The organism is Microbacterium awajiense, from assembly GCF_039536545.1.
In the GTDB taxonomy this organism is placed as follows: domain Bacteria; phylum Actinomycetota; class Actinomycetes; order Actinomycetales; family Microbacteriaceae; genus Microbacterium; species Microbacterium awajiense.
In genome coordinates, this window is the sequence record NZ_BAAAYU010000003.1 from 90,362 (window position 1) to 137,709 (window position 47,348).

Here is a 47,348-nt window from a genome sequence, read left to right on the forward strand (position 1 = left end):
GCGGCGAGCGTCGCGCGCGCGGCCTCGGCGGCATGGGCCCAGCCCGGTTCGGGCGCAGCCGCGATCCGTGCGAGCAGGTACGGGGGGACGATCGCGTGCATGCCTCTCACGCTAGCGGCGGTCTCCGACGCCGCAGCCGCAAGCCTCGAGAATCGGCGTGCCGGACGGCAATCGGCGTCGCGCCGGTGATTCCCGCCCGGGATGCTGATTCTCAGGACCGTCCGGGGTCGATGACGGGGATCGACGCGAGCAGACGACGCGTGTACGAGACCTGGGGCTCGAGCAGCACCTTCTCGGTCGGACCCTCCTCGACGATGCGGCCGTCCTTCATGACGACGACCTCGTCGCACAGGTTCTGCACGATGCCGATGTCGTGCGACACGATCAGCAGCGTCATGCCGTCGCGCTCGCGCAGCAGTGCGAACAGTTCGAGGATCTGCGCGCGCACCGTGACGTCGAGGGCCGACAGCGGCTCATCGCCGATCAGCAGGCGCGGGCGATGCACGATGGCGCGCGCGAGTGCGATCCGCTGGCGCTGCCCGCCCGAGAACTCGTGGGGGAAGCGGTCCGCCATGTCGGGCTCGAGTCCGACATCGGTCAGCACGTCGCGCACGCGCGCCCGGCGGTCGCCCTCGATGCCCAGGGCCCACAGCGGTTCGGCGACGATGCGTCCGACGCTCATGCGCGGGTCGAGCGACGCGTACGGATCCTGGAAGACGATCCCTGTCTGCCGGCGCAGCCAGTGCAGCGACCGCGCTCCGGCGGTCGCATCCACGGGTCGCCCGTCGAATTCGACGGTGCCCGAGGTCGGGGTGTCGAGGGCGAGCAGAAGTCTCACCAGCGTGGACTTGCCCGACCCCGACTCGCCGATCAGGCCGAGTGCGGATCCCTCGCGCACGTCGATGTCGGCGTCGTCGAGTGCGGTGGTCACCGGCCGCTTGGCGAATGCCGCCGGTCGCGGGCCGGGGAAGCGGCGCGTCAGGCCGCGCGCGCTGAGCAGCATCCCGCTCACGGTTGTCCTCCCGGTCGCCAGAGGGTCGCCGTCGCGTCGCGCAGCAGTCCCTGCGTCACCGGCGACCGCGGCTTCGTCAGCAGCTGCGAGACCGGCGCGTCCTCGACGACACGGCCGTCCTCGAGGACGATTCCGTGCGTCGCGATCTGCGACAGCACGGCGAGGTCGTGGGTGATGAAGACGAGCGACATGCCGTCGTCCTCGACCAGCGACAGCAGCAGGTCGAGGATCTCGGACTGGATGGTCACATCCAGAGCGGTCGTCGGCTCGTCCGCGATGAGCAGCTTCGGTCGGCATGCGAGCGCCATCGCGATCGCGACGCGCTGGCGCTGCCCGCCCGAGAGCTGGTGCGGGTACCGCGACACGATGCGTTCGGGGTCGGGCAGCGCGACGCGGGCGGCCTCTGCGACGGCGCGGGCGGCGGCGTCGCGTTTCGACACGTCTTGATGGATGCGGATCGACTCCGAGATCTGGCGGCCCACCGTGCGGATCGGGTTGAGCGCGGTGCGCGGCTCTTGGAAGACGATGCCGATGTCGTCGCCGCGCAGGCGCGCCAGCTCACGATCCGGGAGGCCGATGAGCTCGCGCCCGTCCCACCGGATGCTGCCGCTCGCGAGCGCTCCGTCGGGCAGCAGCCCGAGCACGGCGAGTGCCGTGAGCGATTTGCCGGATCCCGATTCGCCGATGAGTCCGACCCTCGCGCCGTCCGGCACGTCGAAAGAGACGCCGTCGACGACGCGTCGATCGCCGATGTCGATGGTGAGGCCGCGCACTTCGAGCGTCATGCGACCACCTCGGGCACGTGCGTGCGCGCCGCGCGGTCACGGCGGCTGAGGGTCGGGTCGGTGGCTTCGCGCAGGCCGTCGCCGAGCAGGTTCAGGCCCAGCACCGTGAAGGTGATCGCGAGTCCCGGCCACAGCACCGAGAGCGGGTGCACCGTGATGAACTGCTGCAGTTCGGCCAACAGCACACCCCAGCTGGGCTCGGTCACGGGTGCTCCGACGCCGAGGTAGCTGAGTCCCGCCTCGGCCAGCACCGCAACGGCCATGCCCCAGCTCAGCTGCACGATGAAGACCGGGGCGACGTTGGGAAGCAGGTGGCGCACGAGGTTCTGCGTGGGAGTGAGACCGATCGCCCGGCCGGCGAGCACGAAGTCGCTGTGCAGCACACGGCGCAGTTCCGGACGGGTGACGCGCGCGATGTTGACGCCGAAGCCGATGCCCACCGACCAGATCACGACGGCGAGCGACCCGCCCCAGACCGCCGAGATCATCATCGCGATGATGAGCACGGGGAAGGCGATGAGGATGTCGACCAGCACCGCCACCGACTCGCGCACCCAGCGCGCGGTCAGCGCGCCCAGCGCGGCGAGCGCGATGCCGATGACCGTGGCGACGATGCCGGCGCCGACGGCGACGAGCACGGTCGTGCGCGCCCCGGCCATCAGCAGACTCAGGATGTCGCGGCCCGACCCGTCGGTGCCGAGGAGGTGAGGCCACCCCGGCGGCAGCCAGCGGTTGGGGATGTCGACCTGCTGGGGGTCGAACGGCGTCCACACCAGCGAGACGGCCGCGGTCGCCAGCACGACGGCGACGACGATGAGGCCGAACCGTCCTGTCGACAGTCGCCACAATCGCCGCAGCCAACCCCAGCGCCCGTTCACGCGGCCTCCCGCTGTCGAGGGTCGATGAGTCGATGTGCGAGGTCGACGACGAAGCCGACGATGAGGACGAAGCCCGTGAGGACGAGCAGCTCGCCCTGCACCTTGGGCAGATCGCGGGCTCCGACGTCCTCCACCAGCATCCGCCCGATGCCGGGCAGCGAGAACAGCTCCTCGATGATGACGGCGCCCACGATGATGCCGGCGATCTGCAGACCGAGCACGGTCACCACCGACAGGCCCACGTCGGGGAGTCCGTGCCGGATGAGGGCCGCGTTGCGGGTGAGGCCCTTGGCAGCGGCCGTGCGGACGTGATCCTGTCCTGCCGCCTGCAGGGTGGCGCTGCGCACGAACCGCAGCAGCATCGCGCCCTCGATGATGCCGATCGTCAGGGCCGGCAGGATGAGGGCCCGCAGCGCAGCCGCCGGATCCTCCCACCCGGCGCGGGGGAAGCCCTGTGCCGGCAGCCAGCCGAGCCACACCGCGAACACGACGACGAGCATCATCCCGGCCCACACGACGGGGACGGCGGCGAGTGCCTGCGCACCGACGTTGAGCGCGGTGCCGTCGGCGCGTCCGCGGCGGATCGCCGAGATCACGCCGAGCGGAACGCTGAAGGCGATGGCGATCACGAGCGCCAGGATGCCCAGCGGCAGGGTCACCTGCGCCTTCTCGGCGAGCTGGTCGACCACGCTCGAACCGGTCAGCAGCGACGTGCCGAGGTCACCTCGGAACACGCCTCCGATCCAGTCGACGTACTGCGCGGTGAGGGGCTGATTCAGGCCCAACCGCTCACGGATCGCCTCGATCTGAGCGGGCGTGCTGTTGACGCCCGCGATCAGCTGCGCGACGTCGCCGGGCAGGACTCGAAGGGTGACGAAGATCAGCACGCTGGCGACGAAGAGGCCGAGCAGCAGCAGGGCCAGTCGTGTCAGCGTGTATCGGATCACCCGTCGCTCTTGACGAGTTCGGCGAGGTTGAGCCGCTCGTTCACGTTGATCGAGGGCATGTCGGCGATGCCGCTGCCGACGGCGATGACGGACGCGCCGTTGTACAGCCAGTCGGCGGCGGCGTCTTCGGAGACGATGCGGGCGGCCTCGGCGAGCAGGGCGGCGGCTTCGGCTTCGTCGACGGCGGCGAGGGACTGGGCGTAGAGGTCCTGCACTTCGGGGTTGTCGTAGGTGAAGTAGTAGTCGGGGTTTGCCCAGTTCTCGAAGTCGCGGGCTTCGGTGTGGAGCACGAAGCTGAGGTCGTAGTCCTGGTTGATGTAGACGTCGTTGAGCCAGGTCGAGAAGTCGACGGACTCGACCTGCAGGCTGATGCCGACCTCGTTGAGGTCGGAGACCAGGATGGTGGGGATCGTGGTCGCGTAGAAGTTCGGGATCGTCAGCGTCAGCTCGAGGTCCTCGGCGCCGGCCTCCTGCAGCAGGGTGCGGGCGGCTTCGGGGTCGTACGGGGCCACATCGGAGAGGTCCTCATAGCCGGGGTCGAGCTGCGGGATCGGCCCGTACATCTCCTCACCGGAAGCGAGGGCTTCGATGATCGCGGCGTGGTCGATCGCCTGGCGGATCGCCTGCCGCACCCGCTGGTCGGCCAGCGGGCTGCCCTCTTTCTGGTTGAACGCGAGCGTGCCCTTGTCGGTGGACTGTCCCAGCACGACGGTGAAGTCACCGGTCGCTTCGATCTGCTCGGTCAGGTTCGCGTCGAACCCGGTCACCACATCCACCTCACCGGCGGATGCCGCGTTGAGGGCGGCCTGGTTGTCGGGGATGTACGCGAAGACGACCTCGGCGACCCCGGCCGCGTCTCCCCAGTACTCCTCGTTGCGGGTGAACGTGATCGAATCGCCCTGCCGCCAGCTGTCGAGCACGAACGGGCCGGTGCCGTTGGCTTCGGTCTGGTAGTCGACCGAGTCGTCCTCCTTGAGGATCACCCCGGCACGCCCGGTCAGGTTCCACAGCAGCGACGAGTCGGGCTCGGTGAGGGTCAGCGTGATCTCCTGGCCGTCGGCGGTGATCGACTCCACGTTCGCCAGGCGGGCGGCATCCCGCCACTCCGGGGTGTCCTTGCGGGTCTGCAGCGACCACACCACATCGTCGGGCGTGAGCTCCTGACCATCGTGGAAGGTGACTCCCTCCCGCAGCGTGAACGTGTAGGTCAGCCCGTCGGGCGAGACGGTGTAGTCCTCGGCGAGGGAGGGGACGATGTCCTGCTCGGGGGTCCGCGAGACCAGCCCCTGGTAGATGTTGTCCATCAGGATCTGGTCCAGCGCCGCGCCGGCGGTCTGCCGGATGTCGAGGTTGCCCGGCTCGAGCACCAGACGGATCGCGACCGACGCGTCCGCGTCCGGCACGCCCGTCGTGGTGGGCGTGGGCTCCGACTCGCCGGTGCAGGCGGTCAGAACCAGCGCGCCGGCGGCCAGCAGGCCGGCCGCCGCCAAAGCTGTGCGACGAAACATGGAAGTCCTTTCGAGAGGCATCCGCGTGCTGTGCGGGATGCCGGATCCCGGGGGTGGATCGGCAGGAGCGCCGGTGCGATACCCCAGCCTAGAGAACCGCGCGCCGCACCGCCGAACTCTTGACGTGCAACGACTTCGCGGGGTCAATGCTTCCCGGCGAGCTCGCGCAGGCGCCGACCGAGCTCGCCCGGCCGCTCCTCCTGAACGTTGTGGCCCGAGGCGATGACCTCCATGACGGCGCCGGGCACGCGCTCGTGGAACAGCGCGGCATCCGCATCGGTGACGTACCCGTGGTCACCGCGGATGAACGTGATGGGCGCCGTGACCTCGGCCAGATCCTGCCAGCCCGATTCTCCCAGCACGGCCGAGAGCGCGTCTCCGCGCGCCGCGGCGGCCTCGGCGACGTCGGGATCGGCGGCTGCGGCTGCGGCCAGGTGTGCGAAGTGGTGCTTCCATTCGAAGCGTCCGTCGGCGCGTCGCCGCGAGTTGTGGAACACGCCGCGCTCCGCCGCCCGGCGCGATCCGCCGAGGCCGAAGGCGAGTGCGCGCTCGACCATCTCGTCGCGCGTCGCCCAGTCGGTCGGTCCGGCGAAGAACTGGCGAAGCTGTGCGGCGCCGCCGTTCGGGTCGATCCCGGGTGTGATGTCGACGATGACGACCCGGTCCACCAGGTCGGGGCGGGATGCCGCGACGGCCGCCGCGGTCAGTCCGCCCAGGGACTGGCCGACCAGCAGCTGCGGGCCCGTCGTCCAGGCATCCATCGCCGCGGCCACATCGGGAGCGAGCACGCGCGCGACGTAGGCGGCGTCGTCACGCCACGAGGAGTCGCCGTGACCGGGCAGATCGACGGCGAGCGCGGGCAGCCCGAGCGCGAGGATCGTGGTGTCCCACGTGTGGGCGTTGAGCCCGGCGCCGTGCAGGAAGGTCACGGCCGGGGGCGCGTCGGCGCCGTCCGGTGAATAGCGCAGGGCGCTCAGGTTGCGGCCGTCTCCGAGCGTGAGGTCCACGCGCTCACCGCGGGGGAGGGCGCCGGCCACGCCGAGGTCGGCGGCCTGCTCGGGAAGGAACGAGAACTCGTCGGTGGGTTCGCTCACCGCTCCATCATGACGCACTCCTGCGACGGGGGGCGCGGGTAGGCTGGCGCCATGAGCGAGGAGCGCCGCGTCCACCTGTCCAAGTCGGCGCCGCCGGCCTACCAGGCGCTCGCCGGCTTCTCGAAGACCGTCGGCCAGCTCGCCGACGAGGCGGGCATCGATGCGCGACTCAAGGAGCTCGTCCAGGTGCACGTCTCGCAGCTGAACGGGTGCGCGTACTGCGTCAGGGTGCACGTCGACCGGGCCGTGGAGGCCGGCGTGGACGCCGACGTGATCGCGCAGCTGCCGGTGTGGCGCGAGTCGGGGGTCTTCTCCGACCGCGAGCGGGCAGGGCTCGAGCTCGCAGAGGCCCACACGTTCATCCACGAGGGCGGTGTGCCGGACGACGTGTACGACCGCGTCGGCGGCATCCTGAGCGAGAGCGAGTACGTCGCCCTCAGCTGGATTCTCGTGTCGATCAACGCGTTCAACCGTGTGGCGATCGCCGGGCGCTACCCGGTGCCGGCGCGCGACTCCGCCGGCGCAGCGCGGTGACCGCTGCCGACCCCACCGTTTCGGGAGCGGTGAACCTGCGCGATGTCGGCGGGCTCCCCGCCGCGGGCGGGTTCACCCGTGGCGGCGTGCTCTACCGCTCGGGCAGTCTCGCCCAGCTCGACGCCACGGGAGTGGCGCAGCTGGAGAGGCTCGGCCTGCAGCGGATCATCGATCTGCGCGCCGACGACGAGGTCGCCCACGCACCGACCCCCGGTCCCCTCGCGTCGGCGGTCCAGCGGGTGCCGCTCTTCCTCGGCTCGGTGGCGTCGTTCTTCGAGCAGGACGTCAGCCTCGACGAGATGTACCGGATGCTGGTGGACGGCTCGGCCGAGCGCGTCGTCGACGTCGTGCGGGGGATCGCCGGCTCGCAGCCGGTGCTCGTCCACTGCACCGTCGGCAAGGACCGCACAGGGGTCACCGTCGCGATCGCGCTCGCCGCCGCGGGCGTCGATGAAGAGGCCGTCGTCGCCGACTACGCCCGCACCGAGAGCCTGCTGCCCGAGTGGCGCAACCGACGGGTGGTCGAGCGCCTCGCATCGATGCATCCCGGCGCCCGTCACCTCGAAGACCTCGCGACCCGGTCGCCCGCGCCCGTGATGCGCAGCCTGCTGGCGGATGTGCGGAATCGGTACGGGTCGGCGGCCTCGTACCTGCGCGACCACGGCCTCGAGGCCGATGAGCTCGTCGCGTTGCGCGCATCGCTCATCCGGTGACGCCGATCGCATACGCCGAGTGAGGTTAGGCAACCCTTGCCAGGGGTATAGTGGAACTGTCATGACCTCCACCGAGCACAGCCCCGCCGCCTGCCGCGCTTCGCGGCACACGCGCGTGCAGCATCTGATCGCCGCCGACGAGGCGTCGCTCGCCGATCTGCAGGCGCTGCTGGCCACGCTGCCGATCTGCTCGACGGGCCGTGTCTTCGTCGAGGTCCCGGATGACTCGTGGGTGGGCCGCATCGATGCCCCCGCTCGGATGGTCGTCACGTGGCTCGACCGCTCGACCCGATCGGGCGAGCCCGGCACGGGTCGGGGCTGCGCGCCCGGCCAAGCCCTCGCACGCGCCGTGACGGCGTGGGCGGATGAGATGCTCTGCGCTGACGACGATGACACGCGCATCCACCTGATGGGCGGCTACCTCGGCACCGCCGACATCCTCGACCACCTGGTGGACAGCGGCGTTCCGGCCGACCGCGTGCACACTCCCGCGCACTACGGCCTGGCGCCGGCGTCCTGACTCACCGACGCGGCACGTAGTTGCCGTCGGCGAGCCCCGCCTCGATTTCGAAGCGGTTGCGCAGCGGGTCGCGGCCGGCCAGCAGGTACAGCACCGGCATCAGGAAGCCGTACCGACGCCACTGGTGCCGGTGCACGGTCTCGTGCGCGAGCAGGCGGTCGTCGATGACGCCGTCACCGGTGAGGAAGCATCCGCCCGCGCACACTCCGCCGCGCGGGAAGGTCCAGCGGGGCATACCCCGGAACACCCACAGCTCTCCGCGTCGCTCGATCGGCCCGGTGCTCCACAGCGTGCCCCAGATCCATCCGACCGCACTGCCGTACCAATAGCCGACCAGGCTCACCGGCGAATCGAGCAGCAGCCGCGGGATGAGGCGGTCGAACCGTCTGCCCCGGGCGACGCGCCGCTCGGCCTCTTCGCGCCAGCCGGGCGGCGGTCTCACGCCAAGGCCCCGACGATCCGCAGGATGGTGCCGAGATCGTCGATGGCCGACGCCGGCGAGGACGGGGCGAAACCGGCGATGCTGGCGCCGACCAATGGTGCCGCGTCGCGCACCCGGGCGAGGGCCGCGACCAGATCGGCGGCGCTCACACCGAACGGCACGGGCCCGGTCACACCGGTGATCTCGGCGGGATCGAGCACGTCGAGGTCGACGTGCACGTACACCGCGGCGGCGCCGATCTCGCGCACCGCGTCGGCGAGCGCCTCGGGGTGGGCGAGGGCGCCGGCATCCAGCCAGCGGACGCCGGCGGCATCCCGGTACTCGAGTTCGGCGTCGTCGCAATCGCGCGCACCCGCGAGGACGACGCGGGTGGCCGCGACGCCGCCGCCGCCGATTCCGAGCGGCTCGGCGGCGCCGTCGAGCACGGCGCGCAGGGCCATTCCGCCGAACGCCCCCGAACCCGACGACTCGGGGGAGTGCAGGTCGCCGTGGGCGTCGAGCCAGACGACCGCGAGATCCGGGTGTCGCGACCGGGCATGGCTTATGCCGGCGACCGCGATGCCGCAGTCGCCGCCGATCAGCAGCACGGGCTCGGCGTGTCCGGCCAGGGCCTCGTCGGTGGCCAGCCGTGTGCGCTGCAACGCGCTGTAGCGATGGATGCCGGTGTCGACGGCTTCGCCGGCTTCGAGCGGCACGTCCACCCAGGTGCAGGCAGCGCGGGGCAGATCGCCGGCGATCGCATGGGCGCCGTCGATCAGCTGCATCGCCCGCGATGACGGCGAGCCCTGCCACTGCGGCACGATGACGAAGCGGGTCATCCGTCCATCATCCTTCACACCTGGTCGAGCGGACGAGGATGCACGCGACACGCCGGGTGAAGCGTGCATCCTCGTCCGCTCGACGACGGCGGGGGTCGGTTACGGGGTGTACGGGGCGCTGGGCGCGTCGATCGCGGGAGCCGCGGCCGGCTTGCCGCCGCCCTTGAGTGCGGCCAGCCGCGCCTCGACCTCGGTGAGCTCGCCGACGTCGTCGAGCTGGTTGAACTGCGCGTCGAGGCTGGATGCCGCGAGCTCCTGCTTGCCGGCGGCGAGGGCCTCCTGGCGACGCACCTTGTCTTCGAAGCGACCGAGCTCGCTGGTCGGGTCGAGCACGTCGATCGACTTGACGGCGTCGTGGACCTTGTTCCGCGCCTCGGCGGTCTTGGCGCGCGCGAGCAGCTCGCTGCGCTTGGTCTTGAGCTGCTCGAGCTTCTGCTTCATGCCGTTGAGGCCGTCTTTGAGCTTGTCGACGACCTCGGACTGCGATGCGATCGTCGGCTCGGCGGCCTTCGCCTCGTTCTCGGAGCTGATCTGGCGCTGGAGCGCGATCTTGGCGAGGTTGTCGAACTTGTCGGCGTCGGCGGTGTTGCCGGCGCTGCGCAGCTCGTCGGCCTTGCGGCTGGCCGCGAGGGCCTTGTTGCCCCACTCGGTGGCGGCCTGGACGTCTTCCTCGTGGTCGCGCTCGAGCAGACGCAGGTTGCCGATGGTCTCGGCGATCGCCGACTCGGCCTCCGCGATGCTGTTCGTGTAGTCGCGCACGAGCTGGTCGAGCATCTTCTCCGGGTCCTCCGCAGAGTCCAGGAGCGCGTTGATGTTCGCCCTCACGAGCGTCGAGATCCGGCCGAAGATGGACTGCTTTACCATCGGGGTTTCCTTCCTGTGGATGGTTGGTGACGTACGGGTCGGTCGAGGACGGCGGTCAGAAGCGTCCTCCTCCGCGGCGCCGACGGGTGCCGCCGCCTCCGAAGCTGCTGGAGCTGAGCCCGCCCGACGTCCTCATCGAGGGCCGGCTCGTGGTCCTGCGCGACGACGACGAGCGCCCGCCGCCGACCGCGGAATTGATGAGGATGCCGCCGAGCACGGCCCCCATGAGGTCGCCTCCGCCACCGCCGCTGCTGCGTCCGGTGGGCAGGAGGCCGCCGCCGCCCGCGAACGAGCCGACGTCGCTCTGCGCGGAGCGGATCGCCTCGCCGGCCAGCTGATCGGCGCGCTGGGCGTGCTGCAGGGCCGTCTGCGGGTCGCCGGCCTGCAGCTGCTGCGCCTGCACGAGCGAGGCACCGGCCTGCGCGAGCCGGGTGCGCGCTTCGGCACCGACGGCTCCGCGGCGCGCCGTGATGTAGTCCTCGGCGGCGGAGACCTGCGCCTGCGCCTTCATGATCGTCTGCCCGAGCATCTGCCGTGCGCGCTCGGCCTGTGCGGCGGCATCGCGCACCTGCTGGATGACCGTGTCGATCTGCCGGTTGGCGCCTTCGAGCCGTTCCAGCGCCGCGAGCGGGCGCGTGTCGGGTCCGGCGAGGTCGGTGCGCGCGCCGTCGAGCTGCGTGCGCGCGGCCGCGATCGCCCCGGCGACGTGGCCGTCGGGGTCGGGCAGCGATCCCGCCGCCGCGATATCGCCCTCGATGTCGGCGATGAGGGTCGCGGCGGTCTTCTCGGCTTCGGCGAGGTCGGCGGCGAGCTTGTCGATGGCCTGCTCGAGCAGCTCGGCCTGGCCGACCGCCTCTTCGGCGGCACGCAGGCTGATGGCGGCCTCGCCGCCGTCGCCGCCTTCGATCGCGGTCTGTGCGGCGGCGAGCTGCTCTTCGGCGAACGCGAGACGGTCGCGCGCCTGCTCGGGGTTGTCGGCGATGGTCGCGAGCGCCTCGGGCGCGTAGCGGCCGGTGAGCGTCGCGAGCGTGGCGGATGCGGCATCCAGCGCCCCGGCTGCCGTGCGGCTCTCGGTGCGGATGCGTTCGAGCGCGGCCGGCGCGTTCTGCTCGAGCCTGCGCAGTTCGTCGAAGTCGGCGGCCTTCTCGTCGAGCTCGCGGTTCGCGTTCTCGCACAGTTCGAGGATGCGCGTGTTCCACTCGCGGACCTGCTGCTCGGTATCGGGCTCGGAATCGTCCAGCTGCTGCTGAAGTGTGAAGGCCTCGTCGAGCGCGCCACGCGCGGCGGCGAGCGCCTGCTGGAACGGCGCGGTCGCCGCCTCGCCGAACTGGGCCTTCGCGAAGCCGAGCTCCTGTTCGCTGGTCTTGAGGGCGTCGTCGGTGGCGACCAGAGCGGATGCCGCACGCCGGGCGAGCTCGGCGGTGGTCACCGCGTCGGCGCCGCCGGCACTGCCGCCCACACCTCTGCGTCTGCGGCGGATGATCACCCACGCCACCACGCCGATCGCGGCGACGACGAGCACGACGATGATCCACATCGGGAATCCGCCGGTCCCGCCGCCGGCGGCGTCCTGCAGGCCGTCGGCGGCCGCGATCGCGGCGCCCGACCAGTCCTCGGCGGACAGTTCGGGCTGGATGAGCTGCTGTTCGATCTGCCCGAGCTGGTCGAAGCTCACCGGCCCCGCCGAGTCACCCGAGAGGTAGTACTGGCGGGCGTCGACGGCGACGGCGAGCAGGTACTGGTTCGGCCCGAGGCCGTTGTCGATCGCGGTCTGGTCCGCCCACGACTCGGCGTCGGACGGGTTGGTGAACTCGTCGACGTACACGACCCACAGATCGACGTCTGTTTCGGAGCTCAGCCGCTCCAGTCGCTCCTCGGCCGCAGTGCGTTCCGAGTCCGACAGCGCACCGGCATCGTCGAGGACGTACTGCGACCCCAGGGCGACCGGATCGGTTGCAGAAGCGGACGTCGTCGCCGCGAACATCAGGGCGAGCGCCGCTGTGAGCGACAGTGCCCATCGCGCGCGCATCGAACCCCCTTCACCGGGATGCCACGTCCCGGCCCCCGCCGAGAGTCTATGCAGTCGCGCGCATTCGTGGGTAGGGGCACGGGCGGCGTGCCGGAGGTCCGCGACGTCCGGGCGCAGGTAGTTTCCGTCTTCGGAGGTGCGATGGACGACCGCTATGGAACCGACGTTCTGGCTGCCGGCTGGCGCGACCGGCAGCGCCGAGAGGTGCCCCGCGTCGAGGCATCCGCAGACCTCGTCGTCGAGGTGGCCGACGACGGGTTCTGCGGCGCCGTGACCGGTGTGCAGTCGGGCCTGGTCGAACTCGAAGACCGCCGCGGGGCGAGGCGTCTGTTCCCGCTCGGGCCGGGATTCCTCATCGACGGCGCAGACGTCGTGCTCGTCGCGCCGACGGCGGCCGCGCGGGACCGTCGACCCGCGCGCACCGCGTCGGGATCGTTCGCCGTCGCGGGTGCGCGCGCCCGGGTCGCCCGGGCGAGCCGCATCCTCGTCGAGGGTCGCCACGACGCCGAGCTGGTCGAGAAGGTCTGGGGCGACGACCTGCGCGTCGAGGGCGTCGTCGTCGAATACCTCCAGGGCGTCGATCTGCTCGCAGCAGCGCTCGACGACGAGCCGCCGTCGGCCGAGCGCCGCTACGGCGTGCTGGTGGATCACCTGGTGCCGGGCTCCAAGGAGTCGCGCATCGCCGATGAGATCGCCCGCGGCCGCCACGGAGAGCACGTCAAGATCGTCGGGCATCCCTTCGTCGACGTGTGGCAGTGCGTCACGCCGCGCGCCGTCGGCATCGCGCGCTGGCCGGAGGTTCCGCGCGGCGTCGACTACAAGACCGGCGTGTGCCGCGCGCTCGGCTGGCCCGCCGAGGACCAGGCCGATCTCGCGCGGGCGTGGCAGCGCATCCTGGCCTCGGTGCACAGCTACCGCGATCTCGAGCCCGCGCTGCTCGGCCGCGTCGAGGAGCTCATCGACTGGGTGACCGGCTGACCCCGCGCCCCACCGCCGCAGCCGCGGCGCGCCGAGGCAGACTCCGCGATCGGTGCGGGGGAGGGTCGGCGGCGCCGGCGCGCTCGAATAGCCTGGAGGGGTGTCCGACCCCGCCCCCACGTTCCGCGCGCGCCCGGTGTCGTTCGTGCGGCGCAGCGGCCGGATGTCGGAGGCCCAGGAGCGGGCGTGGAGCGAGCTGTCGCCGCGCTACCTGCTTCCGGCGCCCCGGGGCGAGGCGGCCACGAGCATCCGACCGGGGTCGACGATCGACCCGGTCGAGGTCTGGGAGCGGGAGGCGCCGCTGATCGTCGAGATCGGTTCGGGGCAGGGCCACGCCGTCGTCCACGCCGCGACGCAGCGGCCCGGCGACGACTTCCTGGCCGTCGAGGTCTTCCGCGCGGGGTTGGCGCGCACGATGCTCGACGCCGACCGTGCGGGTGCCACCAATCTGCGTCTGGTCGAGGCGAACGCCCCCGAGGTGCTCCAGCACCTGCTGCCCGCGGCGTCGGCCAGCGAGATCTGGGTGTTCTTCCCCGACCCGTGGCACAAGAAGAAGCACACCAAGCGACGCCTCGTCGTGCCCGAATTCGCCGCGATCGCCGCCGGGGCGCTGATCGACGGGGGGATGCTGCGCCTCGCGACCGACTGGGAGGACTACGCGCTGCAGATGCGCGCAGTGCTCGATGAGGCCCCGCAGTTCGAGCGGGCCTTCGACGGCGAGTGGGCCGAACGGTTCGACGGGCGGGTGCTCACGGCGTTCGAGCGCAAGGGGGACCGGGCGGGGCGCAGCATCCGCGACCTCGCCTATCGGCGCGGAGCGCGCCGGTGAGGGCCACCGGGCCGATCCCGGTTCCGGTCCCGCCGCGTCGAGATCCGTGGCGCTTCGTGCGCCCGCTCGGCCATCGCGACTTCCGGATGCTGTTCAGCGCGGTCGTGCTGTCGATCTTCGGTGCCGGCATGTGGGCGGTGGTGATGGTCTACACCGTCATCGGCGCCGGGGGCACCGCCGTCGATCTCTCGCTCGTGGCCGCCTCGATGGCGGTCGGACTGCTGCTGTGCGCGATCCCCGGCGGGGTCGCCGCCGACCGGCTGTCGCGCCGCGGCATCGTGCGCGCGGTCGAGCTCGTGAACCTGCTCGCCACCGGCTCGGTCGCCGTGGCCGGAGCGATGGGCGCCGTCACGATCGCGCACCTCGCGATCGCCGCGTTCGTCATCGGCGCCGGAGCGGGGTTCTTCTTCCCGGCCTACAGCGCGATCCTGCCGCGACTGCTGCCGCCCGAGCAGCTGCTGGCGGCCAACGGTCTCGAAGGCGCGATCCGCCCGGCGCTGCAGCAGGCCGCGGGGCCCGCGGTCGCGGGCGTCGTCGTGGCGGCGGTGATCGCCCCCGCCCACGCGGCGTTCGTCATCGCCGGCGCCCACGCCCTGGCGCTCGTCCTGCTGATGTTCGTCCGGCCCGAGCCTGCCGACGAGGCGGCCGAGACGGGACGCCACGGGTCCGCGTCATCCGATCCGACCTCGGCGCGGGGGGTCTTCCACGACCTCAAGGAGGCCGTCGTCTTCACCCTGCGCACGCCGTGGCTGCTGTGGACGCTGCTGTACGCGACGATCTGGGTGCTGGTGACGATGGGCCCGGAAGAGGTGCTGCTCCCGTTCGTCACCCGCGAGCGCATCGGAGAGGATCCGCGGCTGTTCGCGTTCCTGCTCGCCGCCATCGGCATCGGAGGAGTCGTCGGCTCGATCGTGGTCTCGTCGATGCGGCTGCCGCGACGCTACCTGACCGTCATGAACCTCGTGTGGGGCCTGAGCACCCTGCCGATGATCGTTCTTGGCGTGACGGACGTGTACTGGCTGATGGTGCTGTCGTGCTTCCTCATCGGGTTCGGCTTCAGCTACGGCAATGTGATCTGGGGCACGCTCCTTCAGCGCCGTGTGCCCCGCCACATGCTCGGCCGGGTGTCGAGTCTCGACTTCTTCGTCTCGCTCGCCCTCATGCCGGTCTCGATGGCGCTGGCAGGCCCCGTCGCCGAGGTCGTGCCGATCCCCGTCATCTTCCTCATCGCCGGGCTCGTGCCCTTCCTGCTCGCCTTCGTCGTGATCGCCGTCGCCCGGATGCCGCGTGACGAGATCGCCCACCCCCTGGATGCCTGACATGCCCGCACCCGCCGTCGCCCTGCCCGTCCGACCCGCCTGGTCGTGGGGCCTCGTCCCGGCGTTCCTGGCCTGCCTCGCCGCCCCCGGCTTCTTCGTGCTGCGCGTGCCGTGGGTCGGCTGGCTGCTGCTGGCCGCCGCGCTGGTGACCGCCGTGCTCATCGAGCGTCGAGGTGCCTCCGCGGAGCCGGCCGCGGCGGATGCGGCATCCGTCGATCGCCCGCCGAGCCTCACGCGGGATCTCTCCCTGATCGCCGTCGGCATGCTGATCGTGAGCGCGATCCCGCTCGAGGCCGAGCTCGACAACCTCGCGATCGTGCGGTTCGCGGTGGCGCTCGGGGGAGCCGTCGCCGTTCCGTATGCGATCTCGCGGTGGGTCTATCGTGACCACGCGATCCGGTTCCCCTGGCGGGGCGGCGGCCGCTGGACCCGGTTCCAATGGCTGTGGCTGGTCGCCGTGCTGGTGCTCGGGTGGCTGATCCTGCCGTTCTACTTCATGACGTCGGGCGTGTACCTGAACTGGCCGGTGGTCGACACGCCCGACCTGATCGCGCGACTTTTCGTCGGGGTCGGCGCCGTCGGCATCTGGGACGAGCTGTTCTTCATCTGCACCGTCTTCGCGCTGCTGCGCCGCCACTTCCCCGACTGGCAGTCCAACCTGCTGCAGATGGTCGTGTTCGTCTCGTTCCTGTGGGAGCTGGGCTATCGCGCATGGGGGCCGCTCCTGACGATCCCGTTCGCGCTGCTGCAGGGCTTCATCTTCATGCGCACGCGCTCGCTCGCGTACGTCGTCACGGTGCACCTGCTCTTCGACGCGGTGGTGTTCGCGGTGCTCGTGCACGCCCACAACCCCGGCATGCTCGACTGGCTGTTCTTCGTCTCGCCGTGAGGGTCTGCACCGGGAGTGCACAGGTCGGCCCGATAGCATCGCACACGAGCCCCACCCCGGCTCCCGGACGACGGATCAGTACCCGGTACGCGACAAGACTGGCCATGGAGGCGGGTCGCATGTCGTGGGTCATCCTTGTCATCTCCGGAGTCCTCGAAGCCGTGTGGGCGACTGCGTTGGGTCGAAGCGAGGGCTTCACGAAGCTCTGGCCGAGCGTGGTGTTCGCCGTGGCGCTCGTGGCGAGTATGGGCGGTCTCGCGTGGGCGATGCGCGAGATCCCGACCGGCACCGCCTACGCGGTGTGGGTGGGGATCGGCGCCGCACTCACCGTGACCTGGGCGATGGCGACCGGTGAGGAGTCGTTCTCGCTCGTGCGGATGCTGCTCATCCTCGGCCTGGTGGGCTGCGTCGTGGGGCTCAAGCTCGTCGGTCACGAATAGCTCGCGCACCTCACCCTCATGTTGACGTCGAGGTGACTTGGCGGTGAACTCTTGACGCCGTTTCGGTGGCGAGTATCTTGATGACTGCGAAGAGAAAACAGGAACGAGGAACCCGCGAGGGAACCGGATACGGAAACCGCAGATCGCATGATGATCGCCCCCGGGGCGTGGCCTTCGGGCCCGATTCCCGGGGGCGATCTTCGTGTGCGCCGCCACCCGCACGTTCCAGCCCGCGGCGGCCCGGGATGCCGCATCACGGCGGATCCGTGCCGGCACCGGGCGGATAGCCTGGTGCGATGGAGGATCGGATGCCGCGTCGTCGCTCATGGGCGATCGGCGGCGGTCTGCTGGTCGCCTCCGGCGTGCTGCTCGCAGCGGGTTCCGCCGGCGTCGGCGGCGCGGGCGGGCTGCGGATCGCCGCGGTCGCCGCGGCATCCGCCGCCTATCTCGTCTTCGCGCTGGGGATCCCCGACGGTGGACGCGTCGCCGGTGCCGGCAGGACAGGAACCGCGAGCCTGGCGATCCTCGCGGTGTGGTCGCTTGTCAGCGCGATCCTGTGGGCCACCCCCGCAGACCTCACCCCGGTGCTCGACTGGGTGACCGTCGCGTCGTGGGTCGACCTGCTCGGTCAGCTCGCGCTCGCGGCGGTCGCCGCGGCCGGCATCGCGCGGGCCGGCATCGTGCCGTCCCCGTGGAACCGGGCGCCGCTGTGGGCGCTCGCGGCGACCGTCCTGCCCGCGATCGCCACCCAGGTGCTCGTCGCCGCCGACCCGGCGGGCGCGCAGGAGTGGGCGCCCGTGCTCGCGGGTCTCGGCGCGCTGGTCGCGACCGGCGTGCCGATCTCGCTGGGTGTGATCGCGCTCGTGCTCGCCCAGCGACCCGTGCCCGAGCGCAGCGTCGAGGTGTTCTCGAGCGCCGACGCCGATCTCAGTTGAGCGCCGACGTCAGGCGGGCGACGCCGTCCATGAACGTCGCGCTGCGCGGCTCGCGCCGCCACTCGTCGAGGGTGAGCTCGCGCCCGGCATCCCGGTACTTCTGCTCGACCTCGCGCATGGCCGCGACGAAAGACGCGCCGCGGACCATCATCGAGACCTCCATGTTGAGGCTGAACGAGCGGATGTCCATGTTGCTCGACCCGATGACGGCGATGTCGTCGTCGATCGAGAAGTGCTTGGCGTGCAACACGTACGGCGCGGGGTACAGGAAGATGCGCACGCCGGCCTCGAGGAGCGCCTCGTAGTACGAGCGCTGCGCGTGGTAGACCAGCCACTGGTCGCCGATCTCCGAGACGAACAGCTGCACGTCCAGGCCCCGCTGACACGCGGTGGTGATCGCGTAGACCATCGCCTCGTCGGGCACGAAGTACGGGCTCGTCAGGATGACCTTCTCGGTCGCTCCGTGGATGAGCGAGAGGAACAGCCGCAGGTTGTTCTCGGTGGTGTAGCCGGGGCCGCTCGGCACGACCTGGCAGACGAGGTCGCCGCGGGGCCCGATCTCGCCGGCGGGGAGGTGCTCCGCGCTCAGGTCCTCGCCGGTCTCGATGAGCCAGTCCGACAGGAAGACGGTGTCGACCTCGGCGACTGCAGGGCCCTCCAGCGTCGTCATGAGCTCCTGCCACTGCAGGCCGCGCTTGATGTTCTTGGGGGAGTCGTAGCTGCGGTCGATGAGGTTCTGCGAGCCGACGAAGGCGATCCGGCCGTCGACGACGACGAGCTTGCGGTGGTTGCGCAGGTCGGGGCGCTGGTACTTGCCCTTCAGCGGCTGCACCGGCAGCATCCACTCCCACTTCACGCCGATGCGGTCGAGCTCGGCGAATGTCTCCTTCGAGCGGGCGACCCTGCGGGATGCCACGTAGTCGGCGAGCAGGCGCACCGTGACGCCGCGTGCGACCGCTGCCTCCATCGCCGAGAAGAAGTCCCGGGTGGTGTCGTCCCACGCCACGATGAAGAATTCGACGTGCACGAAGCGCTCCGCTGTGCCGATCGCCGCGGCCATCGCGGCGATCGAGCCCTCGTAGTCGTCGATCAGGGTCGTGGCGTTCCCGCCGACGGCGGGCAGGCTCGTCAGGGTCTCGTTCTGCTCGACGACGCGTTGGAACCACCGGGGGTACGCACCGTCATCGACGGCGGCGCCCGAGGCGTGGGCCGCGTCGCGGATCAGCCCGTCGATGCGGGCCTGCTCGTCGCGTCGCGCCTTGGGCAGGCGGATGCTGCCGATCAGCAGGTACAGCAGGATGCCGATGAACGGCACCAGCAGGATCGCCAGCAGCCACGCCATCGCGGCCGTCGGCTTGCGCCGCCGCGGGATGACGATGAGCGCGGTGATGTTGATCGCAAGCGTCGCGGCGAGCGCGACGAGCCACCAGAGGTTGGTCGTCTCAGCAGGTCCCAGCACGGCTGAACACTAACGGATGCCGGGCTCGGCGCGCCCGACCGAGCTTGTGTCGTGTTGGGTTCGCCGACACGATGAAGGGGACGGCCGTCCTCGCCCCGGTCGTCGAGGGAGCACCGATGACCGCCCACTTCCGGACACGGAGCATCGTCGCGGCGCTCATGCTCGGGGCCCTCACCCTGCCGCTGTCCGCGTGCGCCCAGGCACCCGCATCCGTCGGTGACGCCACCGTGGCCGCGCCGTCCTCCGCGCCCGTCCAGGCGGTCGATCTGGCAGCGGGCGAGACCGACGGGGACGTCGACGTCGCGGTGGCGGCGGGATCGGAGGGGGTGGGCGTCACCTTCCGTGAGATCACCCTCGCGCCGGGTGCGGGCACCGGCGAGCACTGCCACGACGGTCAGCTCATCGCCGTCGTGCAGCAGGGCGAGCTGACGCACTATGCGCCCACCCATCCGGGAGGCGTGCGGGTGTACCGCGAAGGCGATGCCATCATCGAAGGCGCCGACTACATCCACGAAGGCCGGAACGAGGGCGACGTCGACGTCGTCCTCTGGGTCACGTACGTCATCCCGGAAGGCGAGCCGCTGGCCCAGACAGACCTCGCGCTCTGCGACGGCTGACTCCGGACACGACGAAGGGACCGACCCTCTGGGTCGATCCCTTTCATCCAGTGCCCCCGACAGGAATCGAACCTGCGACCTTTGGTACCGGAAACCAACGCTCTATCCCCTGAGCTACGGAGGCGTGCCGATCGAGATTACCACCCGGCGGCGCCGCGCCCGTTCGAGGTTCGGCCGCCGGACTCGCTAGGGTGGGTGGCCGATGCCGGGAGGCGGGTGCGCGACGCGTGCTGCCTCGCCGTGCGAGGACGGGTGATGACATGAGTGACAGAGATACGGAACAGAGCAAGGCGACGGATGCGCCCGGGGGGCGGCCCCCGGGCGGGGGAGTGCGCAGGGTGCTGCGGGAGGTGAACGAACCCGGACTCGTGCACCCGGCCCTCATCCCGGGCATCGGCGTCGAACAGACCGGCCGCAGCTTCCCGATGAACTGGTTCGTGTTCATCTTCGCCGCCGTGGTCGCACTCGGTGTGATCATCTGGGCCTTCGTCGCGCCGGAGGGCATCAGCGCGACCGGCAGCGCAGCCCTGGGATGGGTCACCGCGAACTTCGCATGGCTGTTCGGGGCGCTCGCGATCGTCGTGACCGTCTTCATGTTCATCGTCGGCTACGGCCGCAGCGGGGGCGTGCGCCTGGGGTCGGACGATGAGAAGCCAGAGTTCTCGACCACGTCGTGGATCGCGATGCTGTTCTCTGCCGGCATCGGCATCGGGCTGCTGTTCTACGGGCCCTACGAGCCTCTCGCGTTCTTCCTCGACCCGCCCCAAGGCTTCGACGACGCACCCGGCAGCCCGGCCGCGATGGACTCCGCGATGGCGCAGGCGCTCCTGCACTGGGGCCCGATCGCCTGGGCGTTCTACGCGCTCGTGGGCGGTGCGATCGCCTACAGCGCGTACCGGCGCGGCCGCGTACCGTTGATCTCCGCGATCTTCGAGCCCATCTTCGGCAAGCGCACCGAAGGCCCCCTCGGTGCGGTCATCGACATCTTCGCCATCATCGTGACGCTGTTCGGCACGGCTGTCTCGCTCGGCATCGGCGTGCTGCAGATCGGCAGCGGGTTCGAGTTCGTCACCGGCATGGGCCCCGTCGGCAACGGCTTCCTCATCATGACGATCGCGGTGCTGACCGCGCTGTTCATCGTGTCGGCGGTGTCGGGCATCAAGCGCGGCATCCGTCTGCTGTCGAACATCAACATGGTCTTGGCGGGTCTTCTCGCGCTGTTCGTGTTCATCGCGGGACCGACGATCTTCCTGCTGAACTTCCTGCCGACCGCGGTGGTCGACTTCTTCGCCGAGCTTCCGACGATGCTCGCCCGCAACCCCAACCAGGGGCAGGAATCGGCCGACTTCCTGGCCGGCTGGACGACCTACTACTGGGCGTGGTGGGTGTCGTGGACGCCCTTCGTCGGCATGTTCATCGCGAAGATCTCGCGTGGGCGCACGCTCCGCGAGTTCGTGACCGTCGTCATCATCGTCCCGTCGATCGTGTGCCTGTTCTGGTTCGTCATCTTCGGCGGCACGTCGATGTGGATGGAGGCGAACGGTCTGGGCATCAGCGAGACGGGTTCGCCGGAGGCATCCCTGTTCGCGGTGCTCGGCAACCTGCCCTTCGGCGTCGTGACCTCTGTGGTCGCGATGATCTCGATCGTCATCTTCTTCGTGACGTCGGCCGACTCGGCCTCGATCGTCATGGGGTCGATGTCGCAGGGCGGGCGTCCCGAGCCGTCGACATGGGTGACGATCCTGTGGGGCTCGCTGCTGGCGCTCGTCGCGGCATCGCTGCTGCTGGCCGGCGGCCAGGATGCCCTGTCGGGGCTGCAGTCGATCATGGTCGTCTCGGCTCTGCCGTTCGCGATCGTGGTGATCGGCATCATGTTCGCGTGGGCGAAGGACCTGCGCACCGACCCGTACGTGCTGCGCAGCAAGTTCGCCCGCGCGGCCATTCGGCAGGGTGTTCGTCAGGGGATCGCAGACCACGGCGACGACTTCGTGTTCCAGACCAGCGAGGTCGAAGACGGGAAGGGTGCGGGCGCCTGGCTCGACACCGAGGACCCGGCGCTGACCGAGTGGTACGTCGAGGCGTCCACCGGCGCGATCGAACAGGTCACCGCCGAAGACGTGCAGCGCACGTACGAGCCCGGTCACATCCAGCACAAGGGGCCCGACCGCCCCGACCACACCGCGTCGGGCGATGCCTCGCTGACGGTCGGCGAGAATCGCCGCCACCGGCGCGATGCCGAGGGCACCGGCGACGACGCGTAGTCGCGGTCAGGGCATCGACGGCGCGTCCGCCGCGACGTCGGTGCCCTCCGCGAGTGCGGCGAGTGCCTCGGTCAGGCGTCCGGCCAGATATGCGTGGCCGGCGGTCGACGGATGGTCGTTGCCCGGACCGGTGTCGATCACCTCGAGGTAGTTGTCGGGCGTGATCCAGTCGTCGCGGAGCGGAGAGATGTACCACCACGATCGCGCCGCCGCGAGGCGGGCGAGATCGGCGTCGATCGCCGCGGTCGGTCTCTCGACGGGCAGCACCTGCGGTGCGGGCCCGAGCACGACGACGGTCGCACGCGGGAAGCGCTCAGCGAGATCGTCCCACGCCGCCGAGACCGCGTCGACATACCCCGCCGGGTAGAGACGGCGGTCATTGATCGACCCCTGCAGGATGATCAGATCCGGCTCGAGCGAGGGATCGAGGGCGCGGATGCGGTCGCCGAACGACGGACCGTCGATCCCCGGCTTGAGGTAGCCGCTGCCGCGCACACCGTCGACGATCACCTCGGCGTCGAGCAGGTCTGCCAGCAGGTGCGCGTACCCGAGCGTCGGCGGTGCGGCGGCCGAACCGTAGGTCCAGGAGTCGCCGAAGACCAGCACGCGCGCGTGGTCGGGCAGCACCAGCGGCGCCGGGGCGATCTCAGCGGCTTCCGCACCCGCGGACGCCGGTGCCGGCTGGCTCCACGGGCGCCACGCGGCGAGCGCGCAGACGGCGGCGATCGCGACGGCGACGGCGGTGAGCGGCACCCACGCGCGGCGCGCGGCAGAGCGTCGGGCGTCGGGCATGCGTCGAGGCTACGCCACCGCCGAACGGGTGCCGTCGATCCATCCCCAGGCGATGTCGAGGCGGACGTTCTCGAACCCGCGCGCGGCGTGCGAGGATACAGCGGTGCAACGCGTCGTGACCGCCGAGATGGACCTCGATCTGAGCTCCTCCGTCGACCTCATCCTCCAGATCGCGACGGCCCAGCAGGTGCCGCTCGCCGGTGAGTCGCTGACGTTCACCCAGGGCGATCGCGTGTACACGCCGACGGAGATCGTCGACCAGTCCGGCTCGCGGCTGCACCGCCTCACCGGGGAGGCGGGGACGGTGCAGATCCGCTACGAGGCGGTCGTGGAGGGACGAGCCGGCACCGGTCACACGAGCGACCTCGAGGCGATCACCTACCTCCGCCCGAGCCGGTACTGCCAGTCCGATGAGGTGTTCCAGCAGGCGCGGCGTCAGTTCCGCGGCCTGACGGGCCTCGACCTCATCGGGGCGGTGTCCGAGTTCGTCGCGGACAGCACGACGTACACGCCGGGCCTCAGCCACGGCACCGACAGTGCGGTGACGACCCTCATGACGGGCCAGGGGGTGTGCCGCGACTACGCGCACGTCGTCATCGCGCTGCTGCGGGCGATGGACATGCCCGCCCGCTACGCCGCGTGCTACGCGCCGGGACTGCAGCCGATGGACTTCCACGCCGTCGCCGAGGCCTTCCACGACGGCGCGTGGTACGTCATCGACGCCACACGTCTCGCGGACCGACGTTCGCTCGTGCGCATCGCCACGGGCCGCGACGCCGCCGACTGCGCCTTCCTCAGCTACCACGGCGGCCCCGTCACCCTGTCGCACCTGCGCGTGGACGCGTGGACACTGCCCGACGACGCCGACGAGGTCATCGCCGCGGGGACAGCGGATGCCGCGGCGGAGGCATCCGTCGTCGACGCCGACGACCCGGCGGCTCTCGTGCAGCTGGCGTGAGGGCCGAGCGGACGAAGATGCCCGCGACACGCCGCGCACGAGCGTGCATCCTCGTCCACTCGACCGTGGGGTGGGGTGTTCGCGACCGTAGGATGGAGGGCCTATGGATCCCGATGCCCTGTCCGCCGCCGTGCTCGCCGTCGTCGCCCCGATCGCCGAGGCGCGACGCGCCGGTTCGTCCGCCGGTCTGACCGCGACGGATCTGCCGCTCGAGCGGCCCAAGAACCGCGATCACGGCGACTGGGCCTCCAACGCGGCGCTCAAGCTCGCCAAGTCCGTCGGAGCGAACCCGCGTGAGCTCGCGACCGAGATCGCCGCAGGGCTCGAGCAGGTCGAGGGGATCGCGAGCGTCGAGGTCGCCGGTCCGGGGTTCATCAACATCCGGCTGGAGGCCGCGGCCGCCGGCGCGCTCGCGAAGGTCATCGTCGATGCGGGAGCGGCGTTCGGCTCGAACGACTCGCAGCGCGGCAACACGATCAACGTCGAGTTCGTCAGCGCGAACCCGACCGGCCCGCTGCACATCGGCCACACGCGCTGGGCGGCGCTCGGCGACTCGATGGCCCGCCTGCTGCTGGCCAGCGGCGCCACGGTCGCCCGCGAGTTCTACATCAACGACGCCGGGGCCCAGATGGAGCGGTTCGGCCGATCCGTGCTCGCCGCGGCGAAGGGCGAGGATGCGCCGGAGGACGGCTACGTCGGCGCCTACATCGACGAGCTCGCGCGCCGGGTCGTCGCCGCCGATCCGGGGCTGTTCGATCTCGACGCCGACGCTCAACTCGAGCGTGCCCGCGACCTCGCCTACGACTTCCAGCTCGGCGAGATCCAGGCGTCGCTCGAGAAGTTCAACGTGCACTTCGATGTGTGGTTCAGCGAGCGCACGCTGCACGACCGCGGCTCCGATGATCGCCCGAGCCTCGTCGACGAGGCGGTGGATCGTCTGCGCGCCCAGGGCCACGTGTTCGACGACGAGGGTGCGGTGTGGGTGCGCACCACCGACTTCGGCGACGACAAGGACCGCGTGATCCGCCGCGCGAACGGCGTGTACACCTACTTCGCCGCCGACGCCGCGTACTACCTCAACAAGGGCGACCGCGGCTACGCGCACAAGATCTATCTGCTGGGCGCCGACCACCACGGCTACGTCCATCGCCTGCGCGCCCTCGCGGGCGCCGCCGGCGACGACCCCGACGCCGATGTCGAGGTGCTCATCGGCCAGCTCGTGTCGGTCAACGGCGCGCGCCTGTCCAAGCGCGCGGGCAACATCATCGAGATGGACGACCTGCGCGAGTGGCTCGGGACCGATGCGCTGCGGTACTCCTTGGGGCGCTATCCCGCCGACTCGCCGCTCACGCTCGACCCCGAGCTGCTGCGCAAGCGCACCAACGACAACCCCGTGTTCTACGTGCAGTACGCGCACGCACGCACCCACAACGTGGCCCGCAACGCCGAGGCATCCGGCGTCGACCGCTCGGAATTCGCCCCCGAGCTGCTCGACCACGAGACCGAGTCGGCGCTGCTGGGCGCCCTGCAGGAGTTCCCCCGCACCGTCGCCTTCGCGGCGGAGGTGCGCGAACCCCACCGTGTCGCCCGCTACCTCGAGGAGCTCGCAGGCCTGTACCACAAGTGGTACGACAGCTGCCGGGTGATCCCGCTCGGCGACGCGCCCGTCGAAGCGGTGCACCGCACGCGGCTGTGGCTCAACGACGCGACCGGACAGGTGCTGCGCAACGGACTCGACCTGCTCGGTGTGAGCGCACCGGAGCGGATGTAGGAGCCATCGTGAGCGACGCCGACGATCAGCCCACCCTGCCCCTGGGGCACACCCAGCCCCGGCAGACGGCGGACGGCAAATGGGTGCTCGCCTCGTCGGGGATGCCCGCACCGGCGCCGCGGCGTCGGATCTGGCCGTGGCTCGTCGCGTTCGGGGTCGTGGTCGTGCTCGGCATCGTCGCGTGGTTCGCCGCCGAGGCCGTCGCGCGCGACATCGTCACCGACACGATCCGCGACCAGGTCGTCGATCAGCTCGATCTGCCCGCCGACCAGCAGATCGACGTCGACGTGCCCGGGGCGATCATCCCGCAGCTCGTCGTCGGCACCCTCGGCGAGGTGCGGCTGCAGTCCGACGACGTGCCGTTCGACACGTTCGTCGGCGACATCTCGGTCGTCGCGCGCGATGTGCCGATCCGCGGGGACGGCGAGATCGGCAGTGCGCAGGCGTCTGCCGTCATGGACGAGCAGCAGCTGCGCGACCTGCTCGCCGCCGTCGAGGGCTTCCCCGCCGACTCGGTCGGTCTCGCCGCGCCCGATGTGACCATGTCGACCGAGTTCGAGGTGTTCGGGCTGACCATCCCGGTCGGCGTGGCGCTGACGCCGTCGGCGGCCGAGGGCGACATCGTGCTGACGCCGTCGAGCTTCCAGCTCGCCGGCGCCGAGGTCGACGCCGACACCGTGCGCGATCAGCTCGGACCCGTCGCCGACGTGGTCGCTCGCGACTGGTCGGTCTGCATCGCGGCGTACCTGCCGGCCGGACTCACCCTCACCGGCATCAGCGTGGTCGGCGACACGGTGGAGGCCGACTTCGTCGTGGACGGCGGCATCGCCTCCGACCCGGGGCTGCAGCAGAACGGCACCTGCGGATGACGCCGCATTCCGCCGGGTGCGCGGGCGCCCGAGGGCGGTGCCCTAGACTGCAAGGACTGCCCGGCGCGTGAGCGAACCGGCCGCGGCAACCCGCGAAAGCCCGCTCGGCCCCCTGTCGCAGCAACCTCCGATTGGTCCCTCCGTGTCCGCCTCGTCTTCCGTCACGCCGATCCCCGAGTGGCTGCGCGAGCCCGCGGACGCGAACGCGCTGCACGAGGGTGTGTGGCCGGCCAGCGCGCTCCGCGACCGCGACGGCGTGCTCGAGGTGGGCGGGGTCTCGGCCACCGACCTGGCGGAGCGCTTCGGCACCCCGCTGTACGTGCTCGACGAATCCGAGGTGCGTGCCCACGCCCGCCGCGCCCGCGAGGCCTTCACGGCGGCGGCGGCGCGACACGGCGTGCAGGCCCGCGTGTACTACGCCGGCAAGGCGTTCCTGTCGACCGAAGTCGTGCGCTGGGTGACCGACGAGGGTCTCGCCGTCGACGTGTGCACGGGAGGCGAGCTCGCCGTCGCGCTCGCCGCGGGAGCCGAGCCGTCGCGGATCGGGTTCCACGGCAACAACAAGTCGGTCGCCGAACTCGAGGCCGCCGTGCGCGCCGGGGTCGGCTCCATCATCGTCGACAGCCGCATCGAGATCGAGCGGCTCGCAGCGATCGTCGAGCGCCTCGACGCGCATCAGCGCGTGCTGCTGCGCGTCAACAGCGGCGTCCACGCCGAGACCCATGCGTTCCTGGCGACCGCACACGAGGACCAGAAGTTCGGCTTCGCGCTCGAGGATGCCGCAGACGCCGCATCCCGCGTCCGTGAGCATGCCCGTCTCGAGCTCGTCGGGCTGCACTGCCACATCGGTTCGCAGATCTTCGCATCGGCCGGGTTCGCCGAATCCGCCGCGCGGCTGGTCGCGCTGTACGCATCGCTGCGCGACGGTGGCGATCTCGCCGTGCTCAACCTCGGCGGCGGCTTCGGGATCGCCTACACGTCGGCCGACGAGCCCATCCCGATCGAGGAGCTCGCCGACGGCATCGTCGATGCCGTCGCCCGCGAGTGCGACCTGCGCGGGCTCCCGATGCCCGACCTCGCCTTCGAGCCGGGACGGGTGATCGTCGGCCAGGCGGGCGTGACCCTCTACGAGGTCGGCACCACCAAGCCGGTGCGCGTCGACGACACGATCACGCGGCTCTACGTCAGCATCGACGGCGGCATGAGCGACAACGCCCGCACCGCCCTGTACGGCGCCCAGTACAGCGCGCGCGTGGCCTCGCGCAGCAGCGATGTCGCACCCGCGCTCGTGCGCGTCGTGGGGAAGCACTGCGAGTCGGGCGACATCGTGGTCGACGCAGAGTACCTGCCCGGCGACGTCTCGATCGGAGACCTGCTCGCGGTGCCCGCCACCGGCGCCTACTGCTTCTCGCTCGCCAGCAACTACAACTATGCGCCTCGCCCGCCCGTCGTCGCCGTGTGCGACGGCACCGCGCGGGTGATCGTCAGGGGGGAGTCGGTCGACGACCTGCTCGCCCGCGATGCCGGGATCGCCCCCGGTGTCGACCAGGAAAGGGATATATGACCGACTACCGCCGCCTCCGCGTCGCGCTTCTGGGCGCCGGGGCCGTCGGCTCGCAGGTCGCCGCGCTGCTGCGGCAGCACGGCGACGAACTGGCCGACCGATCCGGAGCACGATTGGAACTGGCCGGCATCGCCGTGCGAGACGTCGACGCGAAGCGCGACGTCGAGCTTCCGCGCGAGCTGCTGACCACCGACATCGAGCCCCTCATCGTGGGTTCCGACATCGTCATCGAGTTGATGGGCGGGATCGAACCCGCCCGCACCCACCTCCTGCAGGCGATCAACTCCGGTGCCGATGTCGTCACAGCGAACAAGGCGCTGCTGGCCACCCATGGTCCCGAGATCTTCGACGCGGCCGATCAGGTCGGCGCGCAGGTGTACTACGAGGCGGCGGCCGCGGGCGCGATCCCGATCATCCGACCGCTGCGGGACTCCCTCGCCGGTGACCGTGTGCAGCGCATCATGGGCATCGTCAACGGGACGACCAACTACATCCTCGATCGCATGGACAAGGAGGGCTCGGAGTTCGCGGACGTCCTCGCCGACGCCCAGGCCCTCGGCTATGCGGAGGCCGATCCGACCGCCGACATCGAGGGCTACGACGCGGCGCAGAAGGCCGCGATCCTCGCGAGCCTCGCCTTCCACACGGCGGTGCCGCTCGACGCCGTGCACCGCGAGGGCATCACCGGGATCGACAAGCAGATGATGGACTCGGCGCGCCACGCCGGCTACGTCATCAAGCTCCTCGCCGTGTGCGAGCGGCTCGCCGATGTGACGGATGCCGCAGAGTCGATCTCGGTGCGGGTCTATCCTGCGCTCGTCCACCGCGACCACCCGCTGGCCAGCGTCCATGGCGCCAACAACGCCGTCTTCGTCGAAGCCGAAGCGGCCGGCGACCTCATGTTCTACGGGGCGGGCGCCGGCGGGGTGCAGACGGCATCCGCCGTCCTCGGCGACGTCGTCTCGGCCGCGCGGCGCCACATCGCCGGCGGCGTCGGGGTGGGGGAGTCCACGAGGGCGAACCTGCCTGTCGTGCCGATCGGCCACGTCACGACCCGCTACCAGATCACGCTCGACGTCGCCGATGAGCCCGGCGTGCTCGCCACGATCGCCGGCATCCTCGCCGACGGCCGGGTCTCGATCGCGACGCTCGAGCAGACCGTCGCGGGCGAGGACGTCGAGACGGCGCGCTTGGTGATCGGAACCCACAAGGCACTCGAGCAGGACCTCAGCGACACCGTCGACCGCCTCGCCGCCAGCGGCGTGGTGGCGCGTGTCGTCTCGGTGCTGCGCGTGGAAGGAGACTGACATGGCACATCTCTGGCAGGGCGTGCTGCGCGAATTCGCCGACCGGCTCGGCGTCACCGACGCGTCCACCGTCGTCACGCTGGGAGAGGGCGGCACCCCGCTGCTGCCCGCGCCGGCGCTGTCACGGCGCACGGGCACGGACGTGTGGGTGAAATTCGAAGGCATGAACCCGACCGGCTCGTTCAAGGACCGCGGAATGACCGTCGCGCTCTCGCGTGCCGTCGAGCACGGCGCGCAGGCGGTCATCTGCGCCTCGACGGGGAACACGTCGGCGTCGGCTGCCGCGTACGCGGCGCACGCCGGCATCACGGCGGCGGTGCTCGTCCCCGAGGGCAAGATCGCGATGGGCAAACTGAGCCAGGCCGTCGCCCACAACGGACGGCTCATCCAGATCCGCGGCAACTTCGACGACTGCCTCGAGATCGCGCGCGAACTGGCCGACCACTACCCGGTGCACCTCGTGAACTCGGTCAATCCCGACCGCATCGAGGGGCAGAAGACCGCGGCGTACGAAGTCGTCGACGTGCTCGGCGACGCGCCCGACTTCCACTTCATCCCCGTCGGCAACGCCGGCAACTACACGGCGTACTCGCGCGGATACCGCGAGGAGGTCGCGCGGGGTGTCAGCTCGCGCGTGCCGCGCATGTTCGGATTCCAGGCCGAGGGGTCCGCGCCCCTGGTGCGCGGTGAGGTGGTGACACATCCCGAGACGGTGGCGAGCGCGATCCGCATCGGCAATCCGGCGTCGTGGGAGCTCGCGCTCGAAGCGCGCGACGCGACCGACGGCTGGTTCGGCGCGATCGACGACGAGCGGATCCTCGCCGCGCAGAAGCTGCTTGCGGGCGAAGTCGGCATCTTCGTCGAGCCGGCTTCGGCGATCAGCGTCGCGGGTCTGCTCGACCGCTGCGAGGCGGGCGTCGTGCCCGCGGGGGCGCGTGTCGTGCTCACCGTGACCGGTCACGGTCTCAAGGACCCGCAGTGGGCACTGCGCAACGCCGACGGCAGCGACGTCGCACCCACGGTCGTGGATGCGACGACATCGGAGGTGGCGTCCGCCCTGGACCTCGCGCCGCGGACCGACGCATGACCCACGCCGCGGAGACCGGCGCGCCGCCCGCGCGCAGCGTCGCCGTGCGCGTACCCGCGACCAGCGCGAACCTCGGACCGGGCTTCGACACCCTCGGCCTCGCGTTGAGCATGTACGACGAGCTCGTGGCGACCGAGCTCGCGCCGGGAATGCTCGAGATCGACGTGACCGGCGAAGGGACGGGCGACGTCCCCCGCGACGCTTCGAACCTCGTGGTGCGCGCTGTCGCCCGCGGATTCGCCGCCGCCGGTCGTCCCATGCCCGGACTTCGGCTCGAGGCGCACAACGTGATCCCCCACGGTCGCGGCCTCGGCTCGTCGGCAGCGGCGGTCGTCGCCGGTCTGCTCGTCGCCAAGGGGCTGCTCGAGGGCGATGTGGCGCTCGGAGACGACCGGCTGCTGGCGCTCGCCACCGAGATGGAGGGTCACCCCGACAACGTCGCCCCGGCGCTGTTCGGCGGTCTCACCATCGCGTGGGGGGAGGAGAGCGGCCCGCAGCACAAGAAGCTCATCGTGCACCGCGGCGTCTCGCCGGTGGTGTTCGTGCCCGAGTCGCAGATGTCGACCTCCGTGGCGCGCAGCCTGCAGCCGCTGCAGGTTCCGCGTGAGGACGCGGTCTTCAACGTGTCACGGTCGGCGCTGCTGATCGCCGCGCTCACCCAGAGCCCCGAGCTCCTGCGTGCCGCGACGGAGGACAAGCTGCACCAGGGCTACCGGGCTCAGGCCATGCCCGAGACCGACCGACTCGTGCGTGCGCTGCGCGGCGCCGGGTTCGCGGCCGTCGTGTCGGGTGCCGGTCCGAGCGTGCTCGTGCTCGCCGACGGACCCGGCCGGCGCGTCGAAGCCGCGCAGGTCATGGCATCCATCGCCGAGAGTCCGTGGGAGGCCCACATGCTGGCCGTGGACGTCAAGGGTGGTACAGTGAGGGAGTACGCGGAGGGTTCCACGTAGCACGTGAATCTGGGCCTCCGTCGCAATCTGCGAAACCACCGCACAGCCCCCCGCCGCAGTCGGTTCCTGACCGGCACGCGGATGCCGAGCGTGTCATAGACGCCTCGACCGGGCGCATGCAGTGCAGCGCACGCTGTGCGGTCGTGCATCAATCGTTCGTTTCACAAGGGAGAACTCGTGGAGTCCATCTCCGAGATCCACACTGTCGACGCGCCCGCCGAGCGCACGGAAGCGCCGGAGGCGTCGGCCACGCAGGCGGCACCGGCCACCGACAACGCCTCGGGCGCCGCTGACAAGCCCACGACGGCGGATGCCTCCGCCGGTGACGCGCCGGCCGCCGCCGACGCGCCCGCCGCGGCGAAGGCTCCGCCCCGCAAGCGTGCACCGCGCCGCGCCAAGAGCGCACCCAAGGATGCCGAGGGCACGGATGCTTCCGTCGATGCCGCCCCCTCCGGCTCCGATGCGCCGGCCGCTGCCGCTCAGCCCGATGCGCCCGACGGCGAGCAGGGCGGCGAGGCCGCTCCGGCCAAGAAGCCGCGTGCGCGCACGTCGAAGGCCAAGGCCAAGGCCGCCGACGACGCGGCCGCGCAGGACGCTGGGTCGCCCGCCGCGAGGACCGACGAGAACGCCTCCCGGGGCGACGAGAACGCGTCCAAGGGTGAGCAGAGCGCCGCCTCCAAGGGAGACGAGAACGCCTCCAAGGGTGACGACGCACCTCAGCAGACGGCGTCCGACCCGTCCTCCGAGCAGAACGAGGAGGGCTCGGGCCGCAGCCGCTCGCGCAGCCGCTCGCGCAGCCGCAACCGCGGTGGCGGCAACGCCGGCCAGGGTCAGGGCGGCAACCAGGGCCAGAGCAATCAGGGCGGCCAGAACCAGAATGGCGGCCAGAGCGACGGCGACGACGACGGCCAGCAGGGCGGCGGCCGCGGTCGCCAGCGCAACAAGCGCCGCGGTCAGCAGGGCGGCGACGAGTTCGAGACCGAGATCGGCGAGGACGACGTCCTGATCCCGATCGCCGGCATCCTCGACGTGCTCGACAACTACGCCTTCGTGCGCACCACCGGCTATCTGCCCGGCCAGAGCGATGTGTACGTGTCGCTGGGTCAGGTCAAGAAGTACAACCTGCGCAAGGGCGATGCCGTCGTCGGCGCGATCAAGCAGCCACGCGAGGGCGAGCAGTCGAGCCGTCAGAAGTACAACGCGCTCGTGAAGGTCGACGCGATCAACGGCCTGTCGGTCGACGACGCCGCCACGCGCGTCGAGTTCGGCAAGCTCACGCCGCTCTACCCGCAGGAGCGCCTGCGCCTCGAGACCGCTCCCGAGAAGCTGACACAGCGCATCATCGACCTCGTCGCGCCCATCGGCAAGGGTCAGCGCGGGCTCATCGTCGCGCCGCCCAAGGCCGGCAAGACGATCGTGCTGCAGCAGATCGCGAACGCGATCGCGACGAACAACCCCGAGGTGCACCTCATGGTCGTGCTCGTCGACGAGCGTCCCGAAGAGGTCACCGACATGCAGCGCACCGTGAAGGGCGAGGTCATCGCCTCCACCTTCGACCGCCCTGCTGAGGACCACACCACGGTCGCCGAGCTGGCGATCGAGCGCGCGAAGCGCCTGGTCGAACTCGGCCGCGACGTGGTCGTGCTGCTCGACTCGATTACCCGGCTCGGTCGTGCGTACAACATCTCCGCTCCGACCTCGGGTCGTGTGCTCACCGGTGGCGTCGACGCGTCGGCGCTGTACCCGCCCAAGCGCTTCTTCGGCGCCGCGCGCAACATCGAGAACGGCGGCTCGCTCACGATCCTCGCCACCGCGCTGGTCGAGACCGGATCCAAGATGGACGAGGTCATCTTCGAGGAGTTCAAGGGCACGGGCAACAGCGAGCTGCGCCTGAACCGCCAGCTCGCCGACAAGCGCATCTTCCCGGCCGTCGACGTCAACGCGTCGAGCACGCGTCGCGAGGAGATGCTCCTGTCGAACGACGAGGTCAAGATCACCTGGAAGCTGCGTCGCGCCCTCGCGGGGCTCGACCCCCAGCAGGCGCTCGAGGTCGTTCTCGGCAAGCTGAAAGAGACGCAGTCCAACGTCGAGTTCCTCGTGCAGATGCAGAAGTCGATCCCCGCGCCCACACGCGAGAATCACGCCGGCGGCCACAGCCACGCGCACGACAACAGCATCCGCTGACCGGAGGCCTGCGTGTTCGAGTCCGTCGAGGGGCTGATCCGCGAGCACCGCGCCGTGCAGGACGAGCTGGCAGACCCGGCCGTCCACGCCGATGCGGCGCGCGCGAAGAAGGTCAACCGCCGCTACGCGGAGCTGTCGAAGATCGTCGCCGCGCACGAGGCCTGGCTCGCCGCAACCGACGACCTGGATGCCGCACGCGAACTCGCCCGCGAGGACGAGGCCTTCGCCGAGGAGATCCCGGCTCTCGAGCAGGGACTGTCCGAGGCGCAGGAGCGTCTGCGGCGGCTGCTCATCCCTCGCGATCCCGACGATGCGCGCGATGTGATCATGGAGATCAAGCAGGGGGAGGGTGGCGCCGAGTCTGCGCTCTTCGCCGCTGACCTGCTGCGCATGTACCTCCAGTACGCGGCCTCCAAGGGGTGGAAGACCGAGCTGCTCGAGCGCACCGAATCCGACCTCGGCGGCTACAAGGACGTCCAGGTGGCGATCAAGGGCTCCGGCTCGGATCCCGCTCAGGGAGTGTGGGCGCACCTGAAATACGAAGGGGGCGTCCACCGCGTGCAGCGGGTTCCCGCCACCGAGTCGCAGGGACGCATCCACACGTCGACGACCGGCGTGCTGGTGTTCCCCGAGGTCGACGAACCCGAAGAGATCCACATCGACCCGAACGACCTCAAGATCGACGTCTTCCGCTCGTCGGGACCCGGGGGGCAATCGGTGAACACGACCGACTCGGCGGTGCGCATCACGCACGTGCCGACCGGGATCGTCGTGTCGATGCAGAACGAGAAGTCCCAGCTGCAGAACCGCGAAGCCGGCATGCGCGTGCTGCGCGCTCGCCTGCTCGCGAAGCAGCAGGAGGAGCTGGACGCCGCGGCATCCGACGCCCGTCGTTCGCAGATCCGGGGGATGGACCGATCGGAGCGCATCCGCACGTACAACTTCCCCGAGAACCGCATCGCCGATCACCGCACCGGCTACAAGGCGTACAACCTCGACCAGGTCCTCGACGGCGCCCTCGATCCCGTCATCGAGTCGGCGATCGCCGCCGACGAGGAGGCGCAGCTGGCCGCCCTCGGCACCGACGCCTGACGCGCGCAGCGCACGTCATGAGAGCGGGCGCGCGGGTCAGATGATGTACTCGGGGGCGGTCAGCAGCGCGCGGGTGTCGACGCCCTCCTGACGCGGACGCGCTTTGGCGGGAACGCCCACCAGCACGCTGTCGGGCGGTGCATCCCTCGTGACCACGGCGTTCGCGCCGACCACCGAGTCGGCGCCGATCGTGATCGGCCCCAACACCTTCGCGCCCGCTCCGACCGCCACGCGGTCGCCGAGAGTGGGATGCCGCTTGCCGCCCTCCCGCTGGCGGCCGCCGAGCGTGACGCCGTGATAGAGCATCACGTCGTCGCCGACCTCGGCGGTCTCGCCGATGACCACGCCCATGCCGTGGTCGATGAAGAACCGGCGGCCGATGGTCGCGCCGGGGTGGATCTCGATGCCGGTGAGCCAGCGCGTCAGCTGCGACAGCGCCCGCGGCGCGAACCGCCAGCCGCGCCGCCACATCGCATGGGTCACGCGATACGCCCACACCGCGTGCACGCCGCTGTACAGCAAGGCGATCTCGAGGCCGCCGCGCGCGGCGGGGTCGCGCAGCTTCGCCGAGGCCAGGTCCTCGCGCACGCGGTCCCAGACCGGCATCCGTCAGTCCTCGCGCAGGTCTTCGTACAGCGCCGTCGACAGGTAGCGCTCGCCCGCAGAGGGCACGATCACGACGATGTTGGCGCCGGACGCCTCAGGCCGTGCGGCGATCTGCAGTGCGGCCCAGATCGCCGCGCCGCTGGACATGCCCACGAGCACGCCCTCGCGTTCGCCCACCTCGCGCGCTACGCGGATCGCGTCGTCGAACTCGACGTCGATCACCTCGTCGATGACGTCGCGGTCGAGGATCTCGGGGACGAAGTTGGGCCCGATGCCCTGGATCTTGTGCGGACCGGGGTGCCCCTTGGTGAGCAGCGGTGAGTCCGCGGGCTCGACGGCGATGACCTTCGCGGCGGGGACACGCTCCTTGAGCACCTGGCCCACGCCGGTGATGGTGCCGCCGGTGCCGATGCCGGCGACGAAGTAGTCGACCTTGCCGTCGGTGTCGCGCAGGATCTCCTCAGCCGTCGTGCGTCGGTGGATCGCGGGGTTCGCCTCGTTCTCGAACTGCCGCGCCCACACCGCGCCCGGGGTGTCGGCCACGATCTGCTTGGCGACGTTCACGGCCTCGGACATGCCCTTTGTGGGGTCGGTGAGCACGAGCTCGGCGCCGAACGCCTTCAGCAGGATGCGGCGCTCCTTCGACATGGATGCCGGCATCGTCAGGATCACGCGGTAGCCGCGCGCCGCCCCGACCATCGCGAGCGCGATGCCGGTGTTGCCGCTCGTCGACTCGACGATGGTGCCGCCGGGCTTCAGCTCTCCGGAGGCCTCGGCCGCGTCGACGATCGCGATGCCCAGTCGGTCCTTGACGCTCGAGGCCGGGTTGTAGAACTCGAGCTTGGCCAGCACCGTGCCGCCGAGCCCCTCGGTGACGCGGTTCAGTCTCACCAGCGGCGTCTCGCCGAACGCGGAGGTGATGTCGGAGTGGATCCCGGGCATGGGGTGGGCCTTTCGCAAGGGGCAGTCGATCGGGTGCCAGCCTAGGCGAGCCGGACGGCCTCGGGCTCCGTATGACGCGCGCCGGTGCCTGTCGGCATAGGCTTGATGCCGCTCATGGCCCCTCCCGACGCTTCCCCCGTGCTCTCCGACGCGCTCCAGCGCGCCTGCGAGCGGCTCGCGCGCGCCGGCATCCTCGACCCCGTGGTCGACGCCGAACTGCTCGCAGCCCACGCGCTCGGCATCGGTCGCGGTCAGGTGCAGGCGGCCGCCGCGCGAGGCGATGAGGTCACCGAGCGTGATGCCGCGCAGTTCGACGCCCTCGTCCAGCGGCGCGCCGCGCGCGAGCCCCTGCAGCACATCACGGGACTCGCGCCGTTCCGTCATCTCGAGCTCGAGGTCGGCCCCGGTGTGTTCGTGCCGCGACCCGAGACCGAGATCCTCGCCCAGATCGCGATCGACGCCCTCGTGGCCTCGGCGTCGCCGGCGCCGATCGCGGTCGATCTCGGGACGGGCAGCGCCGCGATCGCGCTCGCGATGGCGACCGAGGTGCCCCACGCCCGCGTGCACGCCGCCGAGAACTCTGTCGACGCGTTCATCTGGGCGAAGCAGAATGCGGCACGGATCGGCGCCGACAACGTGCGTCTCGCCTTCATCGACCTGGCCGATGCGTTCGCCGAGCTCGACGGGACCGTGTCGGTGGTGGTGTCGAATCCGCCGTACGTCCCGGACGCCGCGGTGCCCCGCGATCCCGAGGTGCGGCTGTTCGATCCGCCCGAGGCGCTCTACGGCGGCCTCGACGGGCTCGACGTCGTGCGCACGATCAGCCGCGTCGGACTGCGCCTGGCCCACCCCGGGGGCGTGCTCGCGATCGAGCATGGTGAACTGCAGGGCGCCGACATCCGTTCGCTGCTGGCGGCCGACGGGTGGCGGGCCGCCGCCACCCACCCCGACCTCACGCACCGCGATCGCGTGACGACCGCGGTGCGTCCGTGAGCCGCGGGAGCGGGATGCCCGCCGACTAGACTGTGCCCGATATGTCCCCCGTCTTCGACTGCCGCGACGAGTCGCAGCTGCTCCCCGGCATGCGTGCGGCGCGCCGTGCCATCGGCAGCGGCGAGCTGGTGGTGATGCCCACCGACACGGTCTACGGCATCGCCGCCGACGCCTTCAGCCCGGCGGCTGTGCAGCGGCTGCTCGACGCGAAGGGTCGCGGGCGTCAGTCGCCACCGCCGGTGCTCGTCGCCGGGATCACCACGCTCAAGGCGCTCGTCGCCGAGGTGCCGGCCGAGGTGGAACAGCTCGTCGGCGCGTTCTGGCCGGGTGGGCTGACCATCGTGCTCCCTGCGCAGCCGTCTCTCACGTGGGATCTCGGCGACACCGGCGGCACCGTCGCCGTGCGCATGCCGGCACACCCGCTGGCGCTCGAGCTGCTCGAGGACACCGGCCCGCTGGCCGTGTCGAGCGCGAACCTCACCGGCAAGGCGGCCGCGATCATGGCGCACGATGCGCTGGCCATGCTCGGCGACAGCGTCGCCGTCTACCTCGATGCAGGTCCTTCGAAGACGGGAATCGCCTCGACGATCATCGACGCGACCAGTCTCGTCGGCTCGGGTGAGCGCGCCGTGCGCGTCTTGCGCGAGGGCGCCGTCAGCCGCGAGGAACTGCGTGATGTCATCGGCGACCTTCTCGAGCCGATCGACGTCGACGCTGCGGAGCAGACGGCCGTCGACTCCGAGGACACGCGCGACGGCGCGCAGCCCGAGCGCGCGGAGTCCGCCTCAGCCGGGTCGACCGAGCCGGAGCCCGCGTCTGCGCCGGAGCCCGAGCCCGACGACGCCGGCGGGAACGCGTGAAGCAATACGTCTTCACGATCATCTTCACGGCGACGGTCACCTTCGTCCTGTCGTGGGCGGTCTGGCGGCTCAGCCTGCGGTACCGGCTCTACCCGGGCATCCGCGACCGCGACGTCCACACGACGCCGACTCCGCGGCTGGGCGGGGTCGCGATGTTCCTGGGTGTGCTCGCCGCCTTCGCGGTCTCGGCGCAGCATCCGTTCTTCTCGATCGTGTGGGCCGAGCCGGCGCAGATCTACGCGATCCTCGGCGCGACACTGCTGATCGTCCTCGTCGGCGTCGCGGACGACCTGTGGGATCTCGACTGGACGATCAAGCTGGGCGCCCAGTTCCTCGCGGCCGGCCTCATCGCGTGGTTCGGCGAACTGCAGATCTACACGCTCCCGATCGGCGGCATGACCGGCTTCTCGAGCTGGGTGAGTTTCACACTGACGGTCTTCTCGATCGTGATCGTCATGAACGCGGTGAACTTCATCGACGGCCTCGACGGTCTCGTCGCGGGCGTATGCCTCATCGCCAACGTGGTGTTCTTCGCGTACTCCTACCTGCTGGTGCGCGACACCGGGTCGAGCACGTACTTCACGCTCGCCTCGTTCATCGCGGCGGTGCTGATCGGCGCGTGCGTCGGGTTCCTGCCCCTGAATTGGAGTCCCGCCCGGCTGTTCATGGGGGACTCGGGAGCGCTGATGCTCGGGCTGCTGATGGCGTGCTCCGCGATCGCGATCACCGGCCAGCTCGATCCGGCGATCCTCAACCCCGACGAGTTCGGCCGGTCCCAGCTGCTCGGTGCGTTCATCCCGATCCTGCTCCCCGTCGTCGTCGTGCTGCTGCCGCTGCTCGATTTCGGGCTGGCGGTCGTGCGGCGCATGCGCGCCGGCAAGTCGCCGTTCTCGCCCGACCGCAAGCACCTGCACCACCGGATGCTCGACATGGGCCACTCCGACCGCGGTGCGGTGCTCATCTTCTACGCGTGGACAGCGGTGGTCAGCCTCGCCGTCCTGCTGATGTACATCGGCACGCAGGAGGACTGGCCGGGGGGCTACCTGTTCGGGGTCGTCTTCGGCATCGTCGGCGCCACCGCATGCCTCGTGGTGACCCTGTCGCCACGCAGAACACGTGATCGACCACGCACCCTGGAGGATGCCTGATGAGACCGACCACCATTTCGAGCACGCCGGTCATGCGTGCCGCCCTGCGCTGGACGGCGGGCATCGCCGTCGTCCTCGCTGTGGTCGGCGCCCTCGTCGGCTACCTGGTCGCGGGGACGTCAGGTCTGTGGAGTGCGCTGACAGGGATCGTCCTGGCGATCGTCTTCCTCGCGCTGACCGGACTCAGCGTCCTCGTCGCCAACCGCTGGTACGGCGGGCCGCTCTACGTCCCCATCTTCTTCGGCATCGTCCTGGGCGCGTGGGTGCTGAAGTTCATCGCGTTCATCGCCGTCCTGCTCCTGGTCCGCGATCAGCCCTGGGTGGATCCGGTGGTCTTCTTCCTCTCGCTCGTGGCCGGGGTGCTCGTCTCGCTCGCGGTCGACGTGATCGTGATGGTGCGGATGCGGCTGCCGTACGTCGGCGAGGTGGACCTGCCCGATGCCGACGAGTCGGGCGAGGCGAGATCAGCCGACTGAGTTTGGTAGGGTTGTGCGTGCGTCCGCCGGATCGCTGCAAGAGATTGCGGCGAGAAGAAGATATGACGCTCAACGACCATCGTCGCAACGGCTATCGCCGATGCCCCGAAGCTGGAGTCAGCGCTGTCCACTCAAGCTGCGACCCTGATCGCCTCTGCCGCACCCACCGATGACGAGGGCTTCCACGCCCCGACCATCTGGGAGTTCTTCCCCGACGCTGTGCTGTTCGAGGGGACGTGGTTCGCGATCACCCGGATCAACCTGATCCAGATGCTCGCGACGGTCGTGCTGGTGCTCGTCTTCTGGCTGGGCACCCGACGCATGTCCATCGTCCCGGGCCGGTTCCAGAGCGTCGTGGAGTTCGGGCTCGACTTCGTGCGCGTCAACATCGCCCACGACATCCTGGGCCGCAAGGTCGGTGATAGGTTCCTGCCGATCCTGACGACGCTGTTCTTCATGATCCTGTTCATGAATCTGCCCGGGATCATCCCGTTCCTGAACATCCCCGGTACGGCGGTCATCGCGGTGCCGCTCCTGCTGGCCCTGGTCAGCTACGTCACCTTCATCTACGCGGGACTGCGCAAGAGCCCCAAGAACTTCTTCAAGAACTCGCTGTTCCCCGCCGGTGTGCCGTGGCCGATCTACATCATCGTGACGCCGATCGAACTGATCTCGACGTTCATCATCCGTCCGGTCACGCTCACCCTCCGACTCCTCATGAACATGATGGTCGGGCACTTGCTGCTGGTGCTGTTCTTCGCAGCCACGCACTTCTTCCTCTTCACGGCCGGCGGCTGGTGGAGCCTGCTCGCAGCGGGCAGCCTCGCGTTCGGTTTCGTGTTCACTCTGTTCGAGATCCTGGTGGCCGTCCTCCAGGCGTATGTCTTCGCTCTCTTGACCGCGGTGTACATCCAGCTCGCGGTCGCCGAGGAGCACTGAGAGGTCGGCCGACGGCCGTCCCAAACAACCGAAAGGAAAATCACCCGTGGACGAAACTATGGTTCTCGCCGAGGTCAGTGGCTCGATCGCTACCGTCGGCTACGGTCTCGCGGCCATCGGCCCGGCCATCGGCGTCGGCATCGTCGTCGGCAAGACGATCGAGGGCGTCGCCCGGCAGCCCGAGCTCGCCGGCCGCCTGCAGGTCCTGATGTGGATCGGAATCGCGTTCACCGAAGCGCTGGCGTTCATCGGCATCGCCACCGCCTTCATCTTCGGCTTCTGAAGCCCCTGATACCAAAGGAGACAGGATGCTCAGCGATCTTGTCGTTCGCGCTGCAGAGGAGACCGAGGCGGCACCGAATCCGCTTTTGCCACCCGTCTACGACATCGTCTGGTCGGCGGTCTGCTTCGCGATCATTCTGATCGTGTTCTGGCGTGTCGTCCTCCCGAGGATGAACGAGCTGCTCGACGCGCGCTCTGCGGCCATCGAAGGCAACATCGCCAAGGCGGACGAGGCCCAGCGCAAGGCCGAAGAGGCCCTCGACCAGTACACGGCGCAGCTGGCCGACGCGCGGCGCGAGGCCGGCGAGATCAGGGACGCCGCCCGCGAGGACGGCAAGAAGATCGTCGCCGAGGCCAAGTCGACCGCCGCAGCCGAGGCGGCCCGCATCACCGGGTCGGCGCATGCGCAGATCGAAGCTGAGCGTCAGACCGCGATGGTGAGTCTGCGCAGCGAAGTCGGAACGCTGGCGATCGACCTCGCCGGAGGGGTGATCGGAGAGACCCTCTCCGACGATGCACGGGCGCAGGCCGTCGTCGACCGCTTCCTGGCTGAGCTCGAGCAGTCCGAGGCCCAGGAGAAAGCGACCTCCTGATGGGAAGTGCCACAACGCAGGCCCGCAACGCCCTCACGGCAGCGCTCGACGCGGCAACCGGGGTCGACCTCGGCGTCGCGACGGAGCTGTTCGGGGCGGCGCGCGCCCTCGACGGATCGCCGCAGCTCGCGGCGGCACTGGCCGATTCGTCGGCGGACGCCGACATCCGCTTCACAGTGGTCGCCGACGTCTTCGGCCCGGTCTTCCGTCCGGTCACGGTCGAGCTCGTGACCGCCGCAGTCGGCCGTCGGTGGTCATCGGCGTCCGACCTCGTCGAGGGCCTCGAAGAAGCCGCGGTGCGCGCCGCGGCGATCGCGCGTCCCGACGCCGACCTCGAGCGCGAGCTCTTCCAGTTCTCGCGAACGATCGCCGCGAACCCCGAGCTGGAGCTCGCGTTGGGAAGTCGCCTGGGTCGTGCGCAGGCGAAGGGCGAACTCGTCGAGACGCTGCTGACCGGCCAGGTCAGCGATGCCGCCGTCCTCATCGCTTCGGCGACCATCCAGCAGCCTCGCGAACGACGCGTACGCGATCTGCTCGACCGTGCGATCCGCATCGTCGCAGACCAGCGCTCCGAGATCGTCGCGACGGTGGTCAGCGCGACCCCGCTGAGCACGGCCCAGCAGGAGCGTCTGATCACGAGCCTGTCTGCGCGCTACGGCACCCGCGTCGCGCTGAATCTGGTCGTCGACCCGTCCGTCGTCGGCGGGCTGCGGGTACAGATCGCCGACGACGTCATCGACGCCAGCGTCGCGTCCCGGATCCACGACCTCCGGCAGCGACTGGCCGGCTGAACAGCTTTCCCGCGCCGCCTGCGGCGGTCGCGGAGGACTAGGGGCTGCGGCTCCACGAACGAAGGAACACAATGGCAGAACTCTCCATCAGCCCCGATGTCATCCGTGACGCGCTGAAAGACTTCGTCGCCGCGTACGAGCCCACCGGGCCGGCGGTCGCCGAGGTCGGCACCGTCGTCGACGCCGCTGACGGCATCGCCCACGTCGAAGGCCTGCCGGGTGTCATGGCCAACGAACTCGTCCGGTTCGAGGACGGCACCGAGGGGCTGGCGCTGAACCTGGACGAGCACCAGATCGGTGTCGTCGTCCTCGGCGACTTCGCCGGCGTCGAGGCGGGGCAGCAGGTGACCCGCACCGGCGAGGTGCTGTCGGTTCCCGTCGGCGACGGCTACCTCGGCCGTGTCGTCGACCCGCTCGGCAGCCCGATCGACGGGCTCGGCGCCATCGAGAGCACCGGCCGCCGCGCCCTCGAGCTGCAGGCGCCGGGCGTCATGCAGCGCAAGAGCGTGCACGAGCCGCTGCAGACCGGCATCAAGGCCATCGACGCCATGATCCCCGTCGGCCGCGGACAGCGCCAGCTCATCATCGGCGACCGCCAGACCGGCAAGACGGCCATCGCGATCGACACGATCATCAACCAGAAGTCCAACTGGGAGTCGGGCGACCCCGAGAAGCAGGTTCGCTGCATCTATGTCGCCATCGGCCAGAAGGGCTCGACCATCGCGTCGGTCAAGGGTGCGCTCGAAGACGCCGGCGCCATGGAGTACACGACGATCGTCGCCGCTCCGGCATCCGACCCCGCCGGCTTCAAGTACCTCGCCCCGTACACCGGTTCGGCCATCGGCCAGCACTGGATGTACGACAGCAAGCATGTCCTGATCATCTTCGACGACCTGTCGAAGCAGGCCGAGGCGTATCGCGCCGTGTCGCTGCTGCTGCGCCGCCCGCCGGGCCGCGAGGCGTACCCCGGTGACGTCTTCTACCTGCACTCGCGTCTGCTCGAGCGCTGCGCGAAGCTGAGCGACGAGCTCGGTGCCGGATCGATGACCGGCCTGCCGATCATCGAGACCAAGGCCAACGACGTGTCGGCCTACATCCCGACCAACGTGATCTCGATCACCGACGGCCAGATCTTCCTGCAGTCCGACCTGTTCAACGCCAACCAGCGTCCCGCGGTCGACGTCGGCATCTCGGTCTCGCGCGTCGGTGGTGACGCGCAGGTCAAGTCGATCAAGAAGGTCTCGGGAACGCTCAAGCTCGAGCTGGCGCAGTACCGCTCGCTCGAGGCGTTCGCGATGTTCGCGAGCGACCTGGATGCGGCATCCCGCCGCCAGCTCGACCGCGGCGCCCGCTTGACCGAGCTGCTCAAGCAGCCGCAGTACTCGCCGTATCCCGTCGAGGAGCAGGTCGTCTCGATCTGGGCGGGCACCAACGGCAAGCTCGACAAGATCGAGGTCGAGGACGTGCTGCGCTTCGAGTCGGAGTTCCTCGACCACCTGCGTCGCAACACGACCGTGCTCGACACGCTGCGCGAGACGAACGTGCTCGACGACGACACCGTCGCCGAGCTCGAGAAGCAGGTCGACGCGTTCACGCTCGAGTTCACGGGCGGCAAGGGACAGCACCTGGATGCTCCCGGCCACGAGGAGTACACGGCGACCGACGAGGCCGACGTGAACCAGGAGAAGATCGTCAAGGGCCGTCGGGGCTAGGCGCGCGGGGGAACAACCATGGGCGCACAACTCCGGGTCTACAAGCAGAAGATCTCCTCTGCGCAGACCACCAAGAAGATCACGAAGGCGATGGAGCTCATCGCGGCTTCACGCATCCAGAAGGCGATGGCGCGCGTGCGCGCGGCGGGACCCTTCGCGCGCGCGGTCACGCGTGCCGTGGCCGCCGTGGCGACCCACTCCGACATCGACCACCCGCTGACGCAGGAGCCCGAGACCATCCGTCGGTCCGCCGTCGTGATCTTCTCCTCGGACCGCGGCCTCGCCGGCGCCTTCAACTCGCAGATCCTGCGCGAAGGCATGGAGCTCGCCCAGCTGCTGCGCGAGCAGGGCCGGGAGCCCGTCTTCTACCTGGTGGGTCGCAAGGCGGTGGGCTACTTCCAGTTCCGTCGGCTCGACAGCGCCGCGGAGTGGATCGGCGACACCGACGCGCCGTCGTTCCACACGGCTGAGCAGATCGCCGCCGAGCTGCTGGACGCGTTCGCACGCGGCGGGGAGTCCGACGGGGTGGATGAGATCCATCTCGTGTACAACCGCTTCGTGAGCATGATGGTCCAGTCGCCCGAGAGGGTGAGACTGTTGCCGCTGGAAGTCGTCGAGGCCGAGGAGAACACCGCCGACTCGCACGTCTACCCGCTCTACGATTTCGAGCCCGACAGCTCCGAGGTGCTCGACGCGCTCCTTCCGGTCTACGTGCAGAGCCGTGTGTTCAACGCGCTCCTGCAGTCGTCGGCGGCGAAGCACGCAGCGACCCAGAAGGCGATGAAGTCGGCGAGCGACAACGCCGACAAGCTCATCACCGATTACACCCGCCTGCGCAACAACGCGCGTCAGGCCGAGATCACGCAGCAGATCGCCGAGATCGTCGGCGGCGCCGACGCCCTGGCGTCGGGCAAGTAGAACCCCACGAGAGAGACAAACATGACTGCCACCGCCACCGTCGAGACCCAGGCCGCGACCGACTCGGTCGGCCGCGTCGCTCGCGTCACCGGCCCCGTCGTCGACATCGAGTTCCCGCACGATGCGATTCCGGACATCTACAACGCGCTGAAGACGACCATCACGGTCGCCGGCGAGAGCACCGAGATCACCCTCGAGGTCGCCCAGCACCTGGGCGACGACCTCGTCCGCGCCATCTCGCTCAAGCCGACCGACGGCATGGTCCGCGGTCAGGAGGTGCGCAACACCGGCGGTCCGATCACCGTTCCGGTGGGCGACGTCACCAAGGGCCGCGTCTTCAACGTCATCGGCGACGTCCTCAACGCCGAGCCGGGCGAGACCATCGAGATCACCGAGCGCTGGGGCATCCACCGCAAGGCGCCCAGCTTCGACCAGCTCGAGTCGAAGACCGAGATGTTCGAGACGGGCATCAAGGTCATCGACCTGCTGACCCCCTACGTGCAGGGTGGCAAGATCGGTCTGTTCGGTGGTGCCGGCGTCGGCAAGACGGTCCTCATCCAGGAGATGATCCAGCGTGTCGCCCAGGACCACGGTGGTGTGTCGGTGTTCGCCGGCGTGGGCGAGCGCACCCGTGAGGGCAACGACCTCATCCAGGAGATGGAGGAGGCCGGCGTCTTCGACAAGACGGCACTGGTCTTCGGCCAGATGGACGAGCCGCCCGGGACGCGTCTTCGCGTCGCCCTGTCGGCGCTGACGATGGCGGAGTACTTCCGCGACGTGCAGAAGCAGGACGTGCTGCTGTTCATCGACAACATCTTCCGCTTCACCCAGGCCGGTTCCGAGGTGTCGACGCTGCTCGGCCGCATGCCGTCCGCGGTGGGCTACCAGCCGAACCTCGCCGACGAGATGGGTGTCCTCCAGGAGCGCATCACCTCGACCCGCGGTCACTCGATCACCTCGCTGCAGGCGATCTACGTGCCGGCCGACGACTACACCGACCCGGCGCCGGCGACCACGTTCGCGCACCTCGATGCCACCACCGAGCTCTCGCGCGAGATCGCCTCGAAGGGTCTGTACCCTGCTGTCGACCCGCTGGCCTCGACCAGCCGCATCCTCGACCCGCGCTACATCGGTGAGGACCACTACCGCGTGGCCACCGCGGTGAAGCAGATCCTGCAGAAGAACAAGGAGCTGCAGGAGATCATCGCGATCCTCGGTGTCGACGAGCTCTCCGAAGAGGACAAGGTCGTCGTGGCCCGCGCCCGTCGCATTCAGCAGTTCCTCTCGCAGAACACCTACATGGCGAAGAAGTTCACGGGTGTCGAGGGCTCGACCGTTCCGATCAAGGAGACCATCGAGTCGTTCGACGCCATCGTCAAGGGTGACTTCGATCACGTCGCCGAGCAGGCGTTCTTCAACGTCGGCGGCATCTCCGACGTCGAAGCGAACTGGGCGCGTATCCAGAAGGAGAACGGCTGACATGCCGCTTCAGGTACATCTCGTCTCCGCGGACGCGGAGGTGTGGTCGGGCGAGGCGTCGCTGGTGGTCGCCAAGACCGTCGTCGGCGAGATCGGCATCATGCCCGGCCACGAGCCGGTGCTGGCGATCCTCGCCGAGGGCCAGGTGCGCATCACCGAGACGGACGGTTCGCGGATCATCGCCAACGCCCAGGACGGCTTCCTGTCGGTCGAGAGCGATGAGCTCACCATCGTCGCCGGCAACGCGGCGCTGATTTCCTGACCGCCGCCGAGCGCCGAGAAACCACATTCCTCGGGACGAACCACCGGACAGGTGGTTCGTCACGACGGGGTGTGGTTTCTCGCATGAAGGGAGCGGGATGCTGATCCTGCTGCCGCCGTCGGAGACCAAGCGCGACGGCGGTCATCGCCGACGGCTCGACCTCGGCGGGCTCGCCCTGCCGTCGCTCACTCCGACTCGAGAGCGCGTCGTGGATGCGCTGGTGGCGCTCTCGGGTGACCCCGACGAGGCGGCGCGCGTACTCGGGCTCGGACCGACGCAGCTCGGCGAGGTCGCCCGCAACGCCGCGCTGCGCGAGGCCCCGACGATGCCCGCGGTCGACCGGTACACGGGTGTCCTCTATGACGCCCTCGACGCGGCATCCCTGGATCGCCCTGCGCGACGCTGGCTGGGTGCGCACGTCCTGATCCACTCGGCGCCGTTCGGGCCGGTCGGTGCGCTCGACGCCGTTCCCGCGTATCGACTGGGGGCATCCGCGTCGGTGCCCGGATTGCCGCCGCTGCGCCGACTGTGGGCGGATGCCACGACCGCGGTCCTCGCCGAGGCATCCCCGTCGTTCGTGCTCGACCTGCGGTCGGAGGCGTACCGCGCGCTCGGTCCCGTTCCGGATGCCGTGCCCTCGGCGTACGTCCGCGTGGTGACCGAGGACGGCGACGGCGCCCGCCGCGCGCTCAACCACTTCAACAAGCACGCGAAGGGCGCCTTGGTGCGCCGGCTGGCGGCGGAGCGTCCGCGTGCGGCGTCGGTGGCCGGCCTGCGGCGCTGGGCGGCCGCGGCGGGCGTCGACCTGCGCCCCGGCGCGCCCGGCGAGCTCGACCTCGTCGTCTGACCCGTCGCCGCCCCCGGGCGTCGAGCGGACGGGAATGCACGCGACACGCCGTGTC

The 47,348-nt window shown here is 70.3% G+C and carries 48 protein-coding genes, 1 tRNA gene and 1 riboswitch (1 of these 50 cut by a window edge); of the genes, 33 read left to right on the forward strand and 16 right to left on the reverse strand.

Annotation, left to right across the window (positions count from 1 at the left end):
• The 7 genes from ABD663_RS05945 to ABD663_RS05975 all read right to left on the reverse strand — a co-directional run.
• A protein-coding gene (locus tag ABD663_RS05945) for a M4 family metallopeptidase (RefSeq protein WP_344737031.1) crosses the window boundary here: on the reverse strand, positions 1-101 show its beginning. Its footprint begins 976 nt before the window's first position; the window shows 101 of its 1,077 coding nt (coding positions 1-101); its start codon is at positions 99-101; its stop codon lies off the left edge, out of view.
• Positions 102-211: 110 nt separating this feature from the next.
• Positions 212-1,003 (reverse strand): ABC transporter ATP-binding protein, encoded by a 792-nt coding sequence (locus tag ABD663_RS05950; protein WP_344737125.1) that lies wholly within the window; start codon positions 1,001-1,003, stop codon positions 212-214.
• Between the two features lie 5 nt (positions 1,004-1,008).
• Positions 1,009-1,797, reverse strand: coding sequence for an ATP-binding cassette domain-containing protein (locus ABD663_RS05955; protein ID WP_344737032.1), 789 nt, complete (start codon positions 1,795-1,797; stop codon positions 1,009-1,011).
• Positions 1,794-2,675 carry an ABC transporter permease gene (locus ABD663_RS05960; protein ID WP_344737033.1) on the reverse strand — a complete coding sequence of 294 codons (882 nt, stop codon included), beginning with the start codon at positions 2,673-2,675 and terminating at the stop codon, positions 1,794-1,796. The genes ABD663_RS05955 and ABD663_RS05960 overlap by 4 nt, the downstream gene beginning before the upstream one ends.
• Positions 2,672-3,622: an ABC transporter permease gene (locus ABD663_RS05965; RefSeq protein WP_344737034.1), complete on the reverse strand. Its 951-nt coding sequence runs from the start codon at positions 3,620-3,622 to the stop codon at positions 2,672-2,674. Before ABD663_RS05965 ends, ABD663_RS05960 begins: the two co-directional genes overlap by 4 nt.
• Complete coding sequence (locus ABD663_RS05970) at positions 3,619-5,130, reverse strand: ABC transporter substrate-binding protein (protein WP_344737035.1); 1,512 nt, start codon at positions 5,128-5,130, stop codon at positions 3,619-3,621. The genes ABD663_RS05965 and ABD663_RS05970 overlap by 4 nt, the downstream gene beginning before the upstream one ends.
• Before the next feature lie 143 nt (positions 5,131-5,273).
• Complete coding sequence (locus ABD663_RS05975; RefSeq protein ID WP_344737036.1) at positions 5,274-6,224, reverse strand: alpha/beta fold hydrolase; 951 nt, start codon at positions 6,222-6,224, stop codon at positions 5,274-5,276.
• 51 nt (positions 6,225-6,275) lie between these two features.
• Here ABD663_RS05975 and ABD663_RS05980 point away from each other — a divergent pair, with 51 nt between their 5' ends.
• The 3 genes from ABD663_RS05980 to ABD663_RS05990 all read left to right on the forward strand — a co-directional run bounded on the left by ABD663_RS05980 (position 6,276) and on the right by ABD663_RS05990 (position 7,991).
• Positions 6,276-6,758, forward strand: a complete 483-nt coding sequence (locus tag ABD663_RS05980) for a carboxymuconolactone decarboxylase family protein (RefSeq protein WP_344737037.1) — start codon at positions 6,276-6,278, stop codon at positions 6,756-6,758.
• Positions 6,755-7,471 carry a tyrosine-protein phosphatase gene (locus tag ABD663_RS05985; RefSeq protein WP_344737038.1) on the forward strand — a complete coding sequence of 239 codons (717 nt, stop codon included), beginning with the start codon at positions 6,755-6,757 and terminating at the stop codon, positions 7,469-7,471. Before ABD663_RS05980 ends, ABD663_RS05985 begins: the two co-directional genes overlap by 4 nt.
• A gap of 61 nt (positions 7,472-7,532) precedes the next feature.
• The gene (locus ABD663_RS05990) at positions 7,533-7,991 is read left to right on the forward strand and encodes an SIP domain-containing protein (protein ID WP_344737039.1); all 459 of its coding nucleotides are present in this window, start codon (positions 7,533-7,535) and stop codon (positions 7,989-7,991) included.
• A 1-nt stretch (position 7,992) separates the two neighbouring features.
• Here ABD663_RS05990 and ABD663_RS05995 read toward each other — a convergent pair whose 3' ends face one another.
• The 4 genes from ABD663_RS05995 to ABD663_RS06010 all read right to left on the reverse strand — a co-directional run bounded on the left by ABD663_RS05995 (position 7,993) and on the right by ABD663_RS06010 (position 12,144).
• Positions 7,993-8,433 (reverse strand): Fe-S oxidoreductase, encoded by a 441-nt coding sequence (locus ABD663_RS05995; protein WP_344737040.1) that lies wholly within the window; start codon positions 8,431-8,433, stop codon positions 7,993-7,995.
• Positions 8,430-9,251 carry an arginase family protein gene (locus ABD663_RS06000; protein WP_344737041.1) on the reverse strand — a complete coding sequence of 274 codons (822 nt, stop codon included), beginning with the start codon at positions 9,249-9,251 and terminating at the stop codon, positions 8,430-8,432. The genes ABD663_RS05995 and ABD663_RS06000 overlap by 4 nt, the downstream gene beginning before the upstream one ends.
• Positions 9,252-9,350: 99 nt before the next feature.
• Positions 9,351-10,115, reverse strand: coding sequence for a PspA/IM30 family protein (locus tag ABD663_RS06005; RefSeq protein ID WP_344737042.1), 765 nt, complete (start codon positions 10,113-10,115; stop codon positions 9,351-9,353).
• A gap of 55 nt (positions 10,116-10,170) precedes the next feature.
• Positions 10,171-12,144, reverse strand: a complete 1,974-nt coding sequence (locus ABD663_RS06010) for a TPM domain-containing protein (protein ID WP_344737043.1) — start codon at positions 12,142-12,144, stop codon at positions 10,171-10,173.
• Positions 12,145-12,285: 141 nt separating this feature from the next.
• Here ABD663_RS06010 and ABD663_RS06015 point away from each other — a divergent pair, with 141 nt between their 5' ends.
• The 6 genes from ABD663_RS06015 to ABD663_RS06040 all read left to right on the forward strand — a co-directional run bounded on the left by ABD663_RS06015 (position 12,286) and on the right by ABD663_RS06040 (position 17,534).
• On the forward strand, positions 12,286-13,122 hold the full coding sequence (locus tag ABD663_RS06015; protein ID WP_344737044.1) for a DUF3097 family protein: 837 nt from the start codon (positions 12,286-12,288) through the stop codon (positions 13,120-13,122).
• A gap of 163 nt (positions 13,123-13,285) precedes the next feature.
• Positions 13,286-13,951, forward strand: coding sequence for a tRNA (guanosine(46)-N7)-methyltransferase TrmB (gene trmB / locus ABD663_RS06020; protein ID WP_344737126.1), 666 nt, complete (start codon positions 13,286-13,288; stop codon positions 13,949-13,951).
• 86 nt (positions 13,952-14,037) lie between these two features.
• On the forward strand, positions 14,038-15,270 hold the full coding sequence (locus ABD663_RS06025; RefSeq protein ID WP_425561768.1) for an MFS transporter: 1,233 nt from the start codon (positions 14,038-14,040) through the stop codon (positions 15,268-15,270).
• Entirely contained in the window at positions 15,263-16,159 is an 897-nt protein-coding gene (locus tag ABD663_RS06030) for a CPBP family intramembrane glutamic endopeptidase (protein ID WP_344737127.1), read from the forward strand. The genes ABD663_RS06025 and ABD663_RS06030 overlap by 8 nt, the downstream gene beginning before the upstream one ends.
• Before the next feature lie 43 nt (positions 16,160-16,202).
• Positions 16,203-16,266, forward strand: a riboswitch (guanidine-III (ykkC-III) riboswitch).
• A gap of 12 nt (positions 16,267-16,278) precedes the next feature.
• Positions 16,279-16,599 (forward strand): DMT family transporter, encoded by a 321-nt coding sequence (locus tag ABD663_RS06035; protein WP_344737046.1) that lies wholly within the window; start codon positions 16,279-16,281, stop codon positions 16,597-16,599.
• Positions 16,600-16,895: 296 nt separating this feature from the next.
• Positions 16,896-17,534, forward strand: coding sequence for a hypothetical protein (locus ABD663_RS06040; protein WP_344737047.1), 639 nt, complete (start codon positions 16,896-16,898; stop codon positions 17,532-17,534).
• Here the strand turns inward: ABD663_RS06040 and cls are convergent.
• Complete coding sequence (gene cls, locus ABD663_RS06045; RefSeq protein ID WP_344737128.1) at positions 17,527-18,990, reverse strand: cardiolipin synthase; 1,464 nt, start codon at positions 18,988-18,990, stop codon at positions 17,527-17,529. The genes ABD663_RS06040 and cls overlap by 8 nt on opposite strands.
• A 119-nt stretch (positions 18,991-19,109) precedes the next feature.
• Here cls and ABD663_RS06050 point away from each other — a divergent pair, with 119 nt between their 5' ends.
• Positions 19,110-19,610, forward strand: coding sequence for a cupin domain-containing protein (locus ABD663_RS06050; RefSeq protein ID WP_344737048.1), 501 nt, complete (start codon positions 19,110-19,112; stop codon positions 19,608-19,610).
• A gap of 51 nt (positions 19,611-19,661) precedes the next feature.
• Here the strand turns inward: ABD663_RS06050 and ABD663_RS06055 are convergent.
• Positions 19,662-19,734, reverse strand: a tRNA-Arg gene (locus ABD663_RS06055).
• Positions 19,735-19,870: 136 nt separating this feature from the next.
• On the opposite strand from ABD663_RS06055, the gene ABD663_RS06060 reads away from it, so the two are divergent.
• Complete coding sequence (locus ABD663_RS06060) at positions 19,871-21,871, forward strand: BCCT family transporter (RefSeq protein WP_344737049.1); 2,001 nt, start codon at positions 19,871-19,873, stop codon at positions 21,869-21,871.
• 6 nt (positions 21,872-21,877) lie between these two features.
• Here ABD663_RS06060 and ABD663_RS06065 read toward each other — a convergent pair whose 3' ends face one another.
• Positions 21,878-22,663, reverse strand: coding sequence for an SGNH/GDSL hydrolase family protein (locus tag ABD663_RS06065; RefSeq protein ID WP_344737050.1), 786 nt, complete (start codon positions 22,661-22,663; stop codon positions 21,878-21,880).
• A 103-nt stretch (positions 22,664-22,766) separates the two neighbouring features.
• Here ABD663_RS06065 and ABD663_RS06070 point away from each other — a divergent pair, with 103 nt between their 5' ends.
• The 9 genes from ABD663_RS06070 to prfA all read left to right on the forward strand — a co-directional run bounded on the left by ABD663_RS06070 (position 22,767) and on the right by prfA (position 34,445).
• Positions 22,767-23,621: a transglutaminase-like domain-containing protein gene (locus ABD663_RS06070; protein ID WP_344737051.1), complete on the forward strand. Its 855-nt coding sequence runs from the start codon at positions 22,767-22,769 to the stop codon at positions 23,619-23,621.
• 103 nt (positions 23,622-23,724) lie between these two features.
• Positions 23,725-25,392 carry an arginine--tRNA ligase gene (argS, locus tag ABD663_RS06075; protein ID WP_344737052.1) on the forward strand — a complete coding sequence of 556 codons (1,668 nt, stop codon included), beginning with the start codon at positions 23,725-23,727 and terminating at the stop codon, positions 25,390-25,392.
• An 8-nt stretch (positions 25,393-25,400) separates the two neighbouring features.
• The gene (locus ABD663_RS06080) at positions 25,401-26,261 is read left to right on the forward strand and encodes a DUF2993 domain-containing protein (RefSeq protein WP_344737053.1); all 861 of its coding nucleotides are present in this window, start codon (positions 25,401-25,403) and stop codon (positions 26,259-26,261) included.
• A 142-nt stretch (positions 26,262-26,403) separates the two neighbouring features.
• Complete coding sequence (lysA, locus tag ABD663_RS06085; RefSeq protein ID WP_344737054.1) at positions 26,404-27,825, forward strand: diaminopimelate decarboxylase; 1,422 nt, start codon at positions 26,404-26,406, stop codon at positions 27,823-27,825.
• Positions 27,822-29,132 carry a homoserine dehydrogenase gene (locus tag ABD663_RS06090; RefSeq protein ID WP_344737055.1) on the forward strand — a complete coding sequence of 437 codons (1,311 nt, stop codon included), beginning with the start codon at positions 27,822-27,824 and terminating at the stop codon, positions 29,130-29,132. Before lysA ends, ABD663_RS06090 begins: the two co-directional genes overlap by 4 nt.
• A gap of 1 nt (position 29,133) precedes the next feature.
• Positions 29,134-30,219: a threonine synthase gene (gene thrC / locus ABD663_RS06095; RefSeq protein ID WP_344737056.1), complete on the forward strand. Its 1,086-nt coding sequence runs from the start codon at positions 29,134-29,136 to the stop codon at positions 30,217-30,219.
• A complete protein-coding gene (gene thrB, locus ABD663_RS06100; RefSeq protein ID WP_344737057.1) occupies positions 30,216-31,169 on the forward strand; it encodes a homoserine kinase in 954 nt (317 codons plus the stop codon). Before thrC ends, thrB begins: the two co-directional genes overlap by 4 nt.
• Before the next feature lie 177 nt (positions 31,170-31,346).
• Positions 31,347-33,353 (forward strand): transcription termination factor Rho, encoded by a 2,007-nt coding sequence (gene rho, locus ABD663_RS06105; RefSeq protein WP_344737058.1) that lies wholly within the window; start codon positions 31,347-31,349, stop codon positions 33,351-33,353.
• 12 nt (positions 33,354-33,365) lie between these two features.
• Complete coding sequence (gene prfA, locus ABD663_RS06110; RefSeq protein WP_344737059.1) at positions 33,366-34,445, forward strand: peptide chain release factor 1; 1,080 nt, start codon at positions 33,366-33,368, stop codon at positions 34,443-34,445.
• A gap of 36 nt (positions 34,446-34,481) precedes the next feature.
• On the opposite strand, the gene epsC is transcribed toward prfA, so the two are convergent.
• The gene (gene epsC, locus ABD663_RS06115) at positions 34,482-35,051 is read right to left on the reverse strand and encodes a serine O-acetyltransferase EpsC (protein ID WP_344737060.1); all 570 of its coding nucleotides are present in this window, start codon (positions 35,049-35,051) and stop codon (positions 34,482-34,484) included.
• A gap of 3 nt (positions 35,052-35,054) precedes the next feature.
• Complete coding sequence (gene cysK, locus ABD663_RS06120; protein WP_344737061.1) at positions 35,055-35,993, reverse strand: cysteine synthase A; 939 nt, start codon at positions 35,991-35,993, stop codon at positions 35,055-35,057.
• A 114-nt stretch (positions 35,994-36,107) separates the two neighbouring features.
• On the opposite strand from cysK, the gene prmC reads away from it, so the two are divergent.
• The 13 genes from prmC (at position 36,108) to ABD663_RS06185 (ending at position 47,293) form a co-directional block, all read left to right on the forward strand.
• The gene (prmC, locus tag ABD663_RS06125) at positions 36,108-36,986 is read left to right on the forward strand and encodes a peptide chain release factor N(5)-glutamine methyltransferase (RefSeq protein WP_344737062.1); all 879 of its coding nucleotides are present in this window, start codon (positions 36,108-36,110) and stop codon (positions 36,984-36,986) included.
• Positions 36,987-37,027: 41 nt separating this feature from the next.
• On the forward strand, positions 37,028-37,846 hold the full coding sequence (locus ABD663_RS06130) for an L-threonylcarbamoyladenylate synthase (RefSeq protein WP_344737063.1): 819 nt from the start codon (positions 37,028-37,030) through the stop codon (positions 37,844-37,846).
• The gene (locus ABD663_RS06135) at positions 37,843-38,994 is read left to right on the forward strand and encodes an MraY family glycosyltransferase (RefSeq protein WP_344737064.1); all 1,152 of its coding nucleotides are present in this window, start codon (positions 37,843-37,845) and stop codon (positions 38,992-38,994) included. Before ABD663_RS06130 ends, ABD663_RS06135 begins: the two co-directional genes overlap by 4 nt.
• Positions 38,994-39,470, forward strand: coding sequence for a Cg1360 family ATP-synthase-associated protein (locus tag ABD663_RS06140; RefSeq protein WP_344737065.1), 477 nt, complete (start codon positions 38,994-38,996; stop codon positions 39,468-39,470). The genes ABD663_RS06135 and ABD663_RS06140 overlap by 1 nt, the downstream gene beginning before the upstream one ends.
• Before the next feature lie 93 nt (positions 39,471-39,563).
• A complete protein-coding gene (gene atpB, locus ABD663_RS06145; RefSeq protein ID WP_344737129.1) occupies positions 39,564-40,409 on the forward strand; it encodes a F0F1 ATP synthase subunit A in 846 nt (281 codons plus the stop codon).
• 46 nt (positions 40,410-40,455) lie between these two features.
• Positions 40,456-40,692 carry an ATP synthase F0 subunit C gene (gene atpE / locus ABD663_RS06150; RefSeq protein ID WP_344737066.1) on the forward strand — a complete coding sequence of 79 codons (237 nt, stop codon included), beginning with the start codon at positions 40,456-40,458 and terminating at the stop codon, positions 40,690-40,692.
• A 25-nt stretch (positions 40,693-40,717) separates the two neighbouring features.
• Positions 40,718-41,284 carry a F0F1 ATP synthase subunit B gene (locus ABD663_RS06155; RefSeq protein WP_344737067.1) on the forward strand — a complete coding sequence of 189 codons (567 nt, stop codon included), beginning with the start codon at positions 40,718-40,720 and terminating at the stop codon, positions 41,282-41,284.
• Positions 41,284-42,075, forward strand: coding sequence for a F0F1 ATP synthase subunit delta (locus tag ABD663_RS06160; protein ID WP_344737068.1), 792 nt, complete (start codon positions 41,284-41,286; stop codon positions 42,073-42,075). Before ABD663_RS06155 ends, ABD663_RS06160 begins: the two co-directional genes overlap by 1 nt.
• A gap of 71 nt (positions 42,076-42,146) precedes the next feature.
• Positions 42,147-43,787, forward strand: a complete 1,641-nt coding sequence (gene atpA, locus ABD663_RS06165) for a F0F1 ATP synthase subunit alpha (RefSeq protein WP_344737069.1) — start codon at positions 42,147-42,149, stop codon at positions 43,785-43,787.
• A gap of 18 nt (positions 43,788-43,805) precedes the next feature.
• The gene (locus tag ABD663_RS06170) at positions 43,806-44,705 is read left to right on the forward strand and encodes a F0F1 ATP synthase subunit gamma (RefSeq protein WP_344737070.1); all 900 of its coding nucleotides are present in this window, start codon (positions 43,806-43,808) and stop codon (positions 44,703-44,705) included.
• 21 nt (positions 44,706-44,726) lie between these two features.
• Positions 44,727-46,184, forward strand: a complete 1,458-nt coding sequence (gene atpD, locus ABD663_RS06175; protein ID WP_344737071.1) for a F0F1 ATP synthase subunit beta — start codon at positions 44,727-44,729, stop codon at positions 46,182-46,184.
• A 1-nt stretch (position 46,185) separates the two neighbouring features.
• Positions 46,186-46,446 (forward strand): F0F1 ATP synthase subunit epsilon, encoded by a 261-nt coding sequence (locus tag ABD663_RS06180; protein ID WP_344737072.1) that lies wholly within the window; start codon positions 46,186-46,188, stop codon positions 46,444-46,446.
• Positions 46,447-46,543: 97 nt separating this feature from the next.
• A complete protein-coding gene (locus ABD663_RS06185; protein WP_344737073.1) occupies positions 46,544-47,293 on the forward strand; it encodes a YaaA family protein in 750 nt (249 codons plus the stop codon).
• Positions 47,294-47,348: the final 55 nt, after the last annotated feature.

Bases quoted from the DNA above. Each gene is read 5' to 3' on its own strand.
- ABD663_RS06160 (WP_344737068.1), top strand. From the start codon at position 41,284: ATGGGAAGTGCCACAACGCAGGCCCGCAACGCCCTCACGGCAGCGCTC.
- ABD663_RS06005 (WP_344737042.1), bottom strand. From the start codon at position 10,115: ATGGTAAAGCAGTCCATCTTCGGCCGGATCTCGACGCTCGTGAGGGCG.
- ABD663_RS06035 (WP_344737046.1), top strand. From the start codon at position 16,279: ATGTCGTGGGTCATCCTTGTCATCTCCGGAGTCCTCGAAGCCGTGTGG.
- atpD (WP_344737071.1), top strand. From the start codon at position 44,727: ATGACTGCCACCGCCACCGTCGAGACCCAGGCCGCGACCGACTCGGTC.
- ABD663_RS05980 (WP_344737037.1), top strand. From the start codon at position 6,276: ATGAGCGAGGAGCGCCGCGTCCACCTGTCCAAGTCGGCGCCGCCGGCC.
- atpA (WP_344737069.1), top strand. From the start codon at position 42,147: ATGGCAGAACTCTCCATCAGCCCCGATGTCATCCGTGACGCGCTGAAA.
- ABD663_RS06155 (WP_344737067.1), top strand. From the start codon at position 40,718: ATGCTCAGCGATCTTGTCGTTCGCGCTGCAGAGGAGACCGAGGCGGCA.
- ABD663_RS05970 (WP_344737035.1), bottom strand. From the start codon at position 5,130: ATGTTTCGTCGCACAGCTTTGGCGGCGGCCGGCCTGCTGGCCGCCGGC.
- ABD663_RS06065 (WP_344737050.1), bottom strand. From the start codon at position 22,663: ATGCCCGACGCCCGACGCTCTGCCGCGCGCCGCGCGTGGGTGCCGCTC.
- ABD663_RS06060 (WP_344737049.1), top strand. From the start codon at position 19,871: ATGAGTGACAGAGATACGGAACAGAGCAAGGCGACGGATGCGCCCGGG.
- argS (WP_344737052.1), top strand. From the start codon at position 23,725: ATGGATCCCGATGCCCTGTCCGCCGCCGTGCTCGCCGTCGTCGCCCCG.
- ABD663_RS06000 (WP_344737041.1), bottom strand. From the start codon at position 9,251: ATGACCCGCTTCGTCATCGTGCCGCAGTGGCAGGGCTCGCCGTCATCG.
- ABD663_RS06025 (WP_425561768.1), top strand. From the start codon at position 14,038: ATGCTGTTCAGCGCGGTCGTGCTGTCGATCTTCGGTGCCGGCATGTGG.
- trmB (WP_344737126.1), top strand. From the start codon at position 13,286: ATGTCGGAGGCCCAGGAGCGGGCGTGGAGCGAGCTGTCGCCGCGCTAC.
- thrB (WP_344737057.1), top strand. From the start codon at position 30,216: ATGACCCACGCCGCGGAGACCGGCGCGCCGCCCGCGCGCAGCGTCGCC.
- ABD663_RS06170 (WP_344737070.1), top strand. From the start codon at position 43,806: ATGGGCGCACAACTCCGGGTCTACAAGCAGAAGATCTCCTCTGCGCAG.
- ABD663_RS06030 (WP_344737127.1), top strand. From the start codon at position 15,263: ATGCCTGACATGCCCGCACCCGCCGTCGCCCTGCCCGTCCGACCCGCC.
- thrC (WP_344737056.1), top strand. From the start codon at position 29,134: ATGGCACATCTCTGGCAGGGCGTGCTGCGCGAATTCGCCGACCGGCTC.
- ABD663_RS06140 (WP_344737065.1), top strand. From the start codon at position 38,994: ATGAGACCGACCACCATTTCGAGCACGCCGGTCATGCGTGCCGCCCTG.
- ABD663_RS05950 (WP_344737125.1), bottom strand. From the start codon at position 1,003: ATGCTGCTCAGCGCGCGCGGCCTGACGCGCCGCTTCCCCGGCCCGCGA.
- ABD663_RS06040 (WP_344737047.1), top strand. From the start codon at position 16,896: ATGGAGGATCGGATGCCGCGTCGTCGCTCATGGGCGATCGGCGGCGGT.
- cysK (WP_344737061.1), bottom strand. From the start codon at position 35,993: ATGCCCGGGATCCACTCCGACATCACCTCCGCGTTCGGCGAGACGCCG.
- epsC (WP_344737060.1), bottom strand. From the start codon at position 35,051: ATGCCGGTCTGGGACCGCGTGCGCGAGGACCTGGCCTCGGCGAAGCTG.
- prmC (WP_344737062.1), top strand. From the start codon at position 36,108: ATGGCCCCTCCCGACGCTTCCCCCGTGCTCTCCGACGCGCTCCAGCGC.
- ABD663_RS06180 (WP_344737072.1), top strand. From the start codon at position 46,186: ATGCCGCTTCAGGTACATCTCGTCTCCGCGGACGCGGAGGTGTGGTCG.
- ABD663_RS05990 (WP_344737039.1), top strand. From the start codon at position 7,533: ATGACCTCCACCGAGCACAGCCCCGCCGCCTGCCGCGCTTCGCGGCAC.
- ABD663_RS06050 (WP_344737048.1), top strand. From the start codon at position 19,110: ATGACCGCCCACTTCCGGACACGGAGCATCGTCGCGGCGCTCATGCTC.
- ABD663_RS06015 (WP_344737044.1), top strand. From the start codon at position 12,286: ATGGACGACCGCTATGGAACCGACGTTCTGGCTGCCGGCTGGCGCGAC.
- ABD663_RS06010 (WP_344737043.1), bottom strand. From the start codon at position 12,144: ATGCGCGCGCGATGGGCACTGTCGCTCACAGCGGCGCTCGCCCTGATG.
- ABD663_RS06130 (WP_344737063.1), top strand. From the start codon at position 37,028: ATGTCCCCCGTCTTCGACTGCCGCGACGAGTCGCAGCTGCTCCCCGGC.
- ABD663_RS06185 (WP_344737073.1), top strand. From the start codon at position 46,544: ATGCTGATCCTGCTGCCGCCGTCGGAGACCAAGCGCGACGGCGGTCAT.
- ABD663_RS05955 (WP_344737032.1), bottom strand. From the start codon at position 1,797: ATGACGCTCGAAGTGCGCGGCCTCACCATCGACATCGGCGATCGACGC.
- ABD663_RS06090 (WP_344737055.1), top strand. From the start codon at position 27,822: ATGACCGACTACCGCCGCCTCCGCGTCGCGCTTCTGGGCGCCGGGGCC.